The 57,671-nt window shown below is 60.4% G+C and carries 49 protein-coding genes, 1 rRNA gene and 2 pseudogenes (1 of these 52 running past the window's edge); 22 read left to right on the top strand and 30 right to left on the bottom strand.

The features are described from left to right. The 6 genes from GIV35_RS17060 to GIV35_RS17035 all read left to right on the top strand — a co-directional run. Window positions 1-424 carry the 3' end of an alkaline phosphatase D family protein gene (locus GIV35_RS17060; protein ID WP_223023367.1) on the top strand. 1,475 nt of this gene lie to the left of the window's left edge, so 424 of the gene's 1,899 nt are visible here — the last part of the coding sequence; its start codon lies off the left edge, out of view; its stop codon occupies window positions 422-424. Window positions 425-561: 137 nt separating this feature from the next. Further along, entirely contained in the window at window positions 562-1,575 is a 1,014-nt protein-coding gene (locus GIV35_RS17055; RefSeq protein ID WP_213154185.1) for a sensor domain-containing diguanylate cyclase, read from the top strand. Between the two features lie 109 nt (window positions 1,576-1,684). Next, a complete protein-coding gene (locus tag GIV35_RS17050; RefSeq protein WP_223023368.1) occupies window positions 1,685-2,938 on the top strand; it encodes a 2-aminoadipate transaminase in 1,254 nt (417 codons plus the stop codon). Window positions 2,939-3,082: 144 nt separating this feature from the next. Further along, window positions 3,083-3,337: a type II toxin-antitoxin system Phd/YefM family antitoxin gene (locus GIV35_RS17045; protein WP_003194039.1), complete on the top strand. Its 255-nt coding sequence runs from the start codon at window positions 3,083-3,085 to the stop codon at window positions 3,335-3,337. After that, complete coding sequence (locus tag GIV35_RS17040) at window positions 3,334-3,588, top strand: Txe/YoeB family addiction module toxin (protein WP_213154183.1); 255 nt, start codon at window positions 3,334-3,336, stop codon at window positions 3,586-3,588. The genes GIV35_RS17045 and GIV35_RS17040 overlap by 4 nt, the downstream gene beginning before the upstream one ends. Before the next feature lie 98 nt (window positions 3,589-3,686). Then, window positions 3,687-4,403 carry a hypothetical protein gene (locus GIV35_RS17035; protein ID WP_034128720.1) on the top strand — a complete coding sequence of 239 codons (717 nt, stop codon included), beginning with the start codon at window positions 3,687-3,689 and terminating at the stop codon, window positions 4,401-4,403. 48 nt (window positions 4,404-4,451) lie between these two features. Here the strand turns inward: GIV35_RS17035 and GIV35_RS17030 are convergent, their stop codons facing one another. The 3 genes from GIV35_RS17030 to ptaA all read right to left on the bottom strand — a co-directional run bounded on the left by GIV35_RS17030 (window position 4,452) and on the right by ptaA (window position 7,701). Then, window positions 4,452-5,651: an MFS transporter gene (locus GIV35_RS17030; protein ID WP_236264708.1), complete on the bottom strand. Its 1,200-nt coding sequence runs from the start codon at window positions 5,649-5,651 to the stop codon at window positions 4,452-4,454. 175 nt (window positions 5,652-5,826) lie between these two features. Then, complete coding sequence (locus GIV35_RS17025) at window positions 5,827-6,534, bottom strand: helix-turn-helix transcriptional regulator (protein ID WP_236264707.1); 708 nt, start codon at window positions 6,532-6,534, stop codon at window positions 5,827-5,829. Window positions 6,535-6,618: 84 nt separating this feature from the next. Continuing rightward, a complete protein-coding gene (ptaA, locus tag GIV35_RS17020) occupies window positions 6,619-7,701 on the bottom strand; it encodes a pyoverdine biosynthesis transaminase PtaA (protein WP_223023370.1) in 1,083 nt (360 codons plus the stop codon). Between the two features lie 211 nt (window positions 7,702-7,912). Here ptaA and GIV35_RS17015 point away from each other — a divergent pair, with 211 nt between their 5' ends. Both GIV35_RS17015 and GIV35_RS17010 read left to right on the top strand, forming a co-directional pair. Further along, window positions 7,913-8,518, top strand: coding sequence for a helix-turn-helix transcriptional regulator (locus GIV35_RS17015; RefSeq protein ID WP_080757657.1), 606 nt, complete (start codon window positions 7,913-7,915; stop codon window positions 8,516-8,518). Further along, entirely contained in the window at window positions 8,505-9,383 is an 879-nt protein-coding gene (locus tag GIV35_RS17010; protein WP_105228389.1) for a queuosine precursor transporter, read from the top strand. Before GIV35_RS17015 ends, GIV35_RS17010 begins: the two co-directional genes overlap by 14 nt. An 80-nt stretch (window positions 9,384-9,463) precedes the next feature. Here GIV35_RS17010 and queC read toward each other — a convergent pair whose 3' ends face one another. From queC to hmpA, 8 genes are all read right to left on the bottom strand, one after another. Further along, window positions 9,464-10,162, bottom strand: a complete 699-nt coding sequence (gene queC / locus GIV35_RS17005) for a 7-cyano-7-deazaguanine synthase QueC (protein ID WP_032895363.1) — start codon at window positions 10,160-10,162, stop codon at window positions 9,464-9,466. A 153-nt stretch (window positions 10,163-10,315) separates the two neighbouring features. Then, window positions 10,316-11,203, bottom strand: a complete 888-nt coding sequence (gene cyoE / locus GIV35_RS17000) for a heme o synthase (RefSeq protein ID WP_003194050.1) — start codon at window positions 11,201-11,203, stop codon at window positions 10,316-10,318. An 11-nt stretch (window positions 11,204-11,214) separates the two neighbouring features. Next, window positions 11,215-11,550 (bottom strand): cytochrome o ubiquinol oxidase subunit IV, encoded by a 336-nt coding sequence (gene cyoD, locus GIV35_RS16995; protein ID WP_003194051.1) that lies wholly within the window; start codon window positions 11,548-11,550, stop codon window positions 11,215-11,217. Then, window positions 11,550-12,176, bottom strand: coding sequence for a cytochrome o ubiquinol oxidase subunit III (locus tag GIV35_RS16990; RefSeq protein WP_034133624.1), 627 nt, complete (start codon window positions 12,174-12,176; stop codon window positions 11,550-11,552). Before GIV35_RS16990 ends, cyoD begins: the two co-directional genes overlap by 1 nt. 3 nt (window positions 12,177-12,179) lie before the next feature. After that, on the bottom strand, window positions 12,180-14,198 hold the full coding sequence (gene cyoB, locus GIV35_RS16985) for a cytochrome o ubiquinol oxidase subunit I (protein WP_005791254.1): 2,019 nt from the start codon (window positions 14,196-14,198) through the stop codon (window positions 12,180-12,182). Between the two features lie 3 nt (window positions 14,199-14,201). Beyond that, a complete protein-coding gene (cyoA, locus tag GIV35_RS16980) occupies window positions 14,202-15,143 on the bottom strand; it encodes a ubiquinol oxidase subunit II (RefSeq protein WP_073521857.1) in 942 nt (313 codons plus the stop codon). A gap of 793 nt (window positions 15,144-15,936) precedes the next feature. Further along, a complete protein-coding gene (locus GIV35_RS16975; RefSeq protein WP_047711744.1) occupies window positions 15,937-16,443 on the bottom strand; it encodes a disulfide bond formation protein B in 507 nt (168 codons plus the stop codon). A 222-nt stretch (window positions 16,444-16,665) separates the two neighbouring features. Continuing rightward, window positions 16,666-17,847, bottom strand: a complete 1,182-nt coding sequence (hmpA, locus tag GIV35_RS16970) for an NO-inducible flavohemoprotein (protein ID WP_223023371.1) — start codon at window positions 17,845-17,847, stop codon at window positions 16,666-16,668. A gap of 147 nt (window positions 17,848-17,994) precedes the next feature. Between hmpA and norR the strand changes: the two genes are divergently transcribed. Then, the gene (gene norR / locus GIV35_RS16965; RefSeq protein WP_236264706.1) at window positions 17,995-19,539 is read left to right on the top strand and encodes a nitric oxide reductase transcriptional regulator NorR; all 1,545 of its coding nucleotides are present in this window, start codon (window positions 17,995-17,997) and stop codon (window positions 19,537-19,539) included. A 133-nt stretch (window positions 19,540-19,672) separates the two neighbouring features. Here the strand turns inward: norR and GIV35_RS16960 are convergent, their stop codons facing one another. Next, window positions 19,673-20,575 carry a DMT family transporter gene (locus GIV35_RS16960; RefSeq protein WP_236264705.1) on the bottom strand — a complete coding sequence of 301 codons (903 nt, stop codon included), beginning with the start codon at window positions 20,573-20,575 and terminating at the stop codon, window positions 19,673-19,675. 136 nt (window positions 20,576-20,711) lie between these two features. Here GIV35_RS16960 and GIV35_RS16955 point away from each other — a divergent pair, with 136 nt between their 5' ends. Next, window positions 20,712-21,587 (top strand): helix-turn-helix domain-containing protein, encoded by an 876-nt coding sequence (locus GIV35_RS16955; RefSeq protein ID WP_198715612.1) that lies wholly within the window; start codon window positions 20,712-20,714, stop codon window positions 21,585-21,587. Here the strand turns inward: GIV35_RS16955 and GIV35_RS16950 are convergent. The 4 genes and pseudogenes from GIV35_RS16950 to GIV35_RS16940 all read right to left on the bottom strand — a co-directional run bounded on the left by GIV35_RS16950 (window position 21,584) and on the right by GIV35_RS16940 (window position 26,555). Beyond that, entirely contained in the window at window positions 21,584-24,079 is a 2,496-nt protein-coding gene (locus GIV35_RS16950; RefSeq protein WP_236264704.1) for a LuxR C-terminal-related transcriptional regulator, read from the bottom strand. The two genes, GIV35_RS16955 and GIV35_RS16950, sit on opposite strands and share 4 nt — an antisense overlap. A gap of 730 nt (window positions 24,080-24,809) precedes the next feature. Beyond that, window positions 24,810-25,241: pseudogene (locus tag GIV35_RS27530) on the bottom strand (methyl-accepting chemotaxis protein); the annotation flags it as partial. Between the two features lie 108 nt (window positions 25,242-25,349). Further along, window positions 25,350-26,036: pseudogene (locus tag GIV35_RS27525) on the bottom strand (PAS domain-containing protein); the annotation flags it as partial. Between the two features lie 186 nt (window positions 26,037-26,222). Continuing rightward, window positions 26,223-26,555 (bottom strand): DUF2790 domain-containing protein, encoded by a 333-nt coding sequence (locus GIV35_RS16940; RefSeq protein WP_014716799.1) that lies wholly within the window; start codon window positions 26,553-26,555, stop codon window positions 26,223-26,225. Between the two features lie 226 nt (window positions 26,556-26,781). Between GIV35_RS16940 and GIV35_RS16935 the strand changes: the two genes are divergently transcribed. The 3 genes from GIV35_RS16935 (at window position 26,782) to GIV35_RS16925 (ending at window position 30,570) form a co-directional block, all read left to right on the top strand. Continuing rightward, the gene (locus tag GIV35_RS16935) at window positions 26,782-28,101 is read left to right on the top strand and encodes an OprD family porin (protein ID WP_236264794.1); all 1,320 of its coding nucleotides are present in this window, start codon (window positions 26,782-26,784) and stop codon (window positions 28,099-28,101) included. A gap of 337 nt (window positions 28,102-28,438) precedes the next feature. Further along, complete coding sequence (locus GIV35_RS16930; protein WP_073453482.1) at window positions 28,439-29,113, top strand: heavy metal response regulator transcription factor; 675 nt, start codon at window positions 28,439-28,441, stop codon at window positions 29,111-29,113. Continuing rightward, window positions 29,110-30,570: a heavy metal sensor histidine kinase gene (locus GIV35_RS16925; RefSeq protein WP_236264793.1), complete on the top strand. Its 1,461-nt coding sequence runs from the start codon at window positions 29,110-29,112 to the stop codon at window positions 30,568-30,570. The genes GIV35_RS16930 and GIV35_RS16925 overlap by 4 nt, the downstream gene beginning before the upstream one ends. Before the next feature lie 58 nt (window positions 30,571-30,628). Here GIV35_RS16925 and GIV35_RS16920 read toward each other — a convergent pair whose 3' ends face one another. From GIV35_RS16920 to GIV35_RS16905, 4 genes are all read right to left on the bottom strand, one after another. Continuing rightward, window positions 30,629-33,772 carry a CusA/CzcA family heavy metal efflux RND transporter gene (locus GIV35_RS16920; protein WP_236264792.1) on the bottom strand — a complete coding sequence of 1,048 codons (3,144 nt, stop codon included), beginning with the start codon at window positions 33,770-33,772 and terminating at the stop codon, window positions 30,629-30,631. An 18-nt stretch (window positions 33,773-33,790) separates the two neighbouring features. Next, complete coding sequence (locus GIV35_RS16915; protein WP_096144137.1) at window positions 33,791-34,897, bottom strand: efflux RND transporter periplasmic adaptor subunit; 1,107 nt, start codon at window positions 34,895-34,897, stop codon at window positions 33,791-33,793. 19 nt (window positions 34,898-34,916) lie between these two features. Then, complete coding sequence (locus GIV35_RS16910; RefSeq protein WP_236264791.1) at window positions 34,917-36,143, bottom strand: TolC family protein; 1,227 nt, start codon at window positions 36,141-36,143, stop codon at window positions 34,917-34,919. A 109-nt stretch (window positions 36,144-36,252) separates the two neighbouring features. Continuing rightward, window positions 36,253-37,158 carry a cation diffusion facilitator family transporter gene (locus tag GIV35_RS16905; protein WP_223024468.1) on the bottom strand — a complete coding sequence of 302 codons (906 nt, stop codon included), beginning with the start codon at window positions 37,156-37,158 and terminating at the stop codon, window positions 36,253-36,255. Window positions 37,159-37,375: 217 nt separating this feature from the next. On the opposite strand from GIV35_RS16905, the gene GIV35_RS16900 reads away from it, so the two are divergent. Further along, a complete protein-coding gene (locus GIV35_RS16900; protein ID WP_198716852.1) occupies window positions 37,376-38,746 on the top strand; it encodes a GntT/GntP/DsdX family permease in 1,371 nt (456 codons plus the stop codon). 3 nt (window positions 38,747-38,749) lie between these two features. Here GIV35_RS16900 and GIV35_RS16895 read toward each other — a convergent pair whose 3' ends face one another. Continuing rightward, window positions 38,750-40,039, bottom strand: a complete 1,290-nt coding sequence (locus tag GIV35_RS16895; protein ID WP_198716851.1) for an MFS transporter — start codon at window positions 40,037-40,039, stop codon at window positions 38,750-38,752. Between the two features lie 186 nt (window positions 40,040-40,225). Between GIV35_RS16895 and GIV35_RS16890 the strand changes: the two genes are divergently transcribed. Then, complete coding sequence (locus GIV35_RS16890) at window positions 40,226-41,644, top strand: short-chain fatty acid transporter (protein WP_003188294.1); 1,419 nt, start codon at window positions 40,226-40,228, stop codon at window positions 41,642-41,644. Window positions 41,645-41,682: 38 nt separating this feature from the next. Here the strand turns inward: GIV35_RS16890 and GIV35_RS16885 are convergent, their stop codons facing one another. Further along, the gene (locus tag GIV35_RS16885) at window positions 41,683-42,024 is read right to left on the bottom strand and encodes a HepT-like ribonuclease domain-containing protein (protein ID WP_057977427.1); all 342 of its coding nucleotides are present in this window, start codon (window positions 42,022-42,024) and stop codon (window positions 41,683-41,685) included. Continuing rightward, window positions 42,021-42,311: a nucleotidyltransferase family protein gene (locus GIV35_RS16880; protein WP_032893707.1), complete on the bottom strand. Its 291-nt coding sequence runs from the start codon at window positions 42,309-42,311 to the stop codon at window positions 42,021-42,023. Before GIV35_RS16880 ends, GIV35_RS16885 begins: the two co-directional genes overlap by 4 nt. Window positions 42,312-42,466: 155 nt before the next feature. Between GIV35_RS16880 and acpA the strand changes: the two genes are divergently transcribed. From acpA to GIV35_RS16865, 3 genes are all read left to right on the top strand, one after another. Beyond that, a complete protein-coding gene (gene acpA / locus GIV35_RS16875; RefSeq protein WP_236264790.1) occupies window positions 42,467-44,167 on the top strand; it encodes an acid phosphatase in 1,701 nt (566 codons plus the stop codon). A 119-nt stretch (window positions 44,168-44,286) separates the two neighbouring features. After that, a complete protein-coding gene (locus GIV35_RS16870; RefSeq protein ID WP_034128123.1) occupies window positions 44,287-45,456 on the top strand; it encodes a hypothetical protein in 1,170 nt (389 codons plus the stop codon). A 135-nt stretch (window positions 45,457-45,591) separates the two neighbouring features. Beyond that, window positions 45,592-46,116 (top strand): hypothetical protein, encoded by a 525-nt coding sequence (locus GIV35_RS16865; protein ID WP_034128124.1) that lies wholly within the window; start codon window positions 45,592-45,594, stop codon window positions 46,114-46,116. Here GIV35_RS16865 and can read toward each other — a convergent pair. Next, a complete protein-coding gene (gene can, locus GIV35_RS16860) occupies window positions 46,113-46,757 on the bottom strand; it encodes a carbonate dehydratase (protein WP_003188288.1) in 645 nt (214 codons plus the stop codon). The two genes, GIV35_RS16865 and can, sit on opposite strands and share 4 nt — an antisense overlap. A gap of 138 nt (window positions 46,758-46,895) precedes the next feature. Between can and GIV35_RS16855 the strand changes: the two genes are divergently transcribed. Then, window positions 46,896-47,300, top strand: a complete 405-nt coding sequence (locus tag GIV35_RS16855) for a serine kinase/phosphatase (protein ID WP_105225638.1) — start codon at window positions 46,896-46,898, stop codon at window positions 47,298-47,300. Window positions 47,301-47,419: 119 nt separating this feature from the next. Here the strand turns inward: GIV35_RS16855 and rimI are convergent, their stop codons facing one another. Together rimI and GIV35_RS16845 are read right to left on the bottom strand one after the other, a co-directional pair. Then, the gene (rimI, locus tag GIV35_RS16850; protein WP_003188286.1) at window positions 47,420-47,872 is read right to left on the bottom strand and encodes a ribosomal protein S18-alanine N-acetyltransferase; all 453 of its coding nucleotides are present in this window, start codon (window positions 47,870-47,872) and stop codon (window positions 47,420-47,422) included. Beyond that, the gene (locus GIV35_RS16845; RefSeq protein ID WP_223024475.1) at window positions 47,865-48,611 is read right to left on the bottom strand and encodes an SPOR domain-containing protein; all 747 of its coding nucleotides are present in this window, start codon (window positions 48,609-48,611) and stop codon (window positions 47,865-47,867) included. The genes rimI and GIV35_RS16845 overlap by 8 nt, the downstream gene beginning before the upstream one ends. 187 nt (window positions 48,612-48,798) lie before the next feature. On the opposite strand from GIV35_RS16845, the gene mksB reads away from it, so the two are divergent. From mksB to mksF, 3 genes are read left to right on the top strand one after another with little or no spacing between them, the layout of a single operon-like run. Next, entirely contained in the window at window positions 48,799-50,076 is a 1,278-nt protein-coding gene (mksB, locus tag GIV35_RS16840) for an Mks condensin complex protein MksB (protein WP_003188283.1), read from the top strand. Continuing rightward, window positions 50,066-50,773 carry an Mks condensin complex protein MksE gene (mksE, locus tag GIV35_RS16835; RefSeq protein ID WP_003188281.1) on the top strand — a complete coding sequence of 236 codons (708 nt, stop codon included), beginning with the start codon at window positions 50,066-50,068 and terminating at the stop codon, window positions 50,771-50,773. The genes mksB and mksE overlap by 11 nt, the downstream gene beginning before the upstream one ends. Beyond that, a complete protein-coding gene (gene mksF, locus GIV35_RS16830) occupies window positions 50,770-53,610 on the top strand; it encodes an Mks condensin complex protein MksF (RefSeq protein WP_057977435.1) in 2,841 nt (946 codons plus the stop codon). The genes mksE and mksF overlap by 4 nt, the downstream gene beginning before the upstream one ends. Before the next feature lie 186 nt (window positions 53,611-53,796). Here mksF and GIV35_RS16825 read toward each other — a convergent pair whose 3' ends face one another. The 4 genes from GIV35_RS16825 to rrf form a co-directional block, all read right to left on the bottom strand. Next, window positions 53,797-56,100, bottom strand: coding sequence for a PqiB family protein (locus GIV35_RS16825; RefSeq protein WP_034128128.1), 2,304 nt, complete (start codon window positions 56,098-56,100; stop codon window positions 53,797-53,799). After that, window positions 56,093-56,716: a paraquat-inducible protein A gene (locus tag GIV35_RS16820; protein ID WP_105225635.1), complete on the bottom strand. Its 624-nt coding sequence runs from the start codon at window positions 56,714-56,716 to the stop codon at window positions 56,093-56,095. Before GIV35_RS16820 ends, GIV35_RS16825 begins: the two co-directional genes overlap by 8 nt. Further along, window positions 56,703-57,362, bottom strand: coding sequence for a paraquat-inducible protein A (locus tag GIV35_RS16815; RefSeq protein WP_056787042.1), 660 nt, complete (start codon window positions 57,360-57,362; stop codon window positions 56,703-56,705). Before GIV35_RS16815 ends, GIV35_RS16820 begins: the two co-directional genes overlap by 14 nt. A 191-nt stretch (window positions 57,363-57,553) precedes the next feature. Then, window positions 57,554-57,669 (bottom strand): 5S ribosomal RNA (gene rrf, locus GIV35_RS16810). Window positions 57,670-57,671: the final 2 nt, after the last annotated feature.

The following is a 57,671-nucleotide window of genomic DNA, read 5'->3' as shown; positions in this document are numbered from 1 at the left end:
TGCCCAAGTGATTTTGAATATCTTCCGCCACTCGCGCACGCCGGGTAACTACGTGATCCTCTCCGGCGACGTGCATTACTCGTTTGTCTACCAAGTACTGATCCGCTACCGCAACGGCGGCCCCAATATCTGGCAAATCACCAGCAGCGGCATCAAGAACGAGTTCCCGCCGCGCCTGCTGGAATGGTTCGACCGCCTCAACCGCTGGCTCTACTCCCCGCGTTCGCCGCTCAATTGGTTTACCCGCCGCCGCACCATGCAAGTGGTGCCCTATATTCCAGAGCACGCCGAAGCGGGTGAGCGATTGTGGAACTCGGCAGGCATTGGCCAGGTGTTTTTCAATGAGGAGGGCCAACCGCAAGCCATTTACCAGCACAACGCGGATGGGAAGCCTCGGACAAAGATGATGGCGCCAGAAAAATAGCGTTTCGCCACTCGTCAAAAGCAGCACACCTGCCCTATTCAAAGCGCGCAAGCGCCGATGTACAGTAGCGCCAGCCACGGAGTATCGGCGTCAACCATGACTGGCCTTGGGCGCCAGCCCCCGCAGGAAGCGTGCAGATGGACGATACATCCGGCAAAGAACCGCTACGCAATGAAGTTTCCGACCTTAACGTCGACCTATTGCACGCCATAATGGAGTTGGTCAGTGACGGCATCTGGGACTGGAATGCCAATACCGGCTTCGTCTACCGCAATCCCGGCTGGTACGAAATGCTTGGCTACTCCCACCACTCCCTGGAAAACAGCGTCTTCACCTGGGAGAACGTGATCCACCCCGAGGACTACTCTCGCGTGATGGCGGTGTTCGATGACTACATCAGCCTACGCGCCGCTCATTATCGGGCCGAATACCGTTGTCGCAAAAAAGACGGTACGTACCTCTGGATCGAGGACCGTGGCTACGTCATTGCCCGCAACCCCGACGGTTCAGTGGCGCGCATGGTCGGCGCACACCGTGATATCCATACGCGCAAATGCTCCATCGAACAGTTGCAAAAGCGCAACCAGTCTCTGGAAGCACTGGTCGCGGAGCGCACGCTTGAGTTGTCGCGCGTCAACCAGCAACTGCAATTGCAGCTGGACGAAAACCGCTCTTTGGCCGAGCGGGACGCCCTGACGCGCATCGCCAACCGGTACCGCCTGGAAAAAGTGCTGCTGGAGGAATGCGACCGCGCCGAACGCTTCCGCCTGCCCCTGGCCCTGGTGGCCATGGATGTCGATGACTTCAAGCCGATCAATGACCAATACGGCCATGGCGTCGGCGACCAGACGCTGATACGGGTAGTGGAACACCTGGAAGCCTGCGTACGTAAAAGCGACTTGCTGGCGCGCTGGGGCGGCGATGAGTTTATGGTGGTGCTGCCCAAAAGCAGCCTGGACGAGGCCAAAGAGTTGGCCGAAAGGATTCGCCATAAAATCAAGGAGGCGGCCCCCGTGGGCGCCTTGAACGTTACCCTGAGCCTGGGCGTGGTGGAGCGGCGCATGGGCGAGTCCCCGGCTGCGCTGATGGCGCGGGCCGACCAAGCCTTGTACCGATCCAAGGCGGCGGGCAAGGATGGGGTGTCGGAATAGTCGCAGCTCCTTCCAAGGTGGAATGACACGGCGACTTTATTTCGTTTGCGGCAAGGCCGGGCGCGCGGCTTAGATAGCGCTGCGCCCACCACTGCCGAGTCCCAGAGCCATGAGTCACGCTAGCATCAGCCAGTCGATTTCCATCGTTCACCCCATCAGCCTCAGTCACGGTAAAAACGCCGAGGTCTGGGACACTGCAGGCAAGCGTTACATCGACTTTGTCGGGGGTATCGGCGTGCTCAACCTGGGCCATTGCCACCCGGCCGTGGTAGCGGCCATTTGCGAACAAGCGGCCCGGCTCACCCATTACGCGTTCAACGCCGCACCGCATACGCCCTACATCGAGTTGATGCAACGCCTCAGTGCCTTTATCCCGGTGGGTTACCCCGTCAGCGGCATGCTCACCAACAGCGGTGCAGAAGCGGCAGAGAACGCTTTGAAGATCGCCCGTGGTGCCACTGGTCGCACGGCTGTGATCGCCTTCGACGGTGCCTTCCATGGCCGCACCCTGGCGACCCTCAACCTCAATGGCAAGGTCGCGCCCTACAAGCAGAAGGTCGGCGTACTGCCCGGCCCTGTGTATCACCTGCCCTACCCCAGTACCGATAACGGCATGACCTGCGCCGAAGCGCTGAAGGCGATGGAGCGTCTGTTCAGCGTGGAAATCGACATAAACGATGTGGCCTGCTTCATCATCGAGCCGGTGCAGGGCGAAGGCGGTTTTCTAGCCTTGGACACTGAGTTTGCCCAAGCCTTGCGACGCTTCTGCGACCAGCACAACATCCTGCTGATCATTGATGAAATCCAGTCGGGTTTTGGTCGCACCGGCCAGCGTTTCGCCTTCTCGCGCCTGGGCATCGAGCCGGACCTGCTGCTGCTCGGCAAAAGCATCGCCGGCGGCATGCCGCTGGGGGCGGTGGTCGGGCGCAAGGCGCTGATGGACAACCTGCCCAAAGGCGGCCTGGGCGGCACCTACTCCGGTAACCCCGTCGCCTGCGCGGCGGCGCTGGCGACCCTTGAGGTGATGAGCGACAAAAACCTGCACGCCTGGGGCGTCGCGCAGGAGGCCGCGATTGTGGGTCGCTATGAAGCCTGGCGCGCGCAGCAACTGTCGCCCTACCTGGGCCGCCTCACCGGTGTCGGCGCCATGCGGGGCATTGAACTGGCCCATGCCGACGGCACACCCGCCCCCAAGCAACTGGCGCAACTGCTGGAGCTGGCGCGAGAGGCCGGCTTGCTGCTGATGCCCAGCGGCAAGTCGCGGCACATTGTGCGCTTGCTGGCACCGCTGACCATTGAGCCTGAGGTGTTGGAGGAAGGCCTGGATATTCTCCAAGCGTGCCTCGAAGAACTGGACGAGTAAAATGTATCAACAGGTTTGTCGCTGCTCCACTCAGTCGTTGAGCTTGTTCGTGAAGTCCGGGCGAGGTGGATGACCGTTGATAAGATTCCCGTTGTGGATATGTACGTATTTCTGTACGTTAATACCCGCCAACAAGGAGTTCCCATGGAAACTATCAACTACACCAACGCCCGAGCCCATCTGTCCGAAACGATGGACCGCGTCAACGATGATCACGTCCCACTTCTACTGACTCGACAAAAAGGCGAGCCCGTGGTGATGATCTCGTTATCAGAGTTCAATGCTCTGGAAGAGACGGCTTACCTGCTGCGCTCGCCTAAAAATGCCGAACGTCTCATTAACTCAGTCAACAGCTTACGAGCAGGCAAAGCCAAGCCAAGGCGGTTGATTGAAGAATGAAAATACTCTTTACCCCTGAAGGCTGGGACGACTACCTCTGGTTTCAACAGAACGACAAAGCCGGGCTCAAGCGCATCAATTTCTTGATCAAGGCCATACAAAGAGACCCGTTCGACGGCGTGGGAAAGCCTGAACCCCTCAAACATAACCTGAGTGGTTTCTGGTCTAGACGAATCACCGCGGAGCATCGTTTGGTTTATGGCATCGAGGATGATGAAGTACAAATATTGATGTGCCGCTATCACTACTGAAGTTATTCTGACGCCCGAGCCACCTTGACCTGATCCCCTCACCCGCTGAAAATGCCCGACGTTTTTTTGTCTCTCCGCATACTACGCAGCGAAATTTAATGTCTGATTCCTACACCGAAAAATCCGCCGAAGAATCCGTAGTCGCCCTGTACGCCAAAGCCGAATACGAAAACGCCATCAATCTTTCACAGCATGTGCCAGCCGCCAAGATCATCAGCGAGATGGTGCTGGACGCGTTTCACACCTCCAAGGAAAGCGACCAGATCCGCGAGCTACGCGTTGCCATCCGCCAGGCCCACGATGCCTTCGACGATGACAAAGCCTATGACCTGATGGGCCAGCTCAAACAATTGAAAGACGCCGAAGCCGCAGACAACGCCGCCCTGGAACACCTGAGCAGCCAGTTCTCGATCAGCCGCATCCTGTCCAGCTTCAAGGACGATCCCGAGTTCCAGGAATTGGTCTATGGCCTGGCCCTCAAGGTACTTAACCAGTCGCACCAGGCCATCAGCAACCCGAGCGCCGGCAAGGGCAAGGCTGCGCGCGCCAAGAAAGACACCGAAGTGTTTGTGATCAGCAAGGATGGCATCAGCGTCACCCTGCCGCTGCGCACGCCGCGCTCCAAGCTCAATGTGGACCGCGAAGCGCTGGAGTTCCTGGGTTTCACCTTTGTGGGCGAAGGCAGCGAGGCGGAACTTGCGAGCGAAACCTTCATCGACAACAGCGGCGCCGAGCAACCGGTCACGCGCAAGAGCATCGTGACCGCGCTGCAACAGCAAAGCGCCTTTGACGGCTACGCCATCGCCGCCCAGTAAGTACTGACGCAACCAGGCGCGCGTGCAAGGCGCAGCGCCGGTTGCCGTCTACGCCTCTTTATTCCACAACACCGCCGAGCTTTTCATCATCCCCACGGCGATTGCGAACAGCAGCAACACACAGCCTGCCAGCAGCCACGGTGACGGCAAGGTTGGCCGGGCCAGCAACATGAACGCCAACGAGGGTGCGAGCATCACGCCGATGTTGACGCCCGCCGAGTAGTAGCCAAGGTTGCGGCCCACGCTGTCGCGGCTGGAAATGCTGCTGACGTAGTGGGTGATCGCGGGGAACACAATCATCTCGCCCAGGCTCCACAACACCGTAGCAAGCATCAACAGCGCGCCGACCTGACCAAAGCCCATCAAGAAGAAACCGCTGCCTGCCAGCAACAGGCCAATGATCAGCGAGCGACTGCTCGACAAGTGCGCCATGCGCAGGTTGATCGGCACTTCAAACACAATCACTAGCAACGCGTTGATAAAGAAGATGATGCCCACGTAATAGGCCGGCAGTTGGGTGTAGTTGATGATGTACGCCGACAGAAAAGTCGGCGGCAATGCGTAAGCCACGTGCACCGGCAGCGCCGCCAACAGGATCACCAGCAGTCGCGAACGCTCATGAACCGCCACCTCGGGCAAGCCCTCGCCCTTCCCGGCGACAGGCGCGCCTTGGGTGGTCGGCCGGGGCCGACCGAACCGCAGGCAGGCGGCGAAGGCCAGCAGGGACAGCACGGCATTGATGTAGAACACCGCGTCGGCATTGCTGAGGAAGATCAAGCTGCCCAATAGCGGCCCAATGGCCATACCGATGTTGATCGCCAATCGGTTGCAGGAAAACGCCACTTTGCGTGACTCAAGATTACTGTGAGCCACTGTCTCGGAGAACGCGGCCGGTGTGAAGGCTTCGTAACAGGCCCCCCAGAGAAACGACAACAGGAACAGCGCGAGCAGGTTATCCACCGAGGGAATGACCAGCAGCAACACCGCGTTGAACAACAACGAACCAAGAATGACTCGGTTGGCCGAAAACCGCTTGATCACGGCACCGATGATCAGGTCGGTACACAGCGCGCCCGCACCATACACGCCGACCAACAGGCCTGCCGTGCCTGCCGATATCGCGTGTTGATGAATCAGGTACGCCGCGTAAAAAGGAAACGCCAGGGTGCCCGTGCGGAACACCAGCGTGATCATGAACAATGCTTGCAACCGCGCATTAAGGCCGCGCAAGGCGTGAAAAGTACCCATCAGCGCAGCACGCTGGCACAGGTGTGGAGCAAAGCTACAGAGCGGCTCATCCGGATGTCCTTTCGCAATGGCGGCGCCGGTGTGTCCGGCGCCAAACTCCATAGCTGGGCAACCTAATGCAGCACTGTGCGGCGAACAAGCTACCCATTTGGACAGGTAGGCGGTGATTGCGGCCTCAGGCCGGGTGGCGGATATAGCCCAATTGCAGGGCCTTGGCGATTGCTGATTTGCCGTTGCTGACCTGCAATTTGCCGAAGATATTCTTCATATGAAACTTGACCGTATGGGAGGTCATCGACGTCAGGAGTGCCACTTCGTTGTAGGTCTTGCCCAGGCTGACCCAGGACAATACTTCGGTTTCCCTTGGGGTCAGCACCGTCTGTTGTTCGACAGGCGCCGCGTGATCTTCCAGGGCCTCGTCGTACATCGAGACCAACAGCATCTGCAGTTCACTTTGATGGGCCAGCACGGTCTCGCGAAATTGCCGATGTTCGCCGAAGCTGCACAGATTGAGCACCGAGTAGAAGCCCCGATTGCCATGCACAATAAAACTGGCGCCCTCGCCAACGGGTGTGTAGGGGCCCGGCACCGGCACCGCCTCATCGGCCACGGCCAGCAGGTGTTCATCACTCCAGAAAAATGGTTTGATCCGCGTACGGGTCAATGAAACCAGCTCGCCACGCCGGTAGAAATCGTCGGCCGTGTCGGAAGGCTCCATGGCCTCGGGGTAATTGGACACAATCTGCGCTTGGTCCAGCGTCGGCCCACACTGGTAGACCTCGAAGTGTCCCAGGCCACGGCGGCTCAGCTCGGTATCGAGCAAGCGGCGCATATCCTCGGGCAGCATGGGCGATTTTTTATCGGGTTGGTCATTAGGTCGCACGGGTGTCTTCCTTGATCATTCAACCCGGTCGAGCATGAAGCATGCCTGGCTTACCTGTCCAGGCAACGGATGCAAACCCAGGGGCTAGACCTGCGCCGCGAACGCCTCGCGAAAGCGCTCCATCTCCTGCTCATTACCCACCGTCACCCGCACCCACTGCGGCCAGTCCTTCCACACCCGCCCGACCAGTACATTCCGTGCCGCCAACTGCTCAATCACCTGCTCTGCCGGGCGCTTCACGTCGATCATGAAGCAATTGCTGTGGGAAACGGTGCAGGTAAAGCCCCGGCCCTTGAGCCAGGCGATCGTCTCATCGCGCAACCTGGCATTGAGCGCTCTGCGTTGGCCCACCAGTTGCGCGTCTTCCAGGCTCGCACGGGCGGCCAGCAAGCTGGCGCCGGCCGGGACGTTATCGCCGCCGAACACGGCCAACCGCTCCAATAGCGCCGGGTGACCAATCGCCAGGCCCAGGCGCGCACCGGCGAGGCCGTAGATCTTCGAGAAGGTACGCAGTACCAGCAGGTCGTCGTGTTCCTTGACCCAACTTACGCAACTGGGGGCGTCGCAAAAGTCGATATAAGCCTCGTCCACAACCAGCACGCAGCCCTTGGGTTTATTCACCAGAGCGTGGCGGATGGCCTCGGTCGAGGTGAGCGTACCGGTCGGGTTGTTGGGGTTGCACAGGTACAGCATGCCGGCCTGTGGGTCCGCTGCGAGCATGGCGTGCACATCGTGAGCATGCTGGGCGTCGAGGTTAACTTCATGCACCGGCGCCTTGATCGATTCGGCCGCCTGGCGCGGTACTTCGTAGGACGGCGTAGCCATCACCAGGCCGCGGGCCTGGCTGGCGAACGCCAGCACCGCGTAACGCAGGGCGGCCATCGAGCCGGCAAATACCCCGATGTTTTCTTCGGCGATGCCCTGTTGCTCGGCAAACAGCGCGGCCAATGCATACATGTCCGGGTAAGGGTAACGCCCAGAGGCTGCAACCGCGCGCAGCATCGCCTGGCGAGCCGCGTCTGAAGGGCCGTAGGGGCTTTCGTTGTAATTGAGTAGCACCTTGTCAGATTTCGTCGGCGCCGGGCTGGCGAACGCCCAATTGAGCTGCCCCAACACAGGCAGGGCCGCGCCCAGGGCGAGAAGGGATCGACGACTGACACGCACCATGGTGACTACTCCTTGTAGAGGCGCGAGGGATTCGCGCTGGCCGTTCAGAAGAGTATGACGAGAAAGCCGTTGCCTGATTTACCACCGAGGCGTATCCCTGCACTCAGGACTTTATTGTTGTAGCGGGCGCATGCAACACTTTCACTGCCGCGAACCGTCAAGAACGGGTTCTGCCGGCATGGACTGATGACTAAATGGAAGTGGTGAGCACTTGATACACAGACGGGAAAAAACCGAGCACTTGAAGAGCAACATCAAGTACTTGATCAAGAGTCGTGGCGAAACCCAGCTTTCGTTAAGCAGTGCCGCCGGCCTGACCAGGACCACTATCTACAACATCCTGGAAGGCAAGGTCGTTAACGTACAGCAGTCGACGATACGCAAGATTTCTGACTTCTTTGGCGTCTCCTACGAAGAAATCGAGACGATCAGTTTTGAAGCCAAGGAAGTCATCGAGAGCAACGTTTCCCCACTGGGTAACAAGAACCCGGCGGCAGTGCCTGTGCTCAAAGAAAGCCTGCTCATGCAAAGCCTGGGCAAGCGCATCGGTGAGCTGGCCACGCTTCATCCGCTGACCTACTACTTTGGCAGCGCCTGCAACCTGATCGGCGTGCGCCTGGAGCACGGGATTCCCGGCCTTAATGAACCGGGGGACTTGCTGATCGTGCAGAAAGGCTCGTCGAGCGACGATAAAGAAAAACTGGTGTACGACCGCGCCACCAAGAAGCTGTTCATCACACTCGAACCCTGCGGAAACTCAGAGCGTTTGTGTGTCATCGGCGACATCCTTGAGGAGCGCTTCAATGACAACGTCTGAAGGCGCCGTGGAAAACAGCAAATACAAGTTGCTGGGCTTTGAAAACGACAAGCGCCTGGCGGTGATCATGGTGATCGCCACGGGCAAGGTCCTCAAGATCAAGCTGAGTGAAGTGCTCAGCAGTGAAATGATGGACAACTTCAACAAGATGGAAATCAAGAACCTGTACAAGAAGTTCTACTCCCAAGGCGGAACGCTGACCGCCTACGATATAAACGACCGCAATGAAAACTCCTGGATGATCTACATCATCCTGAACTTGCTGCTGTTCACCTTCTATATCTTTACCAGCATTGCCGCGACCAAACCGATTTACCTGGAGTCGTTGGGCATCATCGTCACACCGGGCACGTTCCTGTACCCGCTGACCTTCTTGATCGTGGACTTGCTCAACGAGAATTTTGGCTTGCGCCTGGCCAGGCGAGCCATTCTGTTTGCGTTTGCCAGCAACGCGATGATCATCATCCTGCTGTATGGCTCCACGTTCCTGCCAGGGCTACCGGGCTGGAAGCTGGATGGGCCTTATACCGACGTGATCCTGCAAGTGTCGTCGGTGCTGGTGGCCTCTTCGGTGTCGTTCCTGGTGTCGGAGAATATAAATTCCTACTTGCTGTGCAAGATCAAGGAGCTGACCAACTCCAGGTATCTATACCTGCGGATATTCCTCAGTACGTTCTTTGCGGTGATTATCGACAGCTTCCTGTTCTGCTTTATCGCCTTCTACGGGGCGATGCAGACCAGCGACATCCTCAGCATGATCTATGTACAGATCGCGATCAAAGTCGGCTTTGCGTTCTTCAATATCCTGCCGGCCTATGGGGCACGTTCGTTGTTCAAGCGTTACCTGACCAGCGCCAACGCATGAAACCTATGTTGGGAGGGGGCTTGCCCCTCCCACATTTGAACTTCATACATCAGGTAGAACCTGGCGGGCATTGGATGCAGTTATTTCAGTTGTAACTTGTGCTTGAGGCTCTGCATGACATTTGTCTTGTTCTGCAGATAGTCATTCAAGCCCCGAGCGCGCAGGTTGCACGCGTCACACTCGCCACAGCCGGTACCGATGATGCCGTTGTAGCAAGTCAGCGTCTGCTCGCGCACCAGCTCCAGTTGCCCGTGGTAATCGGCCAGGGCCCAGGTCTCGGCCTTGTTCAGCCACATCAACGGCGTGTCCAGGCGCACGTCGTATTCCATGCCCAGCTTGAGGGCCTGGTTGAGTGCTTTGACAAACTCATCCCGGCAATCGGGATAGCCTGAGAAGTCGGTTTCGCACACACCGGTGATGACGGTCTCGGCCTTCACTTGATAGGCGTAGATCGCAGCCAGGGTCAGAAACAGGATGTTGCGCCCCGGCACAAAGGTGCTCGGCAGGCTTTCACCCGAGCTGTTCACGGTCGGCACCGGGATGTTGTCGCGCGTCAGGCTGCTGATCGCCAGCTCATTGAGCAGGGACACATCCATCACTTTGTGCACAGTGGCACCCAACTGCTTGGCCAATTTCTGGGCCACTTCGATTTCTGCCACATGGCGCTGGCCGTAATCAAAGGTAATGCAGTGCACTTCGTCATACAGCGGCAGGGCCTGGATCAGACAGGTGGTCGAATCCTGCCCGCCACTGAAGACCATCACGGCTTTTTTACTCATTGCATTGCTTCCTGCATTTGTAGAATGGGGAGGTAGGAGCGAGCTCGCTCGCGAAAAACGTCAACGATAACGCAGCGTATCCGGTTTAGCGCAGCGCTCAATAAAAAACCCCGCGCGACTTTCGAAGGCGGGGCTTTTTTACTGCAAAACCACTCAGTGGGCGTAGGTCAGCAACAGCTCTTTCGGCACTTGGAAATCCAGGGACATCATCACGCTAAGCGCGGTGATGGTGAAGATCGAGAACACGAACAGCTTGCGCGCCCAGACGGTGTCATCCACCGCCTTGTAGCCGGTCCAGGCCATGTACAACCAGTACATGCCCATGGCGGCGGCGACGGCGAGGTAGCTCATGCCGGCGTAGCCACTGAAGGTCAACATCAAGGTCGCCACGAGGAAGGCCAGGATGTAGAGCAGGATGTGTTTCTTGGCTACCTGAATGCCACGCTTGACCGGCAATACCGGAATCGACGCAGCCAGGTAGTCGTTGAAGCGGAAAATCGCGATGGCGTAGGAATGCGGCATCTGCCACAGGCTGAACATCACCAGCAGCGTCAGCGCGGCCATGTCGAAGCTATTGGTCACAGCTACATAACCAATCACCGGCGGCATTGCCCCCGACAGACTGCCCACCAGCGTGCCGTGAACCGACTTGCGCTTGAGGTACAGGCTGTAGAGGCCGACGTAGATGACAAAACCGATCACGGCAAACAGCGCCGCCAACGGGTTGGCCACCTTGTACAACAGGGCCACACCGGCAACACCCAGGACGGTCGCATAGATCAGTGCCAGCTTCAGGGAGATGAGGCCCTGGACCAGCACGCGATTCTTGGTGCGCTCCATCTTGATGTCGATGTCACGGTCGATGCAGTTGTTGAATACGCAACCGGAAGCAACCACCAGGGACGTACCGATCATTGCAGCCAGGAAGATGGCCAGATCGACATGTCCCTTGGAGGCCAGGAAGAAACCGCCCGCCACAGAAAGCACGTTACCGAAAATGATCCCCGGTTTGGTGATTTGGATAAAGTGCTTAAGCGACATCGGGTCTTACCTCACTTCGCCATCATGTAGGTGTGGATGCTGAACATGATCCACAGCGACAGACCAACCAGCAGAACGATCACCAGGCCTGCGAACACAAACGCGATCACGTTCTCGCGCTGCTCTTTGGAGCGGTCCAGGTGCAGGAAGTACACCAGGTGAACCAGAACCTGAATCACCGCGAACGCCAGGACGATCATCAAGGTGATCGACTTCGGCAAGGTTGGGTACATCACCAGGCCGAACGGGATCAGGGTCAGGATGACCGACAGGATGAAGCCGATGGCGTAAGACTTTACGCTGCCGTGGCTTGAATCGTGGCTGTCATGGGAGTGTGCATTAGCCATTACAGAGTCCCCATCAAGTAAACGACGGTGAATACGCAGATCCAGACCACGTCCAGGAAGTGCCAGAACAGGCTCAGGCAGCTCAGGCGGGTCTTGTTGGTGTTGGTCAGGCCGTGCTTATTGACCTGATAGATCATCACCGCCATCCACAGCAAACCTGCGGTTACGTGCAGACCGTGGGTGCCGACCAGCGTGAAGAACGCCGACAGGAAACCGGAACGGTGCGGGCCGTAGCCTTCGGAGATCAGCAGGTGGAACTCGTTGATCTCCATGCCGATGAAGCCCAGGCCGAACAGGAAGGTCAGGCCCAGCCAGGTCAGCACGCCCTTCTTGTTGCCCTTGTAGAAGGCCAACATGGCGAAGCCGTAGGTGATCGAACTGAACAACAGCAAGGCGGTTTCGCCGAGCACGTATGGCAGTTCGAAGATGTCGTGGCCCGACGGGCCACCCGCTACGTTGTTTACCAGTACCGCGTACACCGCGAAGATCGACGCAAACAAGATGCAGTCGGTCATCAGGTAGAGCCAGAAACCGTAGACGGTTATTGGCCCCGAGTCGTGGTGGTGGTCATCGTGCCCATGGTCATCGACATGGGCGTGTCCAGCATTGGTCACTAAGTTCGACATGGTTTAAGCCTGTTCCAACGAGGTTTCTACACGGTTGGCCGGGATCTTCTTCTCGGCTACCAGGCGAGCGTGCTGCTCGGCTTCGATGCGTTCGATCGTTTCGACCGGCACCATGTAGCCTTGATCATCACGGGCAGCGTGAATGATGAAGTAACCGATAGTGCCCACCAGGCTCGCGATTGCCAGCCACCAGATGTGCCAGATCATCGCGAAACCGAACACGGTCAACAGCGCACCCATCACCACGCCAGTGGCGGTGTTGTTTGGCATGTGGATCGGTTCGTAGTGCTTGGGCTTCTGGTACGCAGTACCGTCTTCCTTGGCTTCGGTGAACGCATCAATGGTGTTCGCAGTAGGGATCACGGCGAAGTTGTAGAACGGTGGTGGCGACGAGGTCGACCATTCCAGGGTGTGGCCGTTCCATGGGTCGCCGGATTCGCACATGTTCTTCTTGCGATCACGCACGCTGACGTACAGCTGGATCAGCTGGCAGGCGATGCCCACAGCGATCATCACCGCACCGAACATGGCAACGTACAGGTACGGTACCCACTCAGGGTTGGTGGTGGCGTTCAGACGACGGGTCATGCCCATGAAGCCCAGTGCATAGAGCGGCATGAACGCGACGAAGAAGCCCGAGATCCAGAACCAGAACGCAGCCTTGCCCCAGCCTTCGTGCAGCTTGAAGCCGAACGCTTTCGGGAAGTAGAAGCTGAAACCAGCGATGTAGCCGAATACCGCACCACCGATGATCACGTTGTGGAAGTGGGCGATCACGAACAGGCTGTTGTGCAGCACGAAGTCAGCACCCGGAATGGCCAGCAGTACGCCGGTCATGCCGCCGATGGCGAAGGTCACCATGAAGCCCAGGGTCCACAGGACCTGGCTGGTCATGCGCAGACGACCGTGGTAGATGGTGAACAGCCAGTTGAATAGCTTCACCCCCGTCGGGATGGAAATCAGCATCGTCGCCAGGCCGAAGAAGGCGTTGACGCTGGCCCCCGAACCCATGGTGAAGAAGTGGTGCAGCCACACCATGAAGCCCAGTACGGAGATCGCGCCAGAGGCGTAGACCATCGAGTGGTGACCGAACAGGCGTTTGCCGGTAAAGGTCGAGATCACTTCGGAGAAGATACCGAACGCTGGCAGGATCAGGATGTACACCTCAGGGTGACCCCATGCCCAGAACAGGTTCACGTACATCATTGGATTGCCACCAAGTTCATTGGTGAAAATGTGGAAATCCAGGTAACGGTCAAGCGACAGCAGCGCCATGGTAGCGGCCAGGATCGGGAACGAAGCCACGATCAGCACGTTTGCCCAGGTGCAGGTCCAGGTGAAGATCGGCATGTCCATCAGTTTCATGCCAGGGGCGCGCATTTTCAGGACGGTGGCCAGGAAGTTGACCCCCGTCAATGTCGTCCCGAGCCCTGATAACTGTAGCGCCCAGATGTAGTAGTCCACACCCACGCCCGGACTGTATTGCAAGCCCGACAATGGCGGATACGCAACCCAACCGGTCTTGGCGAATTCGCCGACGCCCAGGGAAACGTTGATCAGCACCACGCCGGACACCAGCAGCCAGAAGCTCAGGGAGTTCAGGAACGGGTAGGCAACGTCACGCGCACCAATCTGCAGCGGCAAGGCAAGGTTCATCAAGCCGGTGAAGAAAGGCATCGCCATGAAGATGATCATGATCACACCGTGGGCGGTGAAGATCTGGTCATAGTGTTCAGGTGGCAGGTAGCCAGGCGAACCCTCGGTGGCCATGGCCAACTGGGTACGCATCATGATGGCGTCGGCAAAACCACGCAGCAGCATGACCATGGCAACGATGACGTACATGACGCCGATTTTCTTGTGGTCGACCGAGGTCAACCACTCGGTCCACAGGTAGGACCACTTCTTGAAATAGGTGATACCCGCAACCAGCGCCAAACCACCCAGCGCGATCATGGCGATAGTCACCATTACGATCGGCTCGTGGAATGGGACCGCGTCCCAACTTAATTTACCAAACATCGTTTACTCCTCTGCCCCAGCAGTTGAATGCGCGCCTGTATCAGAACCTTCAACCGCGGCCACTTCTTTCTTCTCGTGCTTGACCGGCTTGCCTGGCTTCATACCTTCGTACTTGTCGACGATTTTCTGAAACAGGTCCGGCTCGTACGCGGAGTACAAGGCGACAGGGTTGTTCTGGCTCGGTTTAGTCAGAGCGTCGTATTCAGCTTGATCAAGCTGTTTAGGTGCGGCCTTGACTGCAGCTACCCAGGCGTCGAAATCTTCCTGGCTTGTCGAGATCGCTTTGAATTTCATGCCGGTGAAGCCAGCGCCGCTGTAGTTGGCGGAGATGCCTTCCATTTCAGCTTTCTGGTTGGCGATCAGGTGCAGGCGGGTCTGCATGCCTGCCATCGCGTAGATCTGGCCACCCAGTGCAGGGATGAAGAACGAGTTCATCACGGCATCGGAGGTGATCCGGAAGTTAAGCGGGGTGTGCTCCGGGAAGCGGATCTCGTTGACAGTGGCGATACCCAGGTCCGGGTAGATGAACAGCCACTTCCAATCCAGCGCGACCACCTGGATGTTCACAGGCTTGACGTCGGACTCCAGCGGACGATACGGGTCCAGCGCGTGGGTCGACTTATAGGTGATGTAACCCAGGGCGATGATGATGAGGATCGGAACCAACCACACCGCGATCTCGATCTTGGTGGAGTGCGACCACTTCGGCGCATAGGTAGCGCTGGTGTTGGACGCGCGGTATTTCCAGGCGAAGGCGAAGGTCATCACGATCACAGGCACCACAACCAGCAGCATCAGCAGGGTAGCGGTGATGATCAGGTTTCGTTCATCCAGACCGACCTGTCCTTTTGGGTCGAGCAAGGTCCACTTGCAGCCTCCCAGCATTAACATCATGCCAAGCAGCGGCAAAAAGCCTAGTAATCGGGGGTACCTGTTTTTACTCATCTCACGACCTCTAAAGCAGCTTGCGCAATGCAGTTGGGTTTTGATCGCCAACACTTCACCCTGCCAAGGGTTGGCATTTCTCTTCGATTGAATAAGAGCCTGCCCGACACGTCATGACTGTACGTTTCACGGACCTGCAGTGAGTTCTTATTCGATTTCGTGGCTAAAGGCCTTGTTACAGACCAATTCCATTTGGTGCGGATAGTTGAAAGGCTGCCGGAACCTGGGGTCGCATTGAGCCTTCCATCTGCTCCTCGACCGCTCCAATGCTCAAATATTGAACAGCACCGGACATTCAGTGCGGGCGATTGTAGTTAGCTAGCGATGTATAAACCATGTCTTATAGAGAAATAATTTTTATCGATTCCAGCAACAATCCTTCACCAAAGTTGCAAAGATTCGCGATCTTATCGCGTTCGATTCTCAACAAAAACCACAAAAATTGCCGTGTTATTGGGCACAGTGCCACTTCCCTTACGGCCTGTAAGGGCATGCCGAGGGTATCCAAGTGCCCATAAAACAAGGCATTCATAGAGGCTTCAGGGATTGGAGCCGCACACGAATCGGGCCGCCGTGGGAAGCACGAACTGACAGCACAATTTGTACGTGGGGTGCAAATTCAAGGATCGTTTTGGCGGGTCAGAAACGTCCTGCGACAACGTTCATGTGACAACATGTCGCACGCTGCGCGCACCTTCCGTTGCCCCTCGTCACGGTGCTTTCACAAATCCCTACAAACAAAAACGCTCCGCCTTCATTCAGAAGCAACGGAGCGTTCGGCAGGCGCGGCGGTTCAGGCTTTGGGATGACGATTGCGATAGATGCACAGGGGCACCAGGATCGCCGTCAGCACGAATGCAACCAGCGCCCATTGGGCCAGGGACAGGCCGAGGACCGGTGGGTAGGGGGTGCTGCAAAAGCCGTCGACCTGGAAGCCCAGGGGAAACACCTTGGCCAGGGGCAGGTCGTCAACGATCGGCTGCAACACATCGATGCCGCAACTGACCTGGGGAAAAAACTGGGTGTACACATGGTGGCCGGCCGCAGCCACGCCACCCAAGGCGCTGAGCACCACCAACCCTTCGAAGAACGTCAGCGCGCCCTTGGTGCGCATGGCCGCGCCGATGAACGCGAAGAGCGCAATCAGCAGCAAGGCGTAGCGTTGCAGAATGCACAGCGGGCACGGTGCTTCGCCCAGTACCACTTGCATGTACAGCGCCCCGCCAATCAGCGCCAGGCAGATGATGCCCAGCAACACCAGAAAGCGCCGCTCCCTGCCTAAACGCATGTCGTCAATCATCCCCGTCTTTCCCTTTCTCTGATTAAGGTTGTGCCTGATGGCAACAAGTTTACACACAGGCAGAGGTTAAAACAGAGAGGGGTTAACGGCGGATTAATCGTGGCAAATGTAGTGATTGTGCGGACGCCATCGCGGGCAAGCCCGGCTCCCACATTGGAATGCGATCCTCTGTGGGAGCCGGGCTTGCCCGCGATGATGCCGATACGGTCAATTGGCCAAATTCTATTCCAGCGCCGCCGCCGGGCCAAAGAACTCATAGCGCGCCTGCTTCTGCGGCACACCCAGCGCCTTGAGATGCCGCTTGACCGCCGCCATGAAGCCCTTGGGGCCCAAGAAGTAGGCATCAATATCACGCTGCTCAGGCAACCAGGCCGCCAGTTGCTCCTGATTGAGCATCCCGACCTTGTCTGCCGCCGGGCTGATGCCGTCATCCTCGGCATAGCAGTAGAAACGCTTGAGCTGCGGATGCTTGGCCGCCAGGCTGTCCACCCAGTCACGGAACGCGTGCACCCCGCCGTTACGGGCGCAATGGATAAAATGCACCGGACGCTCGGTTGCCAGGGCGGCTTCGAGCATCGGCAGCGTGGGCGTAATGCCTACCCCGCCGCTGATCAGCACCAGCGGTTTATCACTGGCGGCCAGGGTGAACTCGCCCGACGGCGGGAACAGGTCAATGGTCGCGCCGACATGCATCTGGTCGTGCAGGTAATTGGAGACCCGCCCGCCCGCTTCGCGCTTGACGCTGATGCGGTACAGCCCGGTGTCGGTGAGGGCCGACAGGGAATAGTTGCGACGCACTTCCTCGCCATCGAGCACCAGTTTCAGGCCGATGTACTGGCCGGGCGCTGCGGCCAGGATCGGGCCGTTGTCCACCGGTGCAAAGTAGAAGGAGATGATCTCGTCGCTCTCTTCCACGCGCTTGACCAACAGGAACGCCCGCGCACCCCGCCAGCCGCCGGGCGCCTGGGCTTTTTCGTCGTAAATGGCCGCTTCGGCGCCGATCAGAATGTCCGCCAACTGGCCGTAGGCCGCGCCCCAGGCGCTCATGACCTCGGGGGTGGCAATCTCGCTGCCCAGCACTTCGGAAATAGCCCGCAGCAGGCAGGCGCCAACAATGGGGTAATGCTCCGGCAGAATCTGCAACGCCACGTGTTTGTTGATGATCTTGGCCACCAGGTCGCCCAGTTGGTCCAACTGGTCGATATGCCGCGCGTACATCAGCACGCCATTGGCCAGGGCGCGAGGCTGGTCGCCACTGGCCTGGTGGGCCTGGTTGAACAGTGGGCGGACTTCGGGATACTCGGACAGCATCATGCGATAGAAATGCGTGATCAGCGCTTCGCCGCCGCTTTCCAGCAGGGGCACAGTGGATTTGATGATTGCACGGTCTTGGGCACTAAGCATGGGAGACTCCTGGGTCTTCTTACTGATTGCCTTTAGGCAGTCAGTAATCGTGCCAACTAATAAATCCTTTATTTTCAATCACTTAAATATTATGTAGTCAGTATGACCTCCTACACTTTATAGTCATAAGGACTACAGGGAGTCATTATGACTGCACAGCCACTGCTCACCACCTTGCTGCCGCTGGTCGCTGACCTGTCCCGGGACTTGCCCGAAGGCGAGCGCTACCGGCGCCTGCTGCAAGCCATGCGCGCCCTGCTGCCCTGCGACGCCGCCGCATTGTTACGCCTGGACGGCGAGTGGTTGGTGCCGCTGGCCGTGGACGGCTTGAGCGCCGATACCTTGGGTCGACGCTTCAAGGTCAGCGAACATCCGCGCTTCGAGATCCTGCTGAGCAGCCCCGGCCCTACCCGCTTCGACAGTGACAGCGAATTGCCCGACCCCTATGACGGCTTGGTCGCCGGTTTGCACGGCCAGTTGGAAGTCCACGACTGCATGGGCTGCCCGCTGTTTATCGACGACCAGCCCTGGGGGCTGCTGACCCTGGACGCCCTCGATACCGAGCGCTTTGAACGGGTCGAGCTGGACGCCCTGCAAGCCTTCGCCAGCCTCGCCGCGGCCACCGTCAACGTGGCTGAACGCATCGAGCGCCTGGCGCTGCGGGCCGAAGACGAGCACCAGCGCGCCGAGATCTATCGCCAGGCAAGTGGCCAGCAGCCCAAGGAAATGATCGGCCAGAGCAAAGCGCACAAGCGCCTGGTCGAGGAAATCAACCTGGTCGGCGGCAGTGACTTGACCGTGCTGATTACCGGCGAAACCGGGGTCGGCAAGGAGTTGGTGGCCCAGGCGATCCACGCCGCCTCCTCCCGCGCCGACAAACCGCTGATCAGCCTCAACTGCGCCGCCCTGCCCGAGACCTTGGTAGAAAGCGAACTGTTCGGCCACGTACGCGGCGCCTTTACTGGCGCGTTGAACGAGCGCCGGGGCAAGTTCGAACTGGCCAATGGCGGTACCTTGTTCCTGGATGAAGTGGGTGAGTTGTCGTTGACCGTGCAGGCCAAGTTGCTGCGCGTGCTGCAAAGCGGCCAGTTGCAGCGCCTGGGTTCGGACAAGGAACACCTGGTGGACGTGCGCCTGATTGCCGCCACCAACCGCGACCTTGCCGAAGAAGTGCGCAATGGCCGCTACCGTGCCGATTTTTACCACCGCCTGAGCGTGTACCCACTGCAAGTGCCGGCCCTGCGTGAGCGCGGACGGGATGTGCTGTTATTGGCAGGCTTCTTCCTTGAACAGAACCGGTCGCGCATGGGCCTGGGCAGCTTGCGCCTGACCAGTGACGCCCAGGCAGCACTGCTGGCCTACAACTGGCCCGGCAATGTGCGCGAACTGGAACACCTGATCGGACGCAGCGCGCTCAAAGCCCTGGGCAACTGTCGCGAGCGCCCGAAGATTCTCAGCCTGAGCGCCCAGGACCTGGACTTGCCCGACGTCAGTGCAGCGGTGCTCGAAGCACCGGTCGAAGCTGCGCCCATCGCCACTGGCGACCTGCGCCAGGCCACCGAGCATTACCAGCGCCAACTCATCAGCGCCTGCCTGGAGCGCCATCAGCACAACTGGGCCAGCGCCGCCCGCGAACTGGGCCTGGACCGCGCCAACCTGGGACGCATGGCCAAGCGCCTCGGCCTCAAATAAAAGCAGACACCTCAGCCAAATAAAGCGGTGGGTCAGTTAAAGATACAGTGACCGGCACACCGCCATCGCGGGCAAGCCCACTCCCACAGATTCGTGGCAGGCGCTGATTCTATGGGCAAGCCAGCTTCCACATTCAGGCTTGGCTAGCCTTGAGGTCCGGCACGATGGCCCGAGGCTTACGAAACACCAGCACATTCCCCAGCATCACCAGCACCAGCCCCATCAACGCCGGCGCCGTCCACTGATAACCCTCGGCCACGGCCGACACATTCAGCGCCACCACCGGAAACAGCACCGTGCAATACGCCGCTTTCTCCGGCCCCATGCGGCCCACCAGGGTGAGGTAAGCGGTAAAACCAATCACCGAGCCTGGGATCACCAGGTACCACAGCGCGCCGATATACCGCGCACTCCAGTCCATCTCGAAGGGAATACCACGTACTGCGCAATAGGTCGCCAGCATCGCCGCCCCATAGGCCATGCCCCAGGCATTGGTGGTCAGCGGCTTGAGCCCGGCCTTCTGCTGCAGGCTCGATAGCAAGTTGCCCGCCGAAAAGCACAGGGTGCCCAGCAGGGCCAAGCCCAGGCCCAACAAGGTTTGCGGGCTGGCGGTATGCCCAACCAGCTCCGGCCAGAACAAAAAGCCCAGCCCCAGCAACCCAAGCGCCCCGCCCATCAGCACATTACGCGCCACCCGCTGGCCGAAAAACACCCGGGCATTGAGCGCGTTCCACAAGGTCGCGGTGGAGAACACAACCGCCACCAGGCCGCTGGGAATCCATTGGCTGGCGGTGAGAAAGCACATGAAGTTGACGCAGAACAGGCACAGCCCCTGCGCCAGGCAGATCATGTGCCCGCGCCGGTTCATCACCTGCAACTTGCGGCTGAGCAGCAACAGCACGAACAGCACCAGAGCGGCCAGGCCGAAGCGATAGACAATCGACACAGGAATCGCGACCACGCCCAACTGCCATTTGAGGGCGATCCAAGTGGTGCCCCAGATGAGTACCGTGAGTAGATACAGGATAAGATTCATAGCCGGCTCCGTCGATTGAGCCACAGTGTGGCCTTCAACCCCGTGCAGGCTCTTGCACATTCTTGCGCTTTTGTCGGGCGATGGGCTCACAGCGCCAGCCGTGGAGCGTAGGATGCAGGGTGTCGGAGAACACACCATGCCAGAGCTGCAATCGCTGCACGTCTTCCAAGCCCTCAACCGCTCGCCCCACGCACGCCTGCAAGCCTGCGCCGAGCTCGGTGACGGGTTGGCTGCGGCCGTGTGGAGCAACCACCATGACGCCCAGGATTACCAGGCCCCCAGCCATCACACCTTGTCCTGCTACATCGGCGGTGGCACGGGCACCTTTCGGCGTGATCAGCCGGGCCTCAAGGGCGGCCCCGACAAACTGTGCATCCTGCCGGCCGAGCATCAGTCGGCCTGGGTGATCAATGGCGACATTCGCCTGGCCCACCTGTATTTCAGCCCGGAACAATTTGCCCTCGGCTGCGTCACCCTGCTGGACCGTGAGCCACGAGAGCTGCACTTGCGTGAGGGCACCTTCCTTGAAGACCCCTTCCAGGCCCGGCGTTTTCACCAGTTGGTCAGCCTCAACTGGCACGAGCCCGGCGAGCGCCTGCTGACCAGCAGCCTGGCCCACGAACTGCTCAGCCATACCTTGCTCAGCCAGGTCGGCGCCCGCGAAGGCTTGCGCTTGAAAGGCGGGTTGGCCGCGCACCAACGGCGGCGGTTGGTGGAGTACATCGACCAACATATGGAAGACGCCATCAGCCTCGGCCAGTTGGCCGCCATGTGCGCGCTGTCCGAATACCATTTCGCCCGGATGTTCCGCCAAAGCTTCGGCGTGCCGCCCCATCAATACCTGCTGGCACGGCGTCTGGCGCGAGCGAAAAACCTGCTGCGCAGCAGCGTTTTGCCGATCAGTGAGCTGGCCTTGCTGTGCGGTTTTTCCAGCGCCAGCCATTTCAACCAGCGCTTTCGCCATGCCATGGGTGCCACGCCGGGCCAATACCGCCAGGCATTCTGCGCCTAGACCATCAAGCCCAACGTCTTCGCCTTGGCCACCGCCTGGGTGCGTCGCTCTACCCCGAGTTTGCTGTGGATACGCCGCGCATGTGTCTTGACGGTATGCAGGGAGATATACAGGCGATCAGCGATTTCCAGGTTGGAGTTGCCCAGGGCGATCAGTTGCAACACCTCCAGCTCACGCTGGCTCAGCGGGTTCTGCGCCACCCCGGCAGGCGCGGCCTGGGGCTCCAGGCCCAGCTCACTCAAAAGTCCCGGGGCGCGTAAACGCAACTCGCGGACCGCCTGCTGCACCTGGCAACGCTCTGCCAGCGCCAAGCCAGCTTGCAGCGACCGGCGCGCCAACGCCGGGTCGCCAAGCTGCCAGGTCACTTCACCCAGCACCAGGTGCAATTCGGTTTCAAGGCATAGCATGCCGCGTTGCCGTGAAGTGTCGAGCAAGGCATTGAGCCGTGCGATAGGTTGCTCGGCACAGCCCAGCTTGACCTCGGCCAGCACCAGCAAATATTCCAGGCGCGGGATCAGCTCCAAGGTGGCAGGCGGTGCCTGCTTGGCGCAAGGCCCGCGAAAGTGGCGCAACACCCGGCGCACGGCTTGCACCGTCAATTCGGCGCGGCCTTGCTGCAACCAGAAGTGCCCACTGACCAACAGCAGTACCGCACGGTACACCGTGTCGGGCACATGGCGCTGCTGCATCAGGCGTTCGGCGTCGCGTAATTGAATGAAGGCCTGGGCGTAGTCGCCACGATTGGCCGCCAATAGCGCCAGGCCCAGAAAGCCGTACAGAACGCGCTTGTCCTGGCTCTGCAGGCACATGCTCAAGCCGGCCTCGAAACATTCGGCGGCCAGGCAGTCCTGGCCCTGACGCAAGGCCAGATGCCCGCGGCGCAGAACAATACGCCCCACCAACGGCCCGGCGTTGAGCCGTTGCCCGGCCAACATCGCTTGCACCGTTTCCAGCAGGCTTTGCGCCCGGTACGGCGCGCCACGCTGCTCCAGCAATTGGGCGTGGTCCAACTCCAGCAGGGCCTCCAATACCAGCGAACCGTGGACCCGGGCCAGGCACAGCGCTTCACGGTTCAAGCGTTGGGCGGCCTCCAACTCACCGCGCAGCAAGGCTTGCTGGGTCAGACCCGAGAGGCACATCAGGCGCGATGTCCAGGCGCTGTCGGGCAACGCTTGCAGGGCTTCGAGAAAGTGCTCGCGGGAGCGTTCGGCGTCGCCGCTCAAATGCAGCAACCAGCCCCACTGCGCCTGCCAGCGCGCCAGCAGATAACGCTGCGCGGCGGCCGTCGGTTGCGGGGCGAACCGGGCCAGTTGGTCGATGCACAAGGCCGCCTGTTCGAAGCGCCCGGCAAACAACAACGCGGCCGTGAGCAGGCCCACCAGTTGCGCCGACCCCAACATCAATTCATCGCCCTGCTGTTCATGCAGGCGCAACAGCAGCACGGCGTTCTGCTGGCGAAACAAATCCTCGAAACTGAAGTGCTGCAACAGGCTCACCGCCACTTCATATTCCTGCGCCAGCAACGCCTGCTCGAAGGCTGCTTGCCAGTCGAGCTCGGCGCTGAACCATTGGCAGGCGCGGCGATGCCACGAGCGCTTGGCCGGCCAAGGTTCGTCGCGCAGCAGTCGCGCCAACGGTGGGAAAATGTGAAGCCAGTCGCTGGTGTCTTCCCAGGGCTGGATAAACGCACCCAGTGTCTGCAATTCGCGCAAATGCTCAGCGCCGTCACCACCACCGAACAAGTACTCACACAGGTTCAGGTTGAAGCGCGGCAGATGGGCCAACACGCGCCAGGCCTCAGCCAATGGCGCCGACAAGGTGTTGAACAGCTCATGCTGCAGGTAATCGAGCAGGGTCTTGTCGGGGTGGCCGTCGCCCAACAAGGCGATACGCACACCGGCGCACCAACCGGCGCTGAACTGCATCACGCTGTCGACGGTATGCCCCGGGACGAGCAGTTGCTCGACTTCCTCAGCGCTGAAAAACAACTCGCTGCACTCCAGCAACTCATCGTCGAGCAACAGGCGTGGCCAATTGCACAACGGGCGCCGTCGCGCGCCCAGCCACCAGGTCAACTGCGGGCTGCCAGCGGCGAGCGAACGGTCCAGCAGCGCATCCAGCTCAGGCGCAGGTGAGCGACAGAAATCATCCAGAAACAACCACGTGGTGTGTGGCCAACGGCCCAAGTCGAGCAATAACGTGGCTTCATCCACAAACGGCAAGCCAAGCTGCTGCGCCAGCCGTGCGCAGAATTCCAAGGGGCTGAGCGCGGCACCGTTGAGTGGCATCCACACCACCTGACACCCCTTCGGCGCCTGCAACGCACACTCGGCGAGCAACGCACTCTTGCCACTGCCGCCCGGTGCGCACAGCAACCTTACCCGCGCCTGCGCCGTCAGCAGAGGCACAGTCAGCCGCGCACGCAACGCATGGTGGGCGGACAGCCGTGGCATAAATCCAGGACGGTCCAGGCAGCGGGTCATGGCGGTCATTGCTGCATCCTGCTGTTTTTATCGTTGCGTCACCCTAGACCTGTGGTTGGCGGTTGTTGAAGAAGTATTCAGCGGGTTGATTGAAGACCATAAAAACCAAGGTATACGCCCTTCAGTGTGGGAGCTGGCTTGCCTGCGATGGCCATAGGTATCTACATAACTCTGTTAGCTCAACGGTAACCACGATGCGAAGCGAGCCGCTCTTGATCTTGATCTGCTTTTGATCTTAGGCGCCCCGTTAAACCACGCTGGCCGGAATTCGACAGGGATTTGGGGGGTAAACCGGCAGGGATGCCGGTTTAGCCGCCCCGCGCCATGGATGGCGCGTGGCGGCGGCCCCCCAAATCACTGGCGGATTACGGGCACACCGAGCCTAAGCGAGGTGCCGAGTGGTGGGGCAAGAGCGCTTTGCTTACTTTCGCGCTTTTCGAAAGTGAGCCGCCGTCAGGGCGGAACCCTAAGTGGCCGTTACCGCAGGAATGGATATGTACACGGTCCAACTGTGTTGACTGTCAGGCCGTCTTCGCAGGCAAGCCAGCTCCCACATTGGATCGCGGGGCATCAGTTATATCTGTGTCGGCTGCCAGGCCGTCACGGGAGCAAGCTCCCTCGCCACAGATTTAGCGTCGTGCCGAAGTTGTGTAGATACCTATGGCCATCGCAGGCAAGCCAGCTCCCACAATTGGGCACTGTTGTATTCAAAAGCGGGTTTGGCGTCCGAACGTTCTCTTTAGCTCGACAGCTGATTGGCAAACTGCCCGACCGCACTCACAACCTTCTGCGCACCGTCCTGAATCTCGACGATCACGGTACCCGCCTCGGCCGCCAGGGCCAGGCCCTGCTCGGCTTGCGCACGACCGTCGGCCATCAAGGCCACCGCGTCGCGGGCCATGTCCTGGTTCTGGCGCACCACACCAACAATTTCCTCGGTGGCTTTGCTGGTACGTGACGCCAATTGCCTTACTTCATCGGCCACCACCGCAAAGCCACGCCCCTGCTCACCGGCACGCGCCGCTTCGATGGCGGCGTTGAGCGCCAGCAGGTTGGTTTGCTCGGCAATGCCGCTGATGGTCTTGACGATGCTGCCGATCACTTGGGACTGGGCATTCAACGCCTCGATGCCTTCACCGGCCTGTTGCATGTGCTGGGCCAGGTCGCGCATCACGTCCACGGCCTGGGTGACCACGGTGGTGCCGCGCTGGGCGCTGTCGTCGGTTTGCAAAGAGGTGCTGTAGGCAATATTGGCGGCCTCGGCCACTGCCTGCTCGCGGTTGACCTGGTCGGTAATGACCGTGGCGAACTTGACCACTTTGTACAGCCGCTCATTGGCGTCCAGCACCGGGTTGTAGGTGGCCTCCAACCACACCAGGCGGCCGTGGCTGTCCACACGTTTGAAGCGCGCGGCGACGAACTCACCGGCGTTCAGGCGCTTCCAGAACTGTTGGTATTCGGCACTGTTGTATTCCTGTGGCTCACAGAACATACGGTGATGCTTGCCTTCGATCTGCGCCAGGCTGTATCCCATGGCGCCGAGGAAGCGGTCATTGGCGGTGAGTACATGCCCCTCCAGGTCAAACTCGATCAACGCGGTGGAACGCATCAACGCGGTGATCAGGTTTTCATGTTCACGCGAACTCTCGATGGTGCGAGTGAGGTCGCTGGAGAACATCGAAAACTGCTTGATGCGCCCCTCCGAACTGCGCACCGGCTGCACGATTGAGCGCAACCAGGCTTCCTTGCCATTGCCGCGCATCAGGCGTACGGCGCCGGCAAAGTGTTCGCCGCGGGCCAGCGCGTGCTTGAAACGCAGTTGGAACTCGTCCTGGCGCACATGTGTCGGCACCAGGTCTTCGATAGCACGCCCGACAATCTCGCCCAGCGAATAAGCCAGTTCCTGCAGGAAGTTGGCATTGGCCCACTCAACACGGCCTTCAGGGTCCAGTGTCAGGCAGAGCATCTCGTTTTCCAGGCTCTCTTTCACCTGGAGCAAGCTCGACAATTCTTCGCGCAGAGCGGTCAGCTCCTGCTTCAGGCGGGTATTGAACATGGGGCACCGTTAGGCAAGTGAGGTGGGTGTACTTACTTGCATCGGCGCTGTCGGGGTTTTCTGAAGAGCGCTTGAGCCCTGGGCCGAACTATATTTTCAACCGCCATTGTTACGGCATACGCCCATGACCTGATATTCCAGGGTATTGAGCTTGCCGCTGGAGTCTTCATAGGTCATGCGCGACGGCACGGCGTTGCACGAGCGGATCGGCGGCGTCACGTTGACGACCTTGGCAATGTCCAGGTCCATGCCATAGCGGTACGCCTGGACCTCAGGCACCGGCTTGCCTTTTTTGATGGCGTACGCGGCCATGGCCTTCTCATTGCGCTCCATCATCAGGGCAAAAGTGCGATCCCCGCCCCCTTCGGCCAGTGCGCCAAATGACAACACAGCCGTTAATACAGCCAAACCTGCTTTATAAAAGTTCATCGCGGTTTCCTCGACTGAAAAGTTCAGTGTCGAGATTAACCAACCCACCCTGACGGCAGGTTCACTAGAACATTACTTATTTGTTAGATGGCCGTTAGTTTCCAGAATTGTAATCTTCGCGCCATGCGGCTGTTACCCACCGTTTGCAACTATCAGCCAGGGCCATATCAATAAAAACGCCCGCCTCTATAAGAAGCTGATAACTGCCATCACCGAGGAGCGCATCATGAGCATTCGTCATTACACCCTTCCCTTTTCATTGATGGCCGCGTTGCCCCTGGCCGCGGTGGCGGTGGAAGACACACCCGAGGGTTTTATCGAGGGCAGCCGTATCAACGTGCTGGCACGCAATTTCTACTTCAACCGCGATGACCGCAAAGGCCAGTCCAGCCCCACTGGCAATGGTTACTCCGAAGCCTGGGCCCAGGGCTTTATTGGCAAATTCGAATCCGGCTTTACCCAGGGCACCGTGGGTTTTGGCCTGGACGCATTCGCCATGTACGGCCTTACACTTGACTCGGGCAGCGGCCGCAGCGGCGGCAAAGGCTCGTTCGGCGTGCTGCCGGTGAACAGCGACAACCAGCCGGAAAACAGCTACAGCAAAATCGGCGGCGCGGCGAAACTGCGCGTGCTGGACACGGTAATCAAGGCCGGCGACGTGTTCCCCCTCACCCCCGTGGTAGCCTACGGCGACTCTCGCCTGTTGCCCGAGAGCTTTCGCGGCGTCACCCTGCAAAACACCAGCCTGCAAGGCTTGAGCCTGCAAGGCGGGCGCCTGAGCGGCATGAGCCAGCCCAGTGAAAGCGGCATGAACAAAGGCTTTGCCACCTTCTATGCAGGCAAGGTCGACTCGCCCTGGATCGCCTACTTCGGCGGTGACTACCAGCTCAACAGCCATCTGGGCTTTAGCCTGTACAGCAGCCGCTTGAAGGACGCCTGGGACCAGTACTACTTCGGCAGCAATGCCAATTACGCATTGACCGACGACGTGTCATTGTTCGGCGACTTCAACTACTACAAGGCCGTGGACGAAGGCGAGAAACGGCTCGGCGAGTTCGACAACAACATCTGGAGCGCCAGGCTCGGGGTCAAGGTCGGTGCCCACAGCGTGGCCGTGTCGCACCAGCGTAACAACGGCGACGATGACTTCGACTACCTGCGCCAATCAGACTCGATCTTCCTCAATAACTCGATCCAGTACAGCGACTTCAACGCGCCCAAGGAGCGCTCATGGATGCTGCGCTACGACCTGGACATGCAAGCGTTCGGCATTCCCGGCCTGTCGTTCATGACCCGCTACGGCAAAGGCACCGGCGCCGACTATAGCAACGCCAATGCCGTGTATATGCGCCGCGATGCAGCAGGTAACCCGTTGACCGATCAACGCCGTTGGGAACGGGATATCGAGGCCAAGTACGTGGTGCAAAGTGGGCGTTTGAAGGATTTGTCCCTGCGCTTGCGCCAGGCCACCGTGCGCTCCAGTACGTTTGAATCAGACCTGGAGGAAGTTCGTCTGATTGCCGAATACCCATTGGTCGTGCTGTAGCCCTTACATTCGCTCGCGATTAACTAACATCTGTTCACAAATAGCCAGTTATCAAAATTGTAATATTGGCCTCAGCTTCTCGTTAAGTGGAACTTTCTATACTCGCTTCAACTTATTCACCCGAGCACATTCATCTCTGAAGCTTTTGTGTAGCTCCTTTGGAAAGAGATGAATTTTTAACGCCCCGCTTGGGGCGTTTTTTTTGCCTGCAGCGCGGTGCGACCGACGGTCGCAGTTGACCCTAGAGTTACTTCAGCCTTCAGACTTTTCCCACTTCCGAAACCGCCGCCATAGGGAAATGGGCGCCTTCTCTCCCCTAATTCAAGAGGTAACCCCCATGCGTATTCTTGTGGTTGAAGACGAGCAGAAAACCGCCGACTACCTGCAACAGGGCCTGAACGAAAGTGGCTACGTGGTCGACTGCGCCGCCAATGGCGTCGACGGCCTGCACCTGGCCGGGCAACACGCCTATGAACTGGTGATTCTGGACGTGAACCTGCCGGGCAAGGATGGCTGGCAAGTACTGGAAGAATTGCGCCGCAACGGCACCCAGCGCGTGATGATGCTCACCGCCCGTGGCCGGCTGGCTGACAAGATCAAGGGCCTGGACATGGGCGCCGACGATTATCTGGTCAAGCCGTTCGAGTTTCCCGAACTGCTGGCCCGCGTGCGCACCCTGATGCGTCGCAGCGAGCACATTCCACAGCCGGAAGTGTTCCGCGTCTCGGACCTGGAACTGGACCCGCGCCGCCACCGCGCTTATCGCGGCGCCCGGCGCATTGACCTGACCACCAAGGAATTCGCCCTGTTGCAAGTGCTGATGCGCCAGGCCGGCGAAGTGCTGACCCGTACGCAGATTATCTCCCTGGTGTGGGACATGAATTTCGACTGCGACACCAACGTGGTCGAAGTCTCCATCAGCCGCCTGCGCGCCAAGGTGGATGACCAGAGCGAGGTCAAGCTGATCCACACGATTCGCGGCGTGGGCTACGTGCTGGAAGCGCGCCCATGAAGACCGGCAGCCTGTCGATGCGCCTGGGCTTGACGGTCAGCCTGATGGGCGCGGGCCTGGTGTTGCTGCTGGCGACCCTGGCCTACCTGGCCCTCACCCATGAGCTGGAAAAACTCGCGCGAAAAAACCTGGAAAGCAAGATGGAACAGATCCAGCACAGCCTGGCCCTGGGCCTGGACGCCCATGCCATCCGCGCCCGCCCGCATTCGCTGATGGACCTGGTGATCGGCCACGACAATTTCCACCTGACCATCGTCGGCACCGCGCCCGATAACAGCGTGCTGCTGAACGTCGGCAGCAAGCCCCAGGAACCACTGCTCACCGACTTCAAGCCACGGGAAACCCTGGGCTACCTCAATTGGATCGACAGCTACGGCAACCAGGTACTCAGTGCCTCCAGCTTGATGCGCCTGGCCAACGGTGAACGTGTGCGGGTGCTGCTATCCCTGGACCGCATGGACGACCAGGCATTGCTCAGTGCCTACCTGCGCGCCACGCTCGTTGCGCTGCCGCTACTGCTGATACTGATTGGCATGGGCGCATGGTGGCTGGTGCAACGGGGCCTGGCACCGTTGAAGCAGTTCAGCCAGGTGGCGGCGAAAGTCACCACCCAAGACCTCACCCATCGCTTGTCCGTGGACAACCTGCCCCACGAACTGGGTGAACTCGCCCACGGCATCAACGTGATGCTCGACCGCCTGGATGCCGGGGTGCAGCAACTCTCGCAATTCTCCGATGACCTGGCCCACGAACTGCGCGCGCCCTTGACCAACCTCATGGGCAAGGCCCAGTTGACCCTGTCGCGCCAGCGCCCGCCGCAGGAATACAAGGCGGTGCTGGAATCCAACACCGAAGAGCTCGAACGCCTGGCGCGGATTGTCAGCGACATGCTGTTTCTGGCGCAGGTCAGCCACCCGGCGGCGCGGGCCTCATTCACCGAGGTGTCCCTGGCGCAGGAAGCCCAGCGGGTGATGGAGTTGTTTGCCCTGAGTGCCGAAGATAAAGGCGTCACCCTGAGCCTGCGCGGCGATGCCTGGGTGACCGGCGACCGCCTGATGATCCAGCGGGCGATTTCCAACTTGCTCTCCAATGCCATTCGCCACACACCCGAGGCCTCTACCGTGTTGCTGTTGGTGGAGACCTACGAGCAGAGCGTATCGCTGTCGGTGGGCAACCCGGGGCGAGGCATTGAAGCGCACCACCTGCCGCACCTGTTCGAACGCTTCTACCGCGCCGACAGCAGCCGTACCCGTGCCGAGGGCGGCACCGGGCTGGGACTGGCCATCGTGAAATCGATCATGCATTTGCATCAGGGGCATGCTCATGTCACCAGCCAGCCTGGGCGTTTTACGCGGTTCAGCCTGGCCTTTCCCCTGACGCTGGAAGCACCGCTGTCCCCCTGTGGGAGCGGGCTTGCTCGCGAAGGCGGTGTATCAGTCAGCAAAGGTATCGACTGACCCGGCGCATTCGCGAGCAAGCCCGCTCCCACAGGGGGTTGCGGCGTTTTCACGGTTGTCAGGCGGGCTCTTCTTCGCGGCGATGAGCCCACTGATACAACGCCGGCAGCACCAGCAATGTCAGCAAGGTCGAAGAAATAATCCCGCCAATCACCACCGTCGCCAATGGGCGCTGCACTTCGGCGCCGGTGCCGGTGGCGAGTGCCATGGGGATAAACCCGAGGGACGCCACCAGCGCGGTCATCAGCACCGGGCGCAAGCGGGTCAACGCGCCTTCGTGGATCGCCACCGATAACGAGCGGCCTTCCTCGCGCAGGTTTCGGATGAAGGCGATCATCACCAGGCCATTAAGCACCGCCACGCCCGACAAGGCGATAAAGCCCACCCCCGCCGAAATCGACAGCGGAATATCACGCAGCCACAAGGCCATGATCCCGCCGGTGAGCGCGAAGGGGATGCCGGTAAACACCAGCAGCCCATCCTTGAGGTTGTTGAACATCATGAACAGCAACCCGAACACCAACAGCAACGCCACCGGCACCACGATGCGCAAGCGTTCGGAAGCCTCCTTCAACTGTTCGAACTGGCCGCCCCAGGTGGTCCAGTAACCGGCAGGGATTTTCACCTGGGTAGTGATGGCGGCTTCGGCCTCCTCGACAAACGAGCCGATATCGCGCCCACGCACGTTGGCGCTGACGATCACCAGGCGCTTGCCGTTCTCGCGGCTGATCTGGTTGGGGCCCAGCACCAGGTCGAGGCTGGCAACCTGGGACAAGGCGATAAAGCCCAACTGCCCCGAGGTACTACTCGCCAGCGCCGGCACAGGGATCAACAGCCGTGACAAGCCGTCGATATCGGTGCGCAACGTGTCGGACAAGCGCACCACCATGTCAAAACGCCGATCACCCTCGTACAGCGTACCGGCCTGGCGCCCACCGACAGCGACGGCGATGGTGTCCTGCACATCACCCACATTCAGGCCGAAGCGAGCGGCCTTGTCGCGGTCAATATTGATGGTCAGCACCGGCAGGCCGGAGGTCTGTTCCACCTTCACTTCCGAGGCGCCGTTGAGCTTCTGCAAGGTCTCGGCGATTTCCCCGGCTGTCTGGTTGAGCACCGCCATATCATCGCCGAACACCTTCACCGCCACATCGCTGCGCACTCCGGAAATCAGCTCGTTGAAGCGCAACTGGATCGGCTGCGACAGCTCATACACGCTGCCCGGCACAATCGCGCTGGCCCGTTGGATGTCAGCGATGATTGCCTCGCGGGACTTCTTCGGGTCTGGCCATTGGTCCTTGGGTTTGAGCATCACGTAGCTGTCGGAGATATTCGGCGGCATCGGGTCGGAGGCAATTTCCGCCGTACCGGTGCGCGCAAACACCCGCTCGATTTCCGGCACTTGGGCCAGTAAGGTTTTTTCCAGTTGCTGCTGCATCTGCACCGATTGGGTCAGGCTGGTGCCAGGCACACGCAGCGCCTGTTGGGCAAAGTCGCCTTCGCTGAGGCTGGGGATAAATTCACTGCCCATGCGGCTGGCGACCAGGCCCGAGACGACGATGGTCAATGCGGCCAGGCCGAACACCAGGGGCCGACGCACCATCACCCAGTTGAGCACCGGGTCATACACCCGGCGCGCACTGCGCATGACGAAGTTTTCTTCTTCCTTGACCTTGCCGGTGACGAACAACGCAATCGCCGCCGGTACGAAGGTCACCGACAGAATCATCGCGCCAAGCAAGGCAATCACCACCGTGAAGGCCATGGGGTGGAACATCTTCCCGGCCACGCCCGTGAGGGCGAAGATCGGCAGGTACACCACCATGATGATCAACTGCCCGAAGATCAACGCGCGTCGCGCCTCCTTGGCCGCGGCGAACACTTCGTGCAGGCGTTCACTGCGGGTCAGCAACCGGCCGTGGCGCTGCTGCGCGTGGGCCAGGCGGCGGATGGCGTTCTCGACGATCACCACCGCACCGTCAACGATAATGCCGAAGTCCAGCGCGCCCAGGCTCATCAGGTTGGCGCTGACTTTGTTGGTGAACATGCCGGTGAAGGTGAACAGCATCGCCAGCGGAATCACCATTGCCGTGATCAGCGCCGCACGGATGTTGCCCAGAAACAGGAACAACACCGCCACCACCAGCAACGCACCTTCGAAGAGGTTTTTCTTCACCGTGGCGATGGCTTTTTCCACCAGGTTGGTGCGGTCGTAAACAGTGACCGCCACCACGCCTTCGGGCAGCGAGCGGTTGATCTCCTCAAGCTTTTTCGCCACCGCCTGGGACACGCTGCGGCTGTTCTCGCCGATCAACATGAACACCGTGCCCAGCACCACCTCACGGCCGTTTTCGGTGGCAGCGCCGGTACGCAGCTCACGACCAATGTCGACCTGGGCCACATTGCGCACGCGGATCGGCGTGCCGTCCGAGGTGGTGATGACAATGTTGGCGATGTCGTCGATAGACGCCACCTGGCCCGGCGCGCGGATCAACAACTGTTCGCCGCTGCGCTCGATATAGCCGGCGCCGACGTTGGCGTTGTTGCGCTCCAGCGCCGTGACCAGATCGTTGAGGGTCAGGTTGTAAGCGGCCAGGCGCTTGGGGTCTGGCGCAATCTGATATTCCTTGGCGAAGCCGCCGATGGTATTGATCTCGGCCACGCCTGGCACGTTGCGCAGCTGCGGCTTGATGATCCAGTCCTGGATCACCCGCAGGTCGGTGGGGGTGTAAGGCGTACCGTCCTCTTTGCGCACACCGTCCTCGGCTTCGACGGTCCACAGGAAAATTTCCCCAAGGCCAGTGGAAATCGGCCCCATCGCGGTTTCGATGCCGTCAGGCAATTGCTCACGGGCCACTTGCAGGCGTTCGTTGACCAATTGGCGGGCAAAGAACAGGTCGGTGCCGTCCTTGAAGATCGCCGTGACCTGGGACAGACCGGAACGCGACAGCGATCGCGTCTGCTGCAGGCCCGGCAGGCCGGCCATGGCGGTTTCGATGGGAAAGGTGACGCGCTGCTCGGTTTCCAGCGGCGAAAAACCGGCCGCCGCCGAGTTGATCTGCACCTGTACGTTGGTGATGTCAGGCACCGCGTCGATGGGTAGTTTCTGATAGCTGGCGATGCCGACACCGGCCATCAACAGCACCGCCAGCAACACGATGATGCGCTGCTCGATGGCGAATTGGATAAGGCGCTCAAACATGGGGAATCACTCGCAGGATCAATGGGCGTGTTCGGCCGAGCCTTTGCCCAGTTCGGACTTGAGGATGAAGCTGCCAGCCGTCGCCACCTGCGCGCCGGCTTCCAGGCCTTTACGCACTTCGACGTAGCCGTTTTCACTGACGCCCAGTTCAAGATGGCGGGTGATAAAGCCGTCCGCGGTGCGCACAAACACCGAGGGTTTGTCCTCGACGGTCTGGATAGCGGTTTGCGGCACGGCCACCTTGGCCTGATAAGTATCGGTAGCCACTTGCACGGCCACGAACAAGCCCGGGCGCCAGGCGTCGTCGGGGTTGGGGACCGTCACGCGCACGGTAGCGGTGCGCGTCTGCTCACCGAGCAAGTTGCCCACATAAGCCACGGTGCCCAGCACTTCGGTGCCCATTTCCGTCGAGCTGACTTTCACCGGTTTGCCCACGCGAACCTTGTTCAAGTCCTTGGGAAATACGCCGAAGGTGACCCACACCTGGGACAGATCCGAGAGGGTGAAGGCATTACTGGTTTCACTGACCACCTCGCCCACCCCCAGGTGTTTTTCCACCACCACACCGGCGAAGGGCGCACGCAGTTCATAACGATTGCCGCCGGCCAGTACCGCGCTGCCGCTGAGGGCAGTCATTTTTTGCCGCGCATTGTTCAGGGCGATTTCGGCTTCTTGCAGGGTCTGCCGCGCCAGCAGGTAATCCTGTTCGGCAGAGATTTTGTCCTGCCACAACTGGCGCTCACGCTGGAAGGTGGTACGCGCCAGTTCGACCCGGCGCTCACTGGCGGCCAATTCGCTGCGCTGGTCGGAAATCTGCTGGCTGGCGATCACCGCCAACAGCTCACCCTTCTTCACCGACTGGCCCAGGTTGACCTTCACCGCCTCCACCACGCCCGCCGCACGGGGCACGATGTGGGAAGTACGGTCTTCATCAAAACGCACCTCGCCCGGCAGCGTCAGCACGGTGCTGATGGCACGCGGTTGCGCCTGGGCCAACTGGATGCCGGCGGCTTGAATCTGCTGCTCGGTGAGTTCGAGCTTGCCTTCTTCTTCCTCGGCGTGGGCGAAGCCGGAAAGCATCAGGCCCAGGGCGACGGCGAGCGCCATGCCATGTTTTTTGTTCATCAGGAGACTCCAGGAAAAATCAAAAGCGGGCGAGGTCGCCGTAAATGCGTTCGATGCGTACCCAGGCCTCGGTGGCCTGGGCGGTGGCCGCAAGGTATTGGGTGCGGGCCGCGATCAAGGTGCGCTGGGCGTCGAGCACGTCGAGGAAGTTGAACTTGCCCATCTCGAAGCCACGGGTGGCGCTGTCTACCGCACTTTGTGCGGCGGGCAGGATCTGCTGGTTGAACGCGCGCACTTCGGTATTTGCCGTTTGCCACAGGTCCAGGGCCTGGCGGGTTTCGGTGCGCAGGCGCAGCTCGGCGGCGTTGCGCAGGTCGCGGGCCTGGTCGGCGCGTCGGGTGGCCGCGAGGATGTTGCCCTGGTTGCGGTTGAACAGCGGGATCGGCATCGACACGCCCACCAGGTTCACCCGCTCGCGCACACTGGCGTCGTATTGGCTGCCGATGGACACGTCCAGGTCCGGAATGCGCTGGGCTTTTTCCAGGCCCACGCTGGCTTCGTTCTGCACAATGTTGAGTTCGGCCAGGCGCAATTCGGCCGTTTGCTCAAGGCGTGCCAGCAATGGCGCGGCGGCGGGTAACGCCGGTACCGAGGGGCTTGGCGTGGCGACGGCCTGGAAGTCGGTGGCGGCGCTGCCGGTGCTGGTGGCGAGGCGACGGTAGGCGTCAGTGAGGCCGATCTGGGCGCGGTTCAATTCCAGGCGGATTTGCGACACCTGCACCTGGGCGCGGGTGGCTTCCACGGGTGACGACTTGCCAGCGGTGACGCGCCCGTTGGCGACCACCAGGCCGCGCTCGGCAAGCGTCATGGAGCGTTGCGCCAGGTCAAGGCGTTCCTGGGCGCGCAGGGCGCCGTAGTAGCTGTCGATGACATCGGCGCGCAACAGGTTGCGACGCTGCTCCAGGGTCAGCGCGGCGGCATCCTGGGCCCGGGTGGCCACTTCGATACGCGCACTGCGCTTGCCGCCCAGTTCCAGGGTCTGGCTGAGTTTGATGCTGGTGGTGCGGCTGTTGCGGCGGGTGTCTTCGGCGTCCCAGGAGGCCACCGGGTTGGGGATCAGGCCGGCCTGTTGGCGGCCGCCTTGGGCGATGTCGATTTCCCATTGTGCGGCCGCCAGGTCCGGGTTGTTGGCGAAGGCGGTTTGCAAGGCTGCATCGAGGGTGAGGGGTTGTGCCTGGGCGGCGTTTGCGGATATCCACACTACCAATGCCGCCGCCCCCAACAGTGTTCTAACAAAAATTGCCATAACGAGAGTTCCACGCCCATGAAGTCGCTGAGGTTTCCCAGCGGGGGCAATGTAGCTTTCGGTACTTATCAGGGCCGTGGGCGAAAGATTACAAATCCGTTAGCCAGGCTCAGGCATGCACTTCGTCGTGATCGTCATGTTGAAAACCCTCGCCCTCGACCTGGATCGTGGCATGGGAAATATCGAATTGTTCGTGCAGTAATTCCGTCACTCGGCTGAGGATCTGTTGCTCGCTGCCTTGGGACGCATCCGCGACCAGGTGCGTACTCAGCACGTTCTTGCCACTGGTGAGGGCCCAGATGTGCAGGTCGTGTACGTCCTTGACCCCAGGCACGCCGCGAATGCCCTGCTCTACCTGCTCGATATCCACACCTTCTGGCACACCTTGCAGCAGGATGTTCATGCTCGCCTTGAGCAACGTCCAGGTGCGCGGCAATACCCAAAAGCCGATGGCGGCCGCGACCACGGAGTCAACCCAACCCCAGCCGGTGAACATGATCACCAGCGCGGCAATGATCACGCCGACGGAGCCCAGCATGTCGCTCCAGACTTCCAGGTAGGCACCCTTGACGTTGAGGCTCTCGCCACTGGCAGCGCTGAGCAGACGCATGGAGATCAGGTTGACCACCAGCCCCAGCAGCGCAATCACCAGCATGCCGGTGGACTGGATTTCGGCGGGCGCCTGCAGCCTCTGGTAAGCCTCGTACAAGATGTAGAACGCCACGGCGAACAACAGCAATGCGTTGAAGGCGGCCGCCAGGATCTCGAAGCGCGCATAACCGAAGGTACGCTTGCGGTCTGCCGGGCGCTTGGCAACCTGGATCGCCACCAGGGAAATCGCCAGGGCCAGGGCGTCGGTCATCATGTGCGCCGCGTCCGACAACAGCGCCAGGCTGCCGGTGACAAAGGCACCGATGACTTCGGCCAGCATGAAGCTGCCGGTCAGCCCCAGTGCGATCCATAACTTGCGTTCGTGGCCGGCGCGTACCTGGGCGTGGCTGTGTCCTGCGCTCATGAAATGTCCTCGTGGGTTGGGATGGGGCGGATCATAGAGCTATAGGCCAGATCCACGGGCATGGTTTGCAAAATTGTCATCTGAGCGCCAGAGGGTCGTTAGCTTCGGGCGCACCAAAATCGTTCATGCACGCGTTGGGGGAGCGCTATCAGGTATGCTTTTCAGACTGAAACAAAAAGAAACACATTAGCCAACCTACTCGATAAGGAGTCCCGTTTTGGAGTTATCGACTGCCACGTGGATGGTTCACGACACCCGCCTCATGCTCTGCGTGCTGTTGGCGATCGCCAGCATCATTGTGCTGATCAGCGCGACCAAACTGCCGCCCTTCCTGTCGATTTTGATCGGCACCTTTATCGCCGGGGTCGGCGCCGGCCTGCCGCCGGAAGAAGTGGCAAAGGCGTTCAGTAAAGGCGCCGGGGCGATTCTCGGGGAAGCCGGGATCATCATTGCCCTGGGTGCGATGCTCGGCGCGCTGATGGCCGAATCCGGCGCGGCCGACCGTATTGCCACCACGTTGCTCGGGCTGGGCAAAGGCAAGTCATTGCCCTGGGTGATGGCGTTGGTCGCCATGGTGATCGGCCTGCCGCTGTTCTTCGAAGTGGGCCTGGTGATGATGGTGCCGATCATCTTTGTGATGGCCAAGCGTTCGAACCAGCCGTTGCTGAAGATCGCCATCCCTGCACTGGCGGGCATGACCACCCTGCATGCCTTGATGCCACCTCACCCTGGGCCGCTGATTGCCGTAGGCGCATTGCACGCCGACCTGGGCCTGACCATGTTGCTGGGCTTTTGCCTGGCGGTGCCGGCAGTGATCCTGGCCGGGCCGCTGTATGGCAACTGGCTGTCCAAGCGCCTGCACGTGGATGAGCCGGCCGATATCGGCGCCTTGTTCAGCGCACCGCCCAAGGCCCCGCGCCAGCCGAGCTTCGGTGTGTCGCTGCTGATCATTCTGTTGCCGGTAATCCTGATGCTCGGCAGCACCTTGGCTAAAGTCGCGTTGGCGCCGGAAAGCACCCTCGCCCTGGCCTTGAAGTTCCTCGGTGAACCGCTGGTCGCCCTCGGCCTGGCCGTAATCGCCGCGGTCGTCTGCCTGGGTTGGGCGGCGGGCATGCCACGCGCCGACGTCGGCAACACCCTGCGCAAAGCCCTGGCGCCCATCGCCGTACTACTGCTGACCATCGGCGCCGGCGGCGGCCTCAAGCAAACCCTACTGGACGCCGGCGTCAGCCAGACCATCAGCAAAGTCGCCGAAGGCGCGCACATGCCCTACCTGCTGCTGGCCTGGCTGATCGCCGTGGCCCTGCGCCAGGCCACCGGCTCGGCCACCGTCGCCACCACCACAACCGCCGGCATCCTCGCGCCGATGATGGCCGGGTTGGCGGCAACGCAAAGCTCATTGGTCGCCCTTGCGATTGGCGCCGGCTCGGTGTTCTTCTGCCACGTCAACGACGCCGGGTTCTGGATGGTGCGTGAGTACTTTGGCTTGCAGTTGAAACAGACGATCTGGGTGTGGTCGGTGTTGCAGACGATTGTTTCGGTGGTTGGGTTGGTGGGGACCTTGCTGCTCTGGCACTTCCTGACCTGATCCTCAGGCGGCCAGGGTGTGGCGCTTGCCAAACAGCGCCACACTCGCCACCCCCACCGCCCCCATCACCACGCAATACCCCACGCAGATCCACGGACTGGTCGGCATCAGCGCGATCAACAACAACGGCGTAGTACTTGCCCACAGCGCATAGGCGATGTTGTAGGTGAAGGAAATGCCCGACACCCGCACCTGCGCCGGAAACAGCCCGACCATCACCGACGGCACCGCGCCCACCACGCCGCAACTCAGGCCCGCCACCGCATACGCCGCGCCGAGCCACACACCGCCGGCGATCAGGCTGGCGTACAGCAGCGCAATGCCCACCGGCAGCAACAGGCTGTAGACCAATACCGCGCGCCACGCGCCGATGCGGTCCACCAGCAGGCCGGCGAGCACGCAGCCGATATTCAGAAAGACGATGCCCAGGGCGCTCAGGGCGAAGGTGTGGCTGGGGCTCATGCCGAAGGTTTTCTGCATCATGGTCGGGGTGATGACCACCAGCACTACCACGGCAGACGTCAGCACGCAGGTGAGGATCATCGCCGGCAGCAGCACGGCGCGATGGTCGCGCAGCACGGTGCGCAAGGGCATTTCGGCGGCGGCCTGGCGACGCGCCTGCATCTCCAGGAACACTGGGGTCTCGCTGAGCCAGCGGCGCAGCCATACGCCGATCACACCGAATACGCCGCCGAGCAGGAAGGGGAAGCGCCAGGCGTAGTCGAGGATTTCGGCGGGGGTAAAGATTTGCGCGAGCAAGGTGGCGGTCAGTGCCCCCAGCAGGTAACCGAAGGTCAGGCCGGCCTGCAAAAAACCCAAGGCATAGCCACGATGGTGACGCGGCGCGTGCTCGGCGACGAAAGTCCAGGCGCTGGGCACTTCGCCGCCCACCGCTGCGCCTTGCAGCACGCGCAGCGCCAGCAGGATCAGCGGGGCGAAATAGCCGATTTGCGCGTAGGTCGGCATGACGCCGATCAACAGGCAGGGCAAGGCCATCATGAGGATGCTCAAGCTGAAGACGCGCTTGCGCCCCAGGTGGTCGGCAAAGTGCGCCATCAGGATGCCGCCCAGTGGACGGGCGAGGTAGCCGGTGACGAAAATGCCGAAGCTTTGCAACAGGCGCAGCCACTCGGGCATTTCCGGCGGGAAGAACAGTTGGCTGAGGGTCAGCGCAAAGAACACGAAGATAATGAAGTCGTAGATTTCCAGGGCGCCGCCGAGGGCGGCCAGGCCCAGGGTTTTGTAGTCGGAGCGGGAAAAACGCTGCGCCCGTGGGGAAAAGGTGGCAGTCATGTGCAGGCTCGGCAGACAAACAAAATGGCGTGCAGGTTATGAGCTGAGCCCATTGATGGCAATCGCGACGGATATATTTGTTTTACTCATTGATCGTTGAAGATAACTACATTCCCAAATCAATGGCCGTAGAGGAACATGCCGTAAAACTGCCAAACCCCATAATAACTACAAGAGGAAAGACTCGTGGCCGATGCTATCGAAGACAGCCGCTATGCCCGATTTGCCCTGCGTTGCTCCAACTTCGCCGAGCGCTGGTTTCCTGACTCCTGGGTGTTTGCCGCCCTCGCCGTGATTATCGTCGCCGTCGCGACCCTGGGCATGGGCGCCGCACCGGCCGAAGCGGCCAAGGCATTTGGCGATGGGTTCTGGAGCCTGATCCCGTTCACCATGCAGATGGCCTTTGTGGTGATCGGCGGTTACGTGGTCGCCAGTTCACCGCCGGCAGTGAAGTTGATCGACCGTCTGGCGCGCATTCCCAAGAATGGCCGTTCGGCTGTGGCCTGGGTGGCGTTGATTTCCATGGTGGCGTCGTTGCTTAACTGGGGCCTGTCCTTGGTATTCGGCGGTTTGCTGGTGCGGGCATTGGCCCGGCGCACGGATTTGCGCATGGACTACCGCGCCGCTGGCGCTGCAGCGTACCTGGGCCTGGGGGCCGTATGGGCGCTGGGGCTGTCGTCGTCGGCCGCGCAGTTGCAGGCCAACCCGGCCAGCTTGCCGCCGTCGATTCTGTCGATCACCGGCATGATCCCGTTCACCGAGACTATTTTTTTGTGGCAATCCGGCGTGCTGTTGCTGGCGCTGATCGTAGTGTCGCTGATCATCGCCTACGCCACCGCGCCTGGCCCCAACAGCGCCCGGGATGCCAAGGCCTGCGGCATTGACCCGGCCTTCAACCTGCCCAAGCCGCAGGCGCCGACGCGCCCCGGTGAATGGCTGGAACACAGCCCGTTGCTGACCATTCTGCTGGCGTTGCTGGCGGCCGGCTGGCTGTTCCATGAGTTCTCGACCAAGCCGGCGATCAGCGCCATCTCGGGGCTCAATACCTATAACTTCCTGTTCATCATGGTGGGCGCGCTGCTGCACTGGCGCCCGCGCAGCTTCCTCGATGCCGTGGCCCGAGCGGTGCCGACCACCACCGGCGTGCTGATCCAGTTCCCGCTGTACGGCTCGATTGCCGCACTGATGACGGTGGTAAAGGGCGGCGACGGCCAGACCCTGGCGCACCATATCTCGACGTTCTTCACCTCCATCGCCTCCCACGACACCTACGCCCTGCTGATGGGTGTGTACTCGGCGGTGCTGGGCTTCTTCATCCCCTCGGGTGGCGGCAAGTGGATCATCGAAGCGCCGTATGTGATGCAAGTGGCCAATGACCTGCAATACCACCTGGGCTGGGCGGTGCAGATCTACAACGCCGCCGAGGCGCTGCCGAACTTGATCAACCCGTTTTATATGTTGCCGTTGCTGGGTGTGCTGGGGCTGAAGGCGCGGGATCTGATCGGGTTTTCATTTGTGCAGTTGCTGGTGCACACGCCGCTGGTGTTGTTTTTGCTGTGGGCGTTGGGGACGACGTTGAAGTATCTGCCGCCTGTGATGCCCTGAATAACGAGTGACCGCAACTGTTGGTAGAACAGTTGCGGTCAAGGATTTACAGGAAGGCGTGCCAATAGATCAGGTAATGCACTCTGTATCGTGTCCCAAACAACATCCAAGTTGATATCGAAGTAACCATGAGCGATTCGGTTGCGCATCGCTCGCATATTGCGCCAAGGAATATGTGAATGGCGTGCCGCGAAGTCCGGATGCTGATCCATGATTTTCGTCGACGCTTCACCAATGATGATCAGGCTCATGACCACAGCTTGTTGTGTTCGCCGGTCTTCCAAAAACTCTTCTTTGCTCAAGCCCTCTACAAAAGTGATCGCGTCAGTGGCAGCTTGCCTTATGTGCTCCAGATAATCCCCTAGCCGACTTTCCGTCATACTGGCCGGGCCTCCGCTAGCACTTTATCGCGAAACTTCAAAGGCAAGTCGCCAGGCGTAAGCAGGTCGACATTAACGCCGAGCAAGTCCTCAAGCTCGACCTGCAACCCACCAAGATCAAAGAGGGTTGTGCCCGGCGGCGCGTCTACCAGCAAATCAAGATCACTGCCTTCTTGGTCAGTCCCCATCAGTACCGACCCAAATACTCTGGGATTGGAAATACGGAAACGTCCGACCACTTCTCGTACAGCCGTTCGTTGCAGATCAAGTGCAGTTGAAGGTCTCACGACTCACCTCAGTGATGTGCATTAGAAGGGCAGTCTAGCAGCGCTTGAGCCGTGTAGACACGCCCCGCCCATCACACGCCTGTCTTTGTTCCGTCACATTCCATTGCTACCGTCCTGCGAAATATCTTGCAACATCTCGCCAAGGATTCCTCGCAATGAGTGACGAGCACAACGACCACCCTGCCCACGACTGCGCCCCCAAAACGCCGGTAGACACCAGCCGTCGGCGCTTCCTCGGCGGTGCGGCGGTGTTGGGGGTGGGGGCGACCTTGAGTGCCTGCGGCAATACCAGCGAAGCACCGAGCCCACCCGTGACGCGGCCGCTCACGCCCCAGGAACTGGACAAGGCGCTGCGAGAGCAGGTGAAAACCGTGGTGGTGATTTACGCCGAGAACCGCAGCTTCAACAACCTGTTCGCAGATTTCCCCGGGGTAGAGAAACCGCTGTCGGCGTTAACCGCCAAGGACTTCCAGCAGCGCGACCGCGATGGCAGCGTATTGCCTGCCCTGCCACCGAGCTGGGGCGGTGTGTTGCAGGTCGGCCCACAAACGGTGGACGGGGTGACTTACCCCAGCGAAGTGCAATTCCAGCCAAACCTGCCCAACGCGCCGTTCGCCCTCAAAGGCCCGCAGGGCGAAGACCTGCCATTGAGCTTGGTGACCCGCGACCTATGGCACGTGTTCTACCAGAACCAGATGCAGATCAACGGCGGCAAGAATGATGGTTTTGTCGCCTGGGGCGATTCCGGTGGGCTGGTGATGGGCCATTACGCCCAAAGCCGTTATGCCCTGCGCCTGTGGGACGTGGCCAAGGAGTTTGTGCTGTGCGATAACTTCTTCCAGGGCGCGTTTGGCGGCTCGTTCCTTAACCACCAGTACCTGATCAGCGCCACCGCGCCGTTTTATCCCAATGCCGCGCAGTCGGTGGCCAAAGCGCAGATCGCCACGCTGCAAAGCGATGACCCCAGCGGCACGCGCCTAAAGCCCTTGGACACGTCACCGGCCAGCGCCATGACCGGCCCGCCGCAATTCGGCCCCAGCGCACTGACACCCGATGGTTACGGCGTAAACACCCTGGCCCCACCCTACTGGCCCACCTGGATCCGCGACCCGCAGAACCTGGATTATTCCAAGCCCGACCTGCCCAATGTGCTGGTGCCGCAAACCCACGAGCATATTGGCGACAAGCTGTCGAAGAAGAACATCGACTGGGCCTGGTACGCCGGTGCGTGGCAAGCCACCCTGGAGCAGTTCAAGGACTCCGGCGGCATCCCCAAGATTCCGAATTTCCAGTACCACCACCAGCCGTTCAATTACTTCAAGCAGCAAGGGCCGCAAAACCCGGCAGAACGTGCCAGGCGCCTGCGTGACGGTGGTTTGGGCGATGAGTCGAGCACCAACCGGTTCTTCGCCGACGCCCAGGCCGGCAAGCTGCCCGCGGTGAGTTTCTACAAGCCCCAGGGCAACCTGAACATGCACGCCGGTTATGCAGACGTGGCCTCGGGCGACCGCCATATCGCCCGCGCCTTGAAGGTGCTGCAAGAGAGCCCGCAGTGGAAAAACATGGTGGTGGTAGTGACCGTGGATGAAAACGGCGGCTGGTGGGACCACGTGGCGCCGCCCCAGGGTGACCGCTGGGGCCCGGGCTCGCGGGTTCCGGCGCTGGTGGTGTCGCCGTTTGCACGCAAAGGCACGGTGGACCATACGGTGTACGACACGGCATCGATCCTGCGTTTGATCACCCGGGTGTTCCAGTTGGAAACCCTGGACGGCCTCAAGCAGCGCGATGACGCGATGATCGCGCGCGGCCAGAAACCCATGGGCGATCTGAGCAATGCCTTGCAGTTCAGCCTGTAGGGGCTTATCCAATAACGACATGCCGGGCGATTTAACACGCGATTTTCCCGGTCAGCCGCTACTGTGTGCAGGTGGGCTTCCATCCCGCGCAGACGGGCTTCGCTGACAAGGAATCGACTATGTTTAAACCGACCAGGCTGTCCTTCACCCTCGCCGCACTACTGGCGAGTGCGGTCGTACAGGCCGACATCGAGGTGCCACTGGGCAGCACGCAGCGCGTCACCCAGTTGTTCGCGTACCCCAACAACTGCAATGTGATCTGCTTTCGGCCATGGTCACTGGAGCAGACCGCCGAACACTATCTGAACCAGAGCCTGCAACGTGACGGTTACAGCCGGGCCAAGGTCAGCGTGAAGACCCACGACGGTCAGGTCACGGCGACCTTCAGCGGCGTGCCCGACAGTTACGGCCAGCCACTGACCACGCTGCTCAATACCGCCGACCTGGCTTACCAAGGCGCCAGCCAGCTCAACAGCGATGGCAAATGGGCCTACAACTGGTACCTGTTCCTGCCGTTGGGCATGGCCCTGGAAAACCGCAAAAGCATCGAGCTGTTGCACTTCCCTCCGGATTACTCGCTGACCCAGGCCCAGGATTACCTGGAATCGGCCACCACCGACCGCTGGGCCACCTTGTTGAGCGAAAATGGCGTACCGGCCACGGAAACGCCGGCGTACCAGACCATCATCGATATCGCGCCCATCGCTGCGCCGTCCAATGCCGGCAAAGACCTGGAAACCGTCTACGGGTATTTCACCGACTACCAGACCCGCATGGTCAAGGAACTGAGCCTGCGCCCTGGCGGCGCATTACCCATGGTGGCCTTCGGCGCGCCAGTGCGTAGCTGGATCAAGCAACAATACGGGCAAACCGTGGGCGTGCTGAGCCTTGCGCAGATCAGCCCGGAGCCTGGCAAAACCGTCGCGGTATTGGGCGCCAACCACCCAAGTTACATTTGGTATGCGGCCAGCCCCGACAGCTATGACGGTGATGAACAAAAGGCTGATGACGCCGGTTTGAAAGTGATGGGCCAGGACTTGAGCGCCGCCTGCTGGCAAGCAGGCATGGGCCAGAAACCCGCCAGCGATGCGAACGTATTGCTCAAGGCCTGCCTGAACACTTGGCAAGTCACGCGCAAGGAGCAGACGTGTGAATTGTTCTACACCTCGGTGCGCCACCTGACGCCCGAGCAGGCCAACGCCAAGTGCGCCACAGCGCCTATCAAGGCGCAGTTGAAACTGTTGAGAAATGCCGCTCCCACGCCCACCGTCATAGCCCCCGCGCTTTAAGGCGAAGAAACCGTTTCTACTGTCAACTTTGACAGTAGAAACCGGATCCCACTTCGGCGAATCTAGGGCCGCGCCCATTTGCTGCAAGACTGGCCGTCAGACCCGCAGGTCCATGCAGCCCCGCTCAGGAGAGTGATGAAAACTCGAGCCATGGATAAGGCTGAAACGGCTGTGAATGACTGCCTCTATCCCTTCAAGACGCTGCTCGTGGAACAGGGTTACCCCTCGACCGAGCACTTTGAGGTCAAGCAAGAGGCTGAAGGGGTTGCGGCCAGGGTCACGGCGCGCGTGGCCTTTGAGAGTCGCACGCGCATTGCTAAGGTTTCCGGTTATGCCGTGAGCGAACGGCGCCCGTACACGCTGCAACTGTCACCCCGCATCCACTTGTACGATTGTTGGCTCTGCGGCCTGTTACAGCACTCCTGCAACCCGAACGTGTTTCTAGACACGACGTACCTGGAGCTATGGACGGTGCAACCCATCGGCGCCGGCAGCTTGCTGACGCTGGATTACGCCACCACCGAAGACACACTGGCCCGGCAGTTCGCTTGCCATTGCGGCGAGCTGAACTGCCGGGGCTGGATCACCGGCAGCAAGGAGCCGCTGAACGCCGAAGGCCAGGCCTTCATGGCCTGGTGGCGTGAGCACAAACGACCTTAGGCTTCGCCCAAAGGACGCAGGCGGTATTGCGGTGGCAGTTGCTCGAAGCCACTGATGGTGGTGTTCAAACTCTTCCAGCGACCGTCCTTGATGCCATAGATGCAGCCATGGATCGACAGGCTCTGCCCACGATGCCAGGCATTTTGCACAATGCTGGTGTGGCCGACGTTGGCCACCTGCTGGATCACGTTGAGCTCGCACATGCGGTCCACACGCTCTTCTTCGGTCGGCAACTGGGCCAGCACATCGCGGTTTTCGTAGTAAAGGTCGCGAATGGTGCGTAGCCAGCCGTCGATCAGGCCGAACTGGCGGTCCTGCATCGACGCACGCACGCCGCCACAGCCGTAGTGGCCAGTGACGAGGATGTGTTTGACCTTGAGCACGTCCACCGCGTACTGGATCACCGACAGGCAGTTGAGGTCAGTGTGCAGCACCACGTTGGCCACGTTGCGATGCACAAACAGATCACCGGGTAACATGCCGACGATCTCGTTGGCCGGTACACGGGCATCGGAGCAGCCGATCCACAGGTATTCCGGGGTCTGCTGGCGGGCGAGCTTGGCGAAGAATTCGGGATCTTCCTGTTTGATCGCGTCCGCCCAGCGTTCGTTGTTATCAAGCAGGTCTTGTAGTTCGTTCATCAGGGAAGCCTCAGGAATGATGCGCAGGTTTGTGACTGACAAGCCCTCGTCCAGGTCACGCCAGGCGCTAATTAGCTTGAATTTTTTGGCTGCCATGCCTGTCCACACACTATAAGCCCCACAGTATGAGGATTGGCCATGACTGAATCACGACGTCCCTACGGCGCAACGCAGCCGGAACCGATCGATGACAACGAAGACCGCATGGGTGAGATGCGCGAGCTGGATTTTGACGAGCAGGACCAGACTGCGGAAATCGGCGACGAGCTGCCCCGCCGTGAGCGCGACCATCTGATGCCCGACGAACGGGTGCGCGAAGCCGGGCTGACCGGCGCTTCGACGGATGATCATGAATCCACCGACGACGATATGAGCCCGGAAACGCTGATCCGTGAGGACGGCGCACGGGATGCGCAGGAGGAAGGCGAAGATAGCGCCGCCGACTATGACTTGAGCGTCGTGGGAGAAAATGACATTGGTGGCGGGAATGGGTTGGATGAGGCGGAACTGGCTGATCTGGACCCGCTGAACGGCAAGCGCTGACCCTGTGGGAGCTGGCTTGCCTGCGATGGTATCACCGCGGTGTTACTTAGAGACCGAGGTGCCTGCATCGCGGGCAAGCCCGGCTCCCACAGAGGTTCTGCACATAGGGGGCTCTGTATTTAATCGACCAGGGTGCACGCCATCACGACTGCATCTTCGCGGCCACCCACAGCGGGGTAGTAATCCCGGCGACGGCCGATCTCGTTGAAGCCATAACGCTCATACAGGCGAAACGCGCCGGTATTGCTGTCCCGCACTTCAAGGAAGCATTCTCGCGCATTGGCGGCATAGGCACGCGACATCAAATGCTCCAGCAGCGCCAGGCCCAAACCACGGCCCTGGTTTTCCGGCTTCACAGTAATGTTCAGCAAGTGCGCTTCATCGAGAATGATCTGCACCACCCCGTGCCCCACTTGCTGCTCGCCTTCGAACATCAGCCAGATCTGGTACTTGCCCAGCCCGTCGAGAAAAATTCCGCGGGTCCAGGGGTGGCTGAACGCCGCGTATTCGATTTTCAGCACGGCGTCGAGGTCGGCCTCGGTCATCGGGCGAAAGGATAAAGCCTCACTCATCAGTTGTTTTCCAGCGCGCCATCAGCCGGCGCATGGCTTGCCAGACATCAGCCTTACGCTGTGGCTCTTCCATTAATAATTCCAGGCCCGGCAGGGCCCACACCGAACCCAGGCCTTCAACCTGCAGCTCGCGGTACCAGGCCTCGGCGTTGGCTTCACCGGCAAACCGCACAGCGGGCAGGCCGATCAGCCACAAGCAAACGCAAGGCTCGTCTTCCAGGCGCGCCGAGACAAACCCCTGGACGAAATCTCGTGCGGCCTCGGGGCCCTGGTCCATGGTGCCGCGCACCAGCAGCGGCCAGCGCACCGGCTCACCGACGATTTGCGGGCTGTCGGGCAGGCCGGCGGCGCGCAGCATGTCCTTGAGCAACAGGTAGGCCGGGTCGCGGGACTGGAAACGTTCGCCGGTCGGCAGTTCCACCAGCAACAGGCAACGCCCGGCCCGCAGCAATTGCAGGGCAAAGCGTGGCGGCGGCACCACTGGCGCCTTGGCCACCGGCGCAGACTCTTCGACCACTTTGGCAGCCTTGGTCACCGGCGCAGGGCGCGGCACTTCGATCTTGGCCCGTTCGACCACCGGGCGCGTCTCAGGGGTGGGCTTGACCACCGCCACGGGCGCGGCCGCTTCTTCCCCCGACGACTCGAACGCCTCATAAGGCTCAAGCGCCTGCAACAACTCGGGCCGCGACGGCGCGGCAAACGGCAGTTCGGTGCGGGGCAGCCAGTTGACCACCTGCATGGCGGTCAAGTAAGCGCGACGTCGGGACTCGATAAGCACAGCTCGGCCACTTGTGGATAAGTAAAGAGCGGGGATTCTACCGCTGTTCGGCAACAATCGCCCACTGCGCACTGACCGGCTGTGGATAAATCCCGCGCCTGATGCAGTACAATCGCGACTTTTAATCGCCAACCAGCCGGCCATTCCCATGATCGAACCCAAGCGCGTCCTGCGCGCCCTCGCCGAACACTGGGCCTTACTTGAGCCTCTGTGCGAACACTTCGACCAAGGCACCCTGAGCCTGGCCGAGCTGCGCGCACAGTTGGCCGCCCAACAACTGGACAGCACGCCCCAGGACATCACCAGCCTACTGGACGTGTGGATTCGCCTGGATATCCTGGTGCCTGTCGCCAAGAGCCCGAACCGTTTCGAGCTCAACGCGCAGATCCACGACTTCCTCGCCTATCTTCGCAAGGAGCACCGGCTTGGCCTGTGCCTGGAAATCGAAGCCTACCTGCGCCACCTGGAGCGTCTGGCAGGTTATATCCAGGACGCCTTCGACATCCGTGACGGCCACGACCTGGCCCGGCAACTGCGCCTGCTGGATATGCGCGTGCGCGATGTGCTCAAAAAACTCGCCAACGACGAACAGGCCCTCGCCGCCGTGGCCGACCGCGCCAAGACCAGCGACCGCCAGATCCCGTTGCGCCAGCGTTACGCCGAGGTATTGGCGACCTGGGACGAGTACGTCGAGCCGATGATCCAACTGGTGAACGCCGACGGCGCCTTCGAGCAAGGCGTACGCAAGGTGGAAAACGTGCTGCTGCGCATGCTCACCGAGCAACAGCGTCTTGGCCACCTGGTAGATGACGACATGCTGCTGCGCACCCATGCGCGCATCCTCGAGATGCAAACCAGCGCCCAGTTGACCTTGCGCCATGCGCGGGAGTTGCTGCTGCCGCTGCGTGAAGAAGCACGCCGGCATAACGCCGTGACTCGCGGTGCGGCGCTGGCCCTGTCGGCGATTCGCCGCAAAGGCCTGGACGCGGTGCCGCAAGCGGCGATGCCGATGTTCACCCGGCCGCAAAGTACCTTTTTGGGCAGTGCGAGCCAGGTCGAGGCCTATGTGTATGCCCTGGCCAATTTCGAGCCCAAGCCGGCGCGTTTCCCCAAGGCGCACAAGTCCCACAAAGGCGAAGCCCCGCGCGCACCGCGTACGGTCAAGGAAATGCTCGAACGCTGCGAAGACGCGCTGCCGATGCCCGACCTGATGACCTGGCTGCTGGAGCAGGAACCGGACGGCGCCACCGATGAATTGCTGTACTGGTTCTCGCGCCTGTCCCGGGAAAAACGCTTCAAGCGCGAGCGCCTGGAACGTCGCGATTACCACACCCACGAGCACCAGGTCAGCCTGCGCTCCTTCGCCCTGCTCCCGGCCGGCGTCGATGCCACCGAGAATTCTGCGAGCACGCCTTATGCATCTTGATCTATCCGAACTGTCCCAGCTGGCGCCGATTTTTCGCGAGCTGTTCAAGGGTTACCACGTCAGCCGTCGCGACCCGGAGCTATACGCGCAATTGTCGAACTTCCAGGACCAGTACCGCACGCTGTTCAAGGCCCTGGGCTTTGAGCTGGTGTGCGATACCCGCGGCTTCTATTACTTCGTGCCGGACACTGCCGTGGCTGCCGCGCAGGTGAACAAAACCGCCCAGCGCCTGGCCCTGTTCACCTTCATCATCGTCGAACACCTGGCCGACCAGGGTCGCGACCCGATTGCGGTACTCGACGGCGGCAGCCTGGGCCGCGATGAATTGCCTTCGTTGCTGGAGAAATACCGTGACCTGTTTATCCAGGCCGAGGTGCAGACCCAGGAAGAGCTCGAAGAAAAAATCATGCGCCGCATGACCCAACTGGGTTTTGCCAGCGAAGACAACGGTATCTACCGCTTCCTGCCGCCGATGCACCGCTTCCTGGATGTGTGCCTGTCGGTGCAGCAGGACCGCGACCTTGCCGCCAGCGTACACAGCGTACTGCCGCTGCCGGCACCGGTGATTATCGACGAGGACAGCGACGAGAAACTGCTGAAGACCGATGACCCGCTGGATCTGAGCGCCTTCACCGAAGAAAGCGAAGAAGATGCCCTGGCCCGTGCCATTGCCGAAGAACAGGAGACCGACGCATGAGTAAGGAACGCTACGGCATCCGCCGCTTCGCCCTATTGAACACCGCCGGTTACAGCCTGGGCTTGTTCCCGCTAGAAGAACCGCTGTCGGTGTACGGCGCCAACAACCTGGGTAAATCCGCCTCGATCAACGCCTTGCAATTCCCGATCCTGGCACGCATGTCGGACATGAGCTTCGGCAAGTACACCCTGGAACAATCGCGGCGTTTCTACTTTGCCACCGACACCAGCTACATCCTGGTAGAAGTCTCTCTGCCCCACGGCCCGCACGTTATCGGCGTGGTCGGCCGCGGCCCGGGCGGCGGCTTTGGTCACCAGTTCTTTGCCTACGCCGGCAAGCTGGACCTTGCCCACTACCAGAAAAACGACACCTGCCTGCGCCAGAAAGAGCTGTTCACCAACCTTGAGCGCGAGGGCCTGAAAGCCTACGAGCTCAAGCCCGATGAACTGCGGCGCTTGCTGGTGGGCGGGCATACGTCGGTCCCGCTGGACCTGACGCTGATTCCGCTGCGCTCCACGAGCGAGCAGAGCCTGAAGACGTTCCGCGCGCTGTTTATCAACCTGCTGCACATGCGCGAAATCACCGCGGCCAAGCTCAAGCAACTGTTCCTTGATGCCTTCGAACACAGCCTGCGTTCGGGCAGTGTCGACTACATCGCGGCCTGTGAAGAAGCCTTCCGTGATGTGCGACGCATGGAGCAGGACTACAACTCGCTGGTGGCTGCCGGCCCCTTGGTTGAAGCCCTGGCCAATGGCGTGAAACAGCGCGACGCCCTGCGCGGCAAACTGCATCGCCTGTCGCCGCTGCTGGATTCGTTGCTGGGCACCTGGTCGGACTACGCCAGTGCGCGCAAGGAAGAGCTGACCATCCAGGCCGAGCATTACCGCAACGAGCAGGACGCGCTGCAAAACGATCAGCGCGGCGGCACCCAGGAGCTGATGCGCCTGGAGCGGGAAATCAGTGGCATCCAGCGTTGGTTGGGCGAGTTGTCGGTGCTCAAGCACCGCTTTGCCCTGGTGGATGACGTCAAGATGCTGGAGCAGCAATTGCTCGCCGCCAAGGATGCCCACGATGAACTGGCGGGCGCCTTGGCGCAGTCGCGACAGTTCAGCGCCGAGGACTTGGAAGAACGCCTGCGCGACCTGGAAAAGCGCTTGAAGTCGGTCAAGCAGCAGCTCGATCACGCGGATAACAACAGCTACGCCAAGCTGCGCGAAGAATTTTCGCAGCAGGATGTCGAGCGCCTGATGCGCCTGTTCAACAGCTCGCTGTTCAGCCTGCCGCTGGGCGAACATGGCATCACGCTGGACGAGGACGGCCAGTGGGTCAAATCCCTGGAGCAGATCCTCGATGGCTTCAAGGGCGAGCGCTTTGAGGTGCCGGGGCTGTCCATCGACATCTCGCACATCGAGCCGCCGGCACTGCAAGCCCTGGCGGATCGCGCCGCGTTGCGTGACCAGAAAGAGCGCCTGGAAAAAGAGCTCAAGCAACTGAAAACCCAGCAGGCCGTAGCGTCCGACCGCGCCGCAAGCAAGACCCAGACCGAAGCGCTGTACCAGCAGGTACTGGATGCCCAGAAGGCCCTGGAAGACTTCCGCCGCACCCAGACCCTGAGCGCCGAAGAAGGCGAGAAGCTGGAAAACCTGGCGCAGATGGAAGCCGCCCAGGACGAGTTGAAGCGTTCCAGCGATGCCTTTACCGAGCGTGTCCAGCAACTGTCGGCCAAGCTGCAACTGGTCGGCCGTCAGATCGGCGATATGGAAGCCAAGCAACGCACGCTGGATGACGCGTTGCGCCGTCGTCAGCTGTTGCCGGCGGACCTGCCGTTCGGTACGCCGTTCATGGACCCGGTCGACGACTCCATGGACAACCTGCTGCCGCTGCTCAATGACTATCAGGACAGCTGGCAGGGTTTGCTGCGCGCCGATGGCCAGATCGAAGCGCTGTACGCCCAGGTGCGTCTCAAGGGCGTGGCCAAGTTCGACAGTGAGGATGATGTCGAACGTCGTCTGCAACTGCTGATCAACGCCTATGCGCACCGTACCGACGAGGCGCTGACCCTCGGCAAGGCGCGCCGTGCAGCGGTCACCGACATCGCCCGTACCCTGCGCAACATCCGTAGTGACTACGACAGCCTGGAACACCAGTTGGCGTTGTTCAACCGCGAGATCAACAAGCGCCAGGTCTCCAACCTGCAAAGCTTCCGCATCGTACTGGCGCCGAACAAGGAAGCGCTCAAGCATATCGACCAGATCATCCACAGTGCCGGTCAGTATGAAGAAGGCGAGACCCTCTCGGTGTTCGACCTCAGCCAGAGCGCCGAACAGGACAACAAGAACGAAGAAGCCAAGGAATACCTGGCTCGTCTGGTAGCCGCCAACCATAACCAGTTGGGCCTCAAGGACTTGTTCGAATTGGCGTTCGAAATCACCAAGGTCAACGGCCAGCCGGTGATCCATACCGACATCGACGGCGCTGCGTCCAACGGCACCACCATGACCATCAAGGCGCTGACCAACATGTACTTGTTGCTGCACCTGATGGACCGCGACCAGGCCGGTCGCGTGCGGTTGCCGTACTACCTCGATGAAGCGGCAGACATCGATGAGAAAAACCAGGCTGCGCTGTTGGAAACCAGCCTGCAATTGGGCTTTGTACCGATTCTGGCCAGTGTGAAGCCGCAGGTGTCCGCCCAGGTGGCGATCGACCTGGAAGGCGGCAGCGGGCCGAACGGGATCTACATTGATGAGGCGGACTGGAAGTACATCCGTCGCCATGATGTGGTGAAGGCGACGATGAATGTGCAGGCGGACGAGCCGGAGCTGGATGAAGTCTGACGGGCTGTACTGAAAGGCAAAAAGGCCGCGATCTTTTGGGATCGCGGCCTTTTTTCGGCTTGGGATTTGCGGTGTGTTTGTGGGCCTCATCGCGGGCAAGCCCGGCTCCCACAGTTGGAATGCATACTTGCTGAAAATGCATATCCCTGTGGGAGCCGGGCTTGCCCGCGATAGCCGCGCCTCGGTTTATTTACCGAGTGGAATCTTGGGCGCCCAGGTCAGCCATTCATCCTCAAACTTGTCGAACAACGGGAACGTCTGCTGCGGCCGTGCCGGGTTACCCATGCGCTCGCCATCCGGCGTGGCAAAGGCGATCCCGCCGGCCACCAGCGTTTCAAGGGACTCGGTACGCACGGTCGCGCCCTTGAACAAGCCGAAGTCGAGGCCAAAGCCGCTAGTGTTCCAGAAGCGGCTGCCACTGCGTACCAGAGGTGCGTACTTGGGCTCGATCAGGATGTGCACCAACACACGGTCGGCGGTCTGGCCCAGCTCATAGCCGGTGACTTTGCCGACCGTCACTTCACGGTAGGTCACCGGTACCCCTTCCTTCAACGAACCACGGCGGGCGGCGCTGAGTGTGAGGCTCAGGCCAGCTTCCTGATGCACGGTTTCAGGCGGCTGGGCCAGGGCGACAAAGCTCTTCTGCGGGCCAGCGTTTTTCGCGGCCGGTTGCACTTCGATGTATTGGCCGGTGACCAGGGTCTCCAGGTTAGCCGTCTTCATCAGCCCAAGTTCCGGCTTGACCACCCAGAACTGGCTACCCGTACGCGCAATGCGGTCCGCGACCTGAGTGATACGCGCCTTGAGCAGCACCGACTGCATGTCGGCACTGAGGTCGACACTCTCGATCTTGCCCACATCCAGCCCCTTGAAGCGCACCGGTGTGCCGGCGCTCAGGCCGTCGGCTCGGTCGACTTTGATGGTCACCAGAGTGCCGTGCTGGTTGGCGGCATCACGGTCGGCATACAGGCGAAAGCGCGGGATGCGATGTTTCAATGGCACGTTCGGTTCCGGCGTTTCGAAGGCGATACCGCCCGCCATCAGGCTGGCCAGGGATTCGCTTTTGACCTGGATACCGCCGGTGAGCCCGCCCGTGAGGGTGACGCCGCTGGCATTCCAGAAGCGCGTCGAGCCGTTGACCAGGCTTTCGTATTCCTTCTCGATATGAACGCCGATCACCAGTTGTTTTTTCTTACGTGAAAACTGGTAGCTCTGCACCGAACCGACTTTGACCTGTTTGTACAGAATCGGGCTGCCGACATCCAACGAGCCCAGGCTGTCGGTGAGCAACACCATGTGCAGGCCCGGGGAACGCAGGTCCAAAGGTGGCGCCTTGGCGCGGGCTACGTATTCGCGTTGTGGCGGGGTGCCTTTGTCGCCTGGGCGAATCGCGATGTAGTTGCCCTTGACCAAGGCCTCCAGGCCGGTGATGCCCGCCAGGGAGATGGACGGTTTGACCACCCAGAATTGCGTGTCCTCGACCAGGTAGTCTTCGGCCAATGGATCGAGGGTCAGCTCGGCGCTGGCACTGGACAGGTCCGGGTCGATCTTCAGGGTTTTCAGGCTACCGACCTGGATGCCTTTGTACATGACCGGCGTACGCCCGGCCTGCAGGCCTTCAAAGTCGGTGAGCTTGACCTTGACCTTGATGCCCGCTGCGGCGGCATCGAAATCTTCGTATAGGCGGAAAGGCAGGCTCGGGTCGGTGGGCGGGCTGTCTTTGCGGTTTTCCGGCGTGGCGAAAGCGATACCACCGGCGACAATGCTGGAGAGGGATTCGCTGCGAACTTTCAAGCCGGAAAGGTTGGCGTCGATACTGATGCCGCTGGCATTCCAGAAACGCGTGTGTTTGCGCACCAGGTTGGCGTAGGTTGGCTCGATATAGACCTTGACCTCGACGGTGCTCTGGTCTTCAGACAGCAGGTAGCTTTTGACCTGGCCGACCTGAATCTGCTTGTAGAACACCGGACTGCCACGGTTCAACGAGCCCAGGCGATCGGCCTTGAGGGTCAGGTGCAAGCCGGGCTTGGCGTCGGATAACGGCGGCTCTTCGGAGAGCGCCTTGAACTTGCGCGTGGGCTCGCCATCACCGGGGCTGGCGGCGATGTAGTTACCTGAAACCAGGGTTTCCAGGCCGGTGATACCGGCAAGGCTGACGCTGGGCTTGACCAACCAGAAGCGGGTGTTGGTCTTGAGGTACTGCTCCACGTCCTTGTTCATCTCGATGGTGGCGATCACCCCGCGATTGCTGCCTTCGTCATCCAGGGCCAGGGTTTTGACCTTGCCCACGGTCATGCCTTTGTAGACCACTTCGGTCTTGTTGACCTGAATACCTTCGCCGCTTTCAAAGCGAACTTGAATCTCGATACCTTGCTGGGAATAGGCACGCCACCCCAGCCAGCCACCGATGATCAGGGCAATCAGGGGCAGCACCCAAATGGCCGACCAGTTAGAGGCTGGGCGGGTTTTAGCTTTAGGCAAATCACTCATGGTCGTCGTCCGACTCCGTGTTATCCCAAATCAGTCGGGGATCGAAAGTTACTGCGGCAAACATCGTCAAGATCACCACACTGGCGAACGCCGCAGCGCCGAGGTTGGCCTCGATACTGGCTAGCCGCCCAAAGTTAACGAGCGCCACCAGGATGGCGATCACGAAGATATCCAGCATGGACCAACGCCCAATGAACTCGATAAAGCGATACATCACAATGCGTTGTTGCGCGGACAGCGGTTGGTGACGCTGCACCGAGAACAGCAGCAGGCCAATGCCGACCAACTTGAAGGTCGGTACCAGGATACTAGCGATGAACACCACGGCAGCGATAGGAAACATCCCGTGCTGCACCAGCTGGATGACACCCGACATGATGGTGCTGGGGTCGCCTTGGCCGAGGGAGTTGACCGTCATGATGGGTAACAGGTTAGCGGGGATATACAGGATCGCCGCGGTGATCAACAGCGCCCAGGTACGTGTGAGGCTATTGGGGCGACGAGCATGGATCAACGCACCGCAACGGGTGCAGAGTTGCTCCTCGCTATCCGCTTCCTGCTTGTTCAACTCATGGCATTCGGTACAAATCAGAATACCTGCATCAATCGCCCGCATGGTCATCCTCTCCTGACAGCGCTTGCCAGATCTGATGGGGCGACATCACCACCTCAAGCAGAACTTGAACCATTAATAGACTGACGAAGCAGACCAGACCCAGGCCAATTGTGATGGAGGCCATGTCGGCGAGCTTTACGATCGCCACTAGCACACCCATCAAGTAGACCTCCAACATCCCCCAGTCCTTCATGTGGTGGTAGATGCGATATAGCAGCAGCCCGTAATTGCGCCCTATGTTCCAGCGAATACTGAGCAGCACTGCCAATTGGCACAGGAGCTTGAGCAAGGGGATGCCCATGCTGCACAGGAACACCACCGCGGCAACGCCTTGCATACCCGTATCGAACAGGCCAACGACGCCGCTCCACACGGTGTCCTCCGAAGACTGCCCGAGTAGATTGAGCTGCATGATGGGCAAAAAGTTCGCGGGGACGTACAACAGCAGTGCAGCCAGTACCAAGGCGAGACTGCGCTCGACCACATTGTGACGGTGAGCGTATAGCTCGTAGCCGCAGCGTGGGCATTGGGCTTTTTCGCCGAGGGCGAGCGTTGGTTTGCGCATCAGCAAGTCGCACTCATGGCATGCCACCAGATCGTCCAGCGGTAAATCCGATACCTCGCGGGCATCAACCGGATCGGGCATAGATAGGGCTCTGACTCTAAAAATGGTTAGGTGGCTATTCTAGTGGTGTCGCTCAGAAATAACTGTGCAAATTTGTCGGGGCAGTCAGGTCGGAGGTTGGGGCGCACAGGTGTACGGGGACAAGGTGGACACTTTTCGAGCGCCCAAAACAAAACCCCAACTGCTTTCGCAATTGGGGTTTTGGAATTTAATCTTGACGATGACCTACTCTCACATGGGGAAACCCCACACTACCATCGGCGATGCATCGTTTCACTGCTGAGTTCGGGATGGGATCAGGTGGTTCCAATGCTCTATGGTCGTCAAGAA

The organism is Pseudomonas sp. PA-1-6B, assembly GCF_021609545.1.
Lineage (GTDB): Bacteria > Pseudomonadota > Gammaproteobacteria > Pseudomonadales > Pseudomonadaceae > Aquipseudomonas > Aquipseudomonas fluorescens_BV.
The sequence above is the reverse complement of the archived record's forward strand: the minus strand, read 5'-3'. Positions and strand labels throughout refer to the sequence as shown.

Bases quoted from the DNA above. Each gene is read 5' to 3' on its own strand.
- GIV35_RS16955 (WP_198715612.1), top strand. From the start codon at position 20,712: ATGCCAGAGCTGCAATCGCTGCACGTCTTCCAAGCCCTCAACCGCTCG.
- GIV35_RS16905 (WP_223024468.1), bottom strand. From the start codon at position 37,158: ATGAGCGCAGGACACAGCCACGCCCAGGTACGCGCCGGCCACGAACGC.
- cyoB (WP_005791254.1), bottom strand. From the start codon at position 14,198: ATGTTTGGTAAATTAAGTTGGGACGCGGTCCCATTCCACGAGCCGATC.
- cyoE (WP_003194050.1), bottom strand. From the start codon at position 11,203: ATGTCGCTTAAGCACTTTATCCAAATCACCAAACCGGGGATCATTTTC.
- GIV35_RS16865 (WP_034128124.1), top strand. From the start codon at position 45,592: ATGAAAACTCGAGCCATGGATAAGGCTGAAACGGCTGTGAATGACTGC.
- mksB (WP_003188283.1), top strand. From the start codon at position 48,799: ATGATCGAACCCAAGCGCGTCCTGCGCGCCCTCGCCGAACACTGGGCC.
- rimI (WP_003188286.1), bottom strand. From the start codon at position 47,872: ATGAGTGAGGCTTTATCCTTTCGCCCGATGACCGAGGCCGACCTCGAC.
- GIV35_RS16975 (WP_047711744.1), bottom strand. From the start codon at position 16,443: ATGATTGACGACATGCGTTTAGGCAGGGAGCGGCGCTTTCTGGTGTTG.
- GIV35_RS16915 (WP_096144137.1), bottom strand. From the start codon at position 34,897: ATGAACAAAAAACATGGCATGGCGCTCGCCGTCGCCCTGGGCCTGATG.
- hmpA (WP_223023371.1), bottom strand. From the start codon at position 17,847: ATGCTTAGTGCCCAAGACCGTGCAATCATCAAATCCACTGTGCCCCTG.
- can (WP_003188288.1), bottom strand. From the start codon at position 46,757: ATGAACGAACTACAAGACCTGCTTGATAACAACGAACGCTGGGCGGAC.
- mksF (WP_057977435.1), top strand. From the start codon at position 50,770: ATGAGTAAGGAACGCTACGGCATCCGCCGCTTCGCCCTATTGAACACC.
- GIV35_RS16935 (WP_236264794.1), top strand. From the start codon at position 26,782: ATGAGCATTCGTCATTACACCCTTCCCTTTTCATTGATGGCCGCGTTG.
- GIV35_RS16820 (WP_105225635.1), bottom strand. From the start codon at position 56,716: ATGCGGGCGATTGATGCAGGTATTCTGATTTGTACCGAATGCCATGAG.
- GIV35_RS17045 (WP_003194039.1), top strand. From the start codon at position 3,083: ATGGAAACTATCAACTACACCAACGCCCGAGCCCATCTGTCCGAAACG.
- ptaA (WP_223023370.1), bottom strand. From the start codon at position 7,701: ATGGTGCGTGTCAGTCGTCGATCCCTTCTCGCCCTGGGCGCGGCCCTG.
- GIV35_RS17035 (WP_034128720.1), top strand. From the start codon at position 3,687: ATGTCTGATTCCTACACCGAAAAATCCGCCGAAGAATCCGTAGTCGCC.
- GIV35_RS16920 (WP_236264792.1), bottom strand. From the start codon at position 33,772: ATGTTTGAGCGCCTTATCCAATTCGCCATCGAGCAGCGCATCATCGTG.
- GIV35_RS16895 (WP_198716851.1), bottom strand. From the start codon at position 40,039: ATGACTGCCACCTTTTCCCCACGGGCGCAGCGTTTTTCCCGCTCCGAC.
- GIV35_RS16930 (WP_073453482.1), top strand. From the start codon at position 28,439: ATGCGTATTCTTGTGGTTGAAGACGAGCAGAAAACCGCCGACTACCTG.
- GIV35_RS17050 (WP_223023368.1), top strand. From the start codon at position 1,685: ATGAGTCACGCTAGCATCAGCCAGTCGATTTCCATCGTTCACCCCATC.
- GIV35_RS16855 (WP_105225638.1), top strand. From the start codon at position 46,896: ATGACTGAATCACGACGTCCCTACGGCGCAACGCAGCCGGAACCGATC.
- GIV35_RS16940 (WP_014716799.1), bottom strand. From the start codon at position 26,555: ATGAACTTTTATAAAGCAGGTTTGGCTGTATTAACGGCTGTGTTGTCA.
- acpA (WP_236264790.1), top strand. From the start codon at position 42,467: ATGAGTGACGAGCACAACGACCACCCTGCCCACGACTGCGCCCCCAAA.
- GIV35_RS16845 (WP_223024475.1), bottom strand. From the start codon at position 48,611: ATGCAGGTGGTCAACTGGCTGCCCCGCACCGAACTGCCGTTTGCCGCG.
- cyoA (WP_073521857.1), bottom strand. From the start codon at position 15,143: ATGAGTAAAAACAGGTACCCCCGATTACTAGGCTTTTTGCCGCTGCTT.
- cyoD (WP_003194051.1), bottom strand. From the start codon at position 11,550: ATGGCTAATGCACACTCCCATGACAGCCACGATTCAAGCCACGGCAGC.
- GIV35_RS16960 (WP_236264705.1), bottom strand. From the start codon at position 20,575: ATGAATCTTATCCTGTATCTACTCACGGTACTCATCTGGGGCACCACT.
- GIV35_RS16815 (WP_056787042.1), bottom strand. From the start codon at position 57,362: ATGCCCGATCCGGTTGATGCCCGCGAGGTATCGGATTTACCGCTGGAC.
- GIV35_RS16925 (WP_236264793.1), top strand. From the start codon at position 29,110: ATGAAGACCGGCAGCCTGTCGATGCGCCTGGGCTTGACGGTCAGCCTG.
- GIV35_RS16950 (WP_236264704.1), bottom strand. From the start codon at position 24,079: ATGACCGCCATGACCCGCTGCCTGGACCGTCCTGGATTTATGCCACGG.
- GIV35_RS17055 (WP_213154185.1), top strand. From the start codon at position 562: ATGGACGATACATCCGGCAAAGAACCGCTACGCAATGAAGTTTCCGAC.
- GIV35_RS17010 (WP_105228389.1), top strand. From the start codon at position 8,505: ATGACAACGTCTGAAGGCGCCGTGGAAAACAGCAAATACAAGTTGCTG.
- queC (WP_032895363.1), bottom strand. From the start codon at position 10,162: ATGAGTAAAAAAGCCGTGATGGTCTTCAGTGGCGGGCAGGATTCGACC.
- GIV35_RS17030 (WP_236264708.1), bottom strand. From the start codon at position 5,651: ATGGGTACTTTTCACGCCTTGCGCGGCCTTAATGCGCGGTTGCAAGCA.
- GIV35_RS16870 (WP_034128123.1), top strand. From the start codon at position 44,287: ATGTTTAAACCGACCAGGCTGTCCTTCACCCTCGCCGCACTACTGGCG.
- mksE (WP_003188281.1), top strand. From the start codon at position 50,066: ATGCATCTTGATCTATCCGAACTGTCCCAGCTGGCGCCGATTTTTCGC.
- GIV35_RS16825 (WP_034128128.1), bottom strand. From the start codon at position 56,100: ATGAGTGATTTGCCTAAAGCTAAAACCCGCCCAGCCTCTAACTGGTCG.
- GIV35_RS16990 (WP_034133624.1), bottom strand. From the start codon at position 12,176: ATGTCGAACTTAGTGACCAATGCTGGACACGCCCATGTCGATGACCAT.
- norR (WP_236264706.1), top strand. From the start codon at position 17,995: ATGACTGCACAGCCACTGCTCACCACCTTGCTGCCGCTGGTCGCTGAC.
- GIV35_RS16885 (WP_057977427.1), bottom strand. From the start codon at position 42,024: ATGACGGAAAGTCGGCTAGGGGATTATCTGGAGCACATAAGGCAAGCT.
- GIV35_RS17040 (WP_213154183.1), top strand. From the start codon at position 3,334: ATGAAAATACTCTTTACCCCTGAAGGCTGGGACGACTACCTCTGGTTT.
- GIV35_RS16910 (WP_236264791.1), bottom strand. From the start codon at position 36,143: ATGGCAATTTTTGTTAGAACACTGTTGGGGGCGGCGGCATTGGTAGTG.